The sequence below is a fragment of the Ruminococcus bromii genome, assembly GCF_002834225.1.
GTDB lineage: Bacteria > Bacillota > Clostridia > Oscillospirales > Acutalibacteraceae > Ruminococcoides > Ruminococcoides bromii.
This window is the reverse complement of record NZ_NNSR01000063.1, coordinates 57,672-115,342: the sequence shown is the minus strand read 5'-3', so window position 1 is coordinate 115,342 and position 57,671 is coordinate 57,672. Positions and strand designations below refer to the sequence as shown.

The following is a 57,671-nucleotide window of genomic DNA, read 5'->3' as shown; positions in this document are numbered from 1 at the left end:
ATTCACCACATGACAAGTTTGTGTTTGATGTATCACACCAGTCATATCCTCATAAAATCCTCACAGGCAGAAAAGAGGCATATATTGCACAGGAGCATTACGATGATGTAACAGGCTATTCAAGCCCCATAGAGAGCGAACACGATATGTTTACTGTCGGTCATACATCAACCTCTGTCAGCCTTGCCTGCGGACTTGCAAGGGGCAGAGATGTAACAAACGGCAAAGGTAATGTTATTGCACTCATCGGTGACGGCTCAATCAGCGGCGGTGAGGCTCTTGAAGGTTTTAATGTTGCCGGTGAAATGGATTCTAACCTGATTATTATAGCAAATGATAACCAAATGTCAATTGCAGAAAATCACGGCGGACTCTATAAAAATCTCAAACTTCTTCGTGACACAGACGGCAAGGCTGAATGTAACATTTTCAAGTCAATGGGGCTTGATTATGTATATGTCAAGGACGGCAACAATATTGAAGAGCTTATCAAGGCTTTTAAGTCTGTAAAAGACATTGATCATCCTGTTGTTGTTCATATTAACACTCTTAAAGGTAAAGGTTATAAGCCTGCTGAAACCGACAAAGAAAGCTGGCATTGGTGTATGCCGTTTGATATTGAAACAGGCAAAACTACTGTTAATTTTCCTGATGAGGAGGACTACAGCTCAATTACAACAGATTATCTTAGAAATAAGATGAAGTCTGACAAGTCAGTTGTGGCGATTACAGCCGGCACTCCGGCACTTTACGACTTTACTCCTGATGAGAGAAAAGCATTCGGCAGACAGTTTCTTGATGTAGGCATCGCAGAACAGACAGCCGTTGCAATGGCATCTGCTATCGCAAAGAATGGTGGCAAGCCCGTATTCAATGTTTACAGCTCATTCATTCAGAGGACCTACGATCAGCTTTCACAGGACTTGTGCATTGATTCAAACCCTGCAACAATCCTCGTGCAAACTGCGTCGGTAAACGGTATGACAGATGTTACACACCTCGGAATTTTTGATATTCCCATGATTTCAAACATTCCTAACCTTGTTTATATCGCTCCGACAACTAAGGAAGATTACCTTGCAGTCCTCGACTGGAGCATTGAGCAGACAGATTATCCTGTTGCAATTCGTGTGCCTGTTGCAGAACTTGTTTCGACAGGCAAGCCTTGCACAAAGAATTTTGCAGAACTTAATAAATATGAAGTTGCTCAGCAGGGCGGTAAGATTGCCGTAATCGCACTCGGTTCATTCTATGTAATGGGCGAACAGGCTGCAAAGCTTATTGAAGAAAAAACAGGTACAGCACCTACTCTTATCAATCCTTACTACATTACAGGCGTTGATACAGAGCTTCTTGAAAGCCTCAAGAAAGATCACGATGTTGTTGTAACACTTGAAGACGGTGTGATTGACGGCGGATTTGGTGAGAAGATTGCCCGTTTCTACGGTCCGTCAGATGTTAAGGTTATCAATTTCGGTCTTAAAAAGGAATTCCTTGACAGATATAATCCTGCCGATGTCCTCAAAGAAAACCGCCTCACACCCGAACAGATTGCCGAAGATGCAGTCGCTTTGATTTAAATAATTTAAAAATAACTATTATAAACGAATTTTAGGAGTGAATATCAATGGTAAAACAGACAGCAGGAAGAGATAAACTCGGTGAGTTTGCACCGAAATTTGCAGAAATTAATGACGATGTGCTTTTCGGTGAAGTGTGGAGTAGGGAAGACAAACTTTCACTTCGTGACCGTTCACTTGTTACAGTTGTTGCACTTATGTCACAGGGACTTGTAGATTCTTCTTTTAAGTATCATCTTATGTCAGCCAAAAACAACGGCATTACAAAGGAAGAAATTGCAGAAATCATCACTCATTCCGCATTCTATGCAGGATGGTCAAAAGCTTGGGCAGCTTTCAATATGGCAAAAGAGGTTTGGACAGAAGAATAAAGAGCAGTTGCATATATATTTCTCTTGTGTTACAATTAACTGTAGTTATTTTAAATCTTAATTTTTACAAAGGGAAATATTATGAGAAAGACTAAATTTATAATCATCTTGTTAATGGCTGTTCTGATGACTTTTTCATCAGCCTTTTGTGTAAGTGTATCTGCGGCATCTTCGCTCGATGAGGCGGTGATTTCGGGTAATTATGACGGCATTGAGCCTATTCCCACAGAAAAGCCCGAGGACAAGCCCGTAAAGCACGGCAAGGGCTTTTCAAGCGAGGATTACGCATTGTTTTATACTCAGACAACATTCCTCGCACTTCTTGCAGGATATTTGATTATTTTCAAAGCAAAGGGTACAAAGACAAAAGAGAAAATGCACAGAAGAAAACTTGACAGAAAGTGAAGTGGAATATGAAAATAAGTGAAATATTTTTAACTGTTCTTTTTATTTTTTCGGCACTTTCGTCTTTACTGACCCAAATACCTGTTATAAGAAATTCGATTGTATTTTTTATTCTCTTGTTAGCACAGCTTTTGTTTGTATTTATATTTCATCACAACATAAAGAAAATGAAAATATACGGTACTGTTATTACTGTGCTTGCTGTATCCAACATTATCAACGGTATTATCGCATGGTGTTGGGCGTATCAATCAATTAACAGCATAAGCGTACCAATAAAACAGGGAACGGACATACTTGGAATTGTTATGGCAAAGGCATCATTTGGTATGTTTGCCTACCTTATTTCAGGGATTGCAATAGTTGTTTTTGCAGAATGTATTGTTTCGGTATTTATAAAATACCGAACAAAAAAGAAACAACAGCTTATTCACAACATCTAAAACAAAACGGATTGGCTCAATAAAATGCCAATCCGTTTTATTATGTTGACACATTAAAACAGCCCGACCAAATTACGGTCGGGCTGATAATTTATGCGCTTTCAGCACTTAATTCTTTAGCTTTTTTCAAAGCAGCATCTTTTTGCTTTTTCTTCTTGATTACCTTGAGTCGGCTGAATTCCTCACGATCCTTTTCGTCAAGTGCGTCGGAAATGAACTTAACTGTTTCCTCAAAACGGGGAATCATAATGTTCTTGAGAGCGTTTGCTCTCTTCTGAGTTTTCTTGATTGAATCGGCAAGGCGGTAAACGCTGTTCTCAATCTCGGCAAGCTCAACTGTAAGATTTTTAACTTCGGTAAATTTCGTATAAACCTTATCAATTGCCGAATTTGTTGTGCGCAGACCGTAGTGTAGGTAGTTATGGTCCTCTCGTTCCTCAATAGTGAGAATCGGAATTTCAACACCCATAACACTTCTTGAATCAAGCTTCAAGCCGTTCTCATAGGGAATAGCGTTAGAAATATCTTCACAAAAGCCGTTGGTAACATTTGCCGTTTGAAGTGCTGTGTAAGCCTCTGCATAAGCGTCATCAATTTTCTGCTGGATTGCGTTTGCATGGTCGATAAGCGTCATCATTTCTCTGATGAGAATGTTACGCTTTCTGTCCAACAGTTCATAGCCGTTTTTGGCGAGTGCAAGGGATTTCTTAGTATTCATAAGATTACCCTTGGTAGGTACTGTCTGTACTGCCATAAATGCTCACACTCCTTTCTTCAAACGATTATTTGTCACCTTTATAGTACTGATCAAGTAAAGCATCGTCAACACGGTCAAGTTCTGCTCTCGGCAATGTTGAAAGCAATTCCCAACCAAGGTCAAGACTCTGTTCAATACTTCTGTTTTCATTAAAGCCCTGATTAACGAACTTTGATTCAAACAATCTGCCAAACTCAATGTACTTCTTATCAGTAGGAGAAAGCTCCTCTTCACCGATAACAGATGCAAGCGATCTTGCATCAATTACCTTTGCATAAGAAGCGAAAAGCTGGTTTGCAAGAGGCTGGTGATCGGCTCTTGTGTAACCCTCACCGATACCGTCCTTCATAAGACGAGAAAGGGAAGGAAGAACATTAACAGGCGGATACAATCCCTGTCCCTGAAGTGAACGGTCAAGAACAATCTGTCCCTCTGTAATGTAACCTGTAAGGTCGGGGATAGGATGAGTAATATCGTCGTTAGGCATTGTCAAAATCGGAATCTGTGTAACAGAACCGTTGTGACCTTTAATCATACCTGCACGCTCATAAAGTGATGCAAGGTCAGAATAAAGATAGCCCGGGTAACCCTTTCTGCCCGGAATTTCACCCTTTGATGACGAGAACTCACGAAGAGCCTCGGCATAAGATGTCATATCGGTCATAATAACGAGAATGTGCATATCAAGCTCAAATGCAAGATATTCAGCAATTGTAAGAGCACATCTCGGTGTGAGAGTTCTTTCAATGATAGGATCGTTTGAAAGGTTCAAAAGCATTACAACTCTTGAAAGTACGCCGCTTTCTTCAAAGCTTTTCTTGAAGTATTCGGCAACATCCTTCTGAACACCCATTGCGGCAAATACAACACCGAAGTTAGAGCTGTTTGCACCGCTGATTTTAGCCTGTCTTACAATCTGAACGGCAAGGTCATTATGTTTCATACCTGAGCCGGAGAAGATAGGCAGCTTCTGACCTCTGATAAGAGTCATAAGCGTATCAATGGTTGAAATACCTGTGTTGATGTAGTTTTTAGGATAGACACGGGAAACAGGGTTGATAGGAGTACCGTTGATATTAGCCTTTTTAACAGGGAAAATATCTCCGAGTCCGTCAATAGGTTTGCCCGCACCGTCAAGTACACGGCCGATAATTTCAGGGGAAAGAGGCATCTCCATAGGATGACCTGTAAGTCTTGTTCTTGTGTTTTTAAGGCTGATTCTTCTTGTACCCTCAAAAACCTGAACAACTATTCTTTCACCCTCAATCTGAACGACACGACCCTGACGCATTGTACCGTTATCAAGACGAATGTCAACAATTTCCTCGTTGGAAACGCCCTTAACACCGTCCATAACTATAAGAGAGCCGTTAATTTCTTTAACGCCTACATAATCTATAATCATTATTGCGTTCCCTCCTTATCAAGAAATTGCAGCAAGCTTTTCGTCAATTTCCTTAATGTAATCGTCAAACATTTCAGGCTTGCTGTTAGGAATATCATACTTCATCTTTGTAAGCTTATCAAACAGACCAAGGTTAAGAATCTTGGAAAGCGGAATATTCTGAGCAACTATATCCTTAGCTTTGGCATGAAGATGAAGAATGGTTTTCATCATAAGCTTTTGCTTTTCAAGCGGAACATAAGTATCATCGGCATGGAAAGCGTTCTGTTGTAAGAAACCGACACGAATTACTCTTGCTGTTTCAATTACAAGCTTCTGGTCATCGGGGAGTACATCCGAACCGATAAGCTTTACGATTTCCATAAGTGAACTTTCTTCCTGTAAAAGTGCGCTTATTCTGTTTCTGTATTCGATGAAATCCTCACCGAGATTTTCCTTAAACCATGGGTCAAGGTCATTGAAATATTCGCTGTAGCTGTCCATCCAGTTAATGGCAGGATAATGTCTTGAATATGCAAGAGCCTTATCAAGAGCCCAGAAACATCTTGTAAAACGCTTTGTGTTCTGTGTTACAGGCTCAGAGAAGTCTGAACCCTGCGGAGAAACCGCACCGATAAGCGTTACAGAACCTTCGCCGCCGCTGAGAACCTCGGCACGACCGCCACGCTCATAGAACTCGGCAAGTCTTGAAGGAAGGTACGCAGGGAAACCTTCTTCGGCAGGCATTTCTTCAAGTCGGCCTGAAATCTCACGGAGAGCCTCAGCCCAACGGGATGTTGAGTCAGCCATCATGGCAACATGGTAACCCATATCTCTGTAATATTCGCCAAGCGTAATACCTGTGTAAATTGAAGCCTCACGAGCCGCAACAGGCATATTTGATGTGTTAGCGATAAGTACGGTTCTGTCGGTCATAGGACGCTGTGACTTTGGGTCAATAAGCTCTGAGAATTCCTCAAGAACCTGGCTCATCTCGTTGCCACGCTCACCGCAACCGACATAGATGATGATATCGGCGTCGCACCACTTTGCAAGCTGGTGCTGAGTCATTGTTTTACCTGTACCGAAACCGCCCGGAATAGCTGCTGTACCGCCCTTTGCGATAGGGAAGAGAGTATCAATAACTCTCTGACCCGTGATAAGCGGAACAGATGATGTAAGTCTTTCCTTAACAGGACGGGAAGTTCTGATTGGCCACTGCTGACAAAGGGTAAGGTTGTGCTCAACGCCTTCGTCATCCTTGATTACAACAACTGTATCAAAGAGCTTGTAGTCGCCATTGGGATTAACCTTTACTACTTCACCCGAAAGCTCAGGCGGAACCATAAGTCTGTGTTCAATGATAGGAGTTTCGGGGAGAGTAGCGTAAATCTGACCGCCCTCAAGCTTGTCACCGACTTTAACCTTCATTGTAACATTCCACAGCTTCTTGTCATCAAGAGCAGAAACCGAAGAACCACGGTTAATAAACGCACCTGCTTCTTCTTCAATAGCCTTCAGCGGTCTTTCGATACCGTCAAAGATGTTATCAATAATACCGGGGCCGAGAAGAACATTCATAGGAGCACCGGTACCCTCAACGGGATCGCCCGGTTTAAGTCCTGTTGTTTCCTCATAAACCTGAATAGTTGTGATGTCGTCTGTAATACCGATGATTTCACCGACAAGCTTTTGCTTGCCTACATGAACCATTTCCATCATCTCAAAGCTGTCGGTATTTTTTACGGTAACAACAGGTCCGTTTATTCCATATATAACATTGTTGTTTTCCATATTATTACCATCTCTTTCAAAAGAAATTAACAGTCAGCAAGATTAAAGCACACTCAGTCCGGAATTTTCAATAAACCATTCTTTCTGTGCATAGAGCTTGCTGTCAAGAGTTTCATCGGCAACAATATTCATTGCCTTGCAAAAGCCTTTGATTCCGCCGATTTTAATTGATTTGTCGGCAACAACCTCGGTGCTTCCTGCAAAAACTGCCTTGATTTTGTCTGAGTTCTTCATATCTCTTTCGTTGACATAAACAACACAGTCGTTGTCTGCAAAAAGCTTAGCAACTTCCTTTGCACTTTTAACAAGGCTGTTTGTATATTCTGATGTTTTTGTGTATTCAACAAGTCTTTCCTCAGCCTTTTTAAATACGCTTTCAGTCATTTCAGCTCTTTCAAGAAACAGTTTTTTCTGACCTTCCTGAATTTTCTTTGCAAGAATACCCGTCTGTCTGTTTCTTGATTCTTCAAGTTTGTCCTTGATATATTTTTCGCTGTCATGTCTGCCTTTTTCGGTTGCCTCTTTCAGCTTTTCTTCTTTAAGCTGAGCAACCTCTGTCTGCATGGCACTTCTTTGTTCATCAGCATATTTTTTAATGGCTTTCAGAAAGTTATCTGTTTTGTTTTTGGAGTTTTCCATTAAAAATAACCTCCCTGAATAAATTCAGATATGTGATAATTACAGCTTTACGCCGATTGCGTCCTGAACATATTTTGTAATACTGTCCTTGGTTCTTCCGTTACCGTGACGGTCGGGAATTTCAACAATAAGCGGCTGTTTGCGGTTAAGCTTAAGGTCATAAATAAGGTCGGGACAGAGCGAAACAAGTGTTTCCGTAATAAGAATAACTGCAATATCATCCCTGTTCATAGCCTTTTCAAGCTCACTGCGTACCTCATCCTCCTGATGAACAACTACGCCTTCAATACCTGCAAATCTCATACCCATTTTGGTATCGACATTATCACTTATAAGAAAAAATTTCATAATAATCAATCCTTAACGAAACTTAAATCGCTTAAATTATCTTGCAAAGATAAGAAGAATTGAAACGAGCATACCGTAAATAGCGATACCTTCACCAAGTACAACGAAGATGATTGCTTTACCGAATGCCTTAGGATCTTCACTTGTAGCACCGATAGCGGCAGGAGCAGCGTTACCAACGGCAATACCGCCGCCGATACATGAAAGACCTGTTGCAAGAGCGGCACCGATATATGCAAGACCGTCAGCCATACCCGATGTAGCGGCAGCGGCGTCACCTGTAGCAGCGCTTGCTACGATAGGGCATACCATGCAGAATGCAAATACAGCAGCGAATGAGCAAATCTGAGTAAGAACTGTTTTCTTTCTGCTCTTGCCGTGTTCAAAAGCCTTTACTGCAAGAATTGCAGACGCACAAAGGAATACTACCGGAACAGCTAACATAATTAAATTGAATAACATAATAATACCTCCAAAAAATTATCAATCAATATTTAATTTAACAGGTTCGTAAGGTCTGCCTTCACCGGAATAGAAACGGCTGAACATCTCGTAATATTCAAGTCTTAAAACCTGAATTGCAACAAGAAGCGCCTCAAGAACCATTACAAAAACATTACCTAAAACAACTACGGGCCAGTATGCAACGGCGGGAGCTGTTTGGGCAAGCACGAAAACAACTGTCATCATACCTGCGTGTACAAGAACGAATGCACCGACTCTCAAAAAACTTACCGTGTTTGTAACATATTCAAGCAAAAATTCGATTGACTCGATGGCATGTTCAAGAATATATCCGCCCCAGCTTTCGGGCTGCCAGTCTTTTTCTCCTGCAATAAGAAGTCCGAGAGGCTCGCCAAAGAAGATAAGCAGATAGGGGAGAACGATAAGGCAAAGAATGTATGCAAGTGAGAATACCTGAAGACCGAGCACAAGCTGTCCTACAACACCGAAAATAATTGAGCAGTAGAATACAAGACCCGCACAACCGCTTGATCCGAACAAAGCTTTTCCCACATCTCCCTGCTTAAAGGAACTGTAAATATTAAGTCCCATAGCAACCACAACAAGCGTAATACCTATTGAAACCGCCGCAAGAAGAATCATAACAATTGAGTTTGATGACATTACTTCAATCGGTTTTTCATCAAGTCCGAAAAGTGCCTTGTAAAGAGGATCGAGTACATGCTCAAATCCGAACACACTTCCGAACACACAGCCGAATATCGCAGAAGAAATTCCGCACGGCATAAGAATTTTACCGATTTTCATTTTCTTGAGTTTCCACATAAGCGCACCGACAATTGATACACAGATGCCCTGACCGAGGTCAGCAAACATTATGCCGAATATAATGACATAAGTGATAGCGATAAAGAGTGACGGATCAATTTCGTTATATTTCGGAACACCGTACATCTCTGTGTAAAATTCAAACGGTTTTGCAAGGAAACAGTTTTTGAGTTTGACAGGCGGTGATTTTGCAATCTCCGTCTTGCCGTCTGAAAAATCTACATTGACGCTGGCAATTTTTTTGAGTCTGCGTCTGAGAGGCTTAGCATCCTCTGTAGGAACCCAACCTACAATGATAAAGCTTTTGCTGTACTGCAATGCTTTGGTGCGGATTTTAGCATAAAGATTAAGCTCTTCAAGCTTAGAAAGGTATTTACAGATTCTAACCTCATACTTGTCAACATAATCGTCAACCCGCTTCTGAGCTTCTTTAAGCTTTTCCTCAAGGTGGGGGATAAGACTCTCAAGTTTTTTCAGATGAATTCTCGGTGTGTCATTAACTCCGAGAACATCGCATTTTTCAAAATATAATCCCGAAAAGATTCTGTCAATTTCCTCGGTTTTATCAATCGGAGCAAAATAAACACCCCAATAGTGTGATTTGTCTTCGGTACAGACAATAAAATCTACATAAGGATTATCTTTATAGGCTGAAAGCTTTTCAAAGCTTTCCTTAGGCAGTCTGCCAAAGCGTGAACTGATATACTTTAAGGTTAAAACCTTTTCAATTTCAACCCCAAGTCCGACAAAGTGAGTGGTTTCAACAAGATTTTCCTTTGCCTGCATCAGCTGTTCTTCAACAAACAGCCTGTCATCTGCAAGAACTTCAATGTCGCTGTTTATTTGATTTGTAAACAGTTCAATTTCTTTAAAGGTCGGATTAAAGTCACTTACATCAACAAGATTAAACTTGCGTTTTGTAAGACCTAATGTTGCCTTAAGAGTGTTAAGAGGTTCAGCATAGATGTTTTTTGATTGCAGATGCGTAAAATCCTTTGTGTTGCTGTAAAAGGATGAAACATTATCGGGATGGAACACACCTGATTCACCAAGTACCGATATTACATTATCAATATCATTTGTAAGCCCGATAATGCTTACGGCCTGCATGGTTGAAACAGCCAAATTTTAATCACCTCTTCTTAACAGTCATCACATTTTTTATTTAATAAGCAATGACTGCGTAAGTTTATTGTCAAGTTCATATCTTGTGCCTTCAATCAAAGTGATAATATTCATCAGCTCTGTTTCGGCAACAAACATATATGAAATCATTACAACCGAAGGGTTGTTGGAAAAGTGCATATTTTTCTTTGCAAGCCTGTATTTTACTCTTGGCGAAATATCGCTTGCATAGACATATCCGATTTTATCAATCAGTCTTCCGTTGTGAGTGTTCTGCATAATAGAAAATATCTCTCCGGAAGATTCTGCCTTACACATCATATCAATGGTTCTTTCGTTGAGATTAGTGTAATTAAGCAGAAGATTTGATTTGATGTCATCGGGAGAAAGCTTATAATATTTTTTCAATCTCAAAATTCTTGAGAAAATATTATAGTCGTTAATCGTGAAGAAAAAGTTGATTAACTCACGCTTTTCCTGTCCTTTGGTTGTTGCTTTAATCAGTTTGGTCAGCTTTCCGAACACTAAGTCATACAGCTTGTTCTCAATGTCCGATATCGGAAGTCGATTTTTCTCATCGGGAGAAAATTGCTTGAGAATATCGTAGAATTGGGAGGACTGTGTGGCGTTCAGAAACTCTTCATAATTTGTTGCATTGGCAAGCTTGTTGACATCAATTTCCGTATGCTTTGAAATATAACCCGGAAACTGGTAAATAAACTTGTCCGTTGAGTTTGAACTGAGCAGGATAAGAAATCTTACAATCTGCTCAACCTCTAATGTCGAGATAATGTACGATGACAACCCCGAGCTTACACTCGAATCGTATCTGCACAAAGAGTCAAATTCATAGAAAAGATTTTGCCTCAAAAGAGCCTCAAGCCTTCCTCTGTGAATTTCACGCTCGCTGACATCCGTCAGAGCCTTGGAGTAGTGCGTATTGTTTTTGAGATACGACATAATTTCTCCGACACTCTGGCACACAAGCAAACTCTGGTAGTCCTTTTCTGTCAGTCTTTTACCAAACTTGGATCTTGCTTTCGTCAGAACGGCGAATGAAGTTTTTGACATTATCCGCATACACCTCCTTGTAAACAGTCAATGAAAGTTACTGAGCGACTGTTCTTTTGACGATTTCGTCAACCCACTTGTCGCAGTTAAGCTTAAAATCAGAGTCAAGCTTGATATGCACTGAATTGTGCTTGCCCTGAATTTCTTCCCATTGCTGCTCAGCTTTCTTTGCTTCCTGAATGTCGTTGCGTTTCACAACCTCTTCAGCTTTTGCCATATAGTCATCGTAGATTTTCTTTGTCTCGATTTCTATAGATTTGGAAAGTTCCTCTTTTTCTTCAAGAGTATCCTTTTCCATGGCTTTGGCTTCGTTGTCGGCATCAACGATTTTTTTAATCATATTTTCCACAATACCACCCCCGTGAAAAATTAGTTTTTAAGCGCCTGAAGCGGAGCCGGAATTCTTCCGCCACGCTTAATGAATACCTCCGGAGAACCTTTCCTTACAGGCATAACGGGACCTCTGCCGAGCAGTCCGCCAAAATTAAGTTCTTCGCCTGCACTTTTTCCGATAGCCGGAATAAGTCTTACCGCCGTTGTCTTGGTATTTACCATACCGATTGCAGCCTCGTCGGCAATGATTGCCGAGATAACCTCAGGAGTAATGTCCCCCGGCACTACAATCATATCAAGTCCAACCGAACAAACGGCTGTCATTGATTCAAGCTTTGTAATGTCAAGGAAACCTTCGTTGGCAGCATGAATCATACCTGCATCCTCAGAAACAGGGATGAAAGCACCGCTTAAACCGCCGACATGGGAAGAAGCCATAACGCCGCCTTTTTTAACAGCGTCGTTAAGAAGTGCGAGAGCAGCGGTTGTGCCGTGACATCCGCACACTTCAAGTCCCATCTCCTCAAGAATATATGCAACACTGTCACCGACAGCAGGTGTCGGGGCAAGTGAAAGGTCAACAATACCAAAGGGAACACAAAGTCGCTTGCTTGCTTCTCTTGCAACAAGCTGTCCCATACGGGTGATTTTGAATGCAGTTTTCTTAACCATATCTGCAATTTCCGTGATGTCTTTTCCTGCGCCGTCCTTTGCAAGAGCGGCTCTTACAACGCCGGGACCCGATACACCGACATTGATAACGGTATCGGCTTCACCGACACCGTGGAAAGCACCCGCCATAAACGGGTTGTCTTCGGGAGCATTACAGAATACAACGAGCTTTGCGGCACCGATGCAGTTTCTGTCGGCTGTAACTTCCGCAGCCTGCTTAACGACTTTACCCATCATCTTAACAGCATCCATATTGATGCCGGCTTTTGTAGAACCGATATTTACGGATGAACAAACGAAATCGGTTTCGCTCAAGGCCTGTGGGATACTCTCAATAAGAGCGTAGTCACCGCTTGCAAAACCCTTCTGAACAAGAGCGGAATAACCGCCGATGAAGTTTACGCCGAGTTCCTTTGCGGCTTTGTCAAGAGTGTGGGCAAACTTGACAACATTTTTGCTCTGGCACGGAGCGGCTACCATACCGATAGGGGTAACTGAAATTCTTTTATGAATAATAGGAATACCAAATTCCTTCTGGATGTCTTCACCTGTTTTAACAAGGTCTTTGGCGCTGCGGCAAATTTTGTCGTAAACCTTTGTACAAGCTTTGTCAATGTCCTCGTCAATGCAGTCGAGCAATGAAATACCCATTGTAATTGTTCTTACATCAAGGTTTTCATTATCTATCATATTTATAGTTTCAAGTATATCTCTTGTCTCCAACATATTATGTATATCCTTTCAATTCGGTAGCTCAGATTTAAATTCTGTGCATGCTGTTAAAGATGTCCTCGTGCATAACATGAACCTTTGTGTTTGTTGATTTGCCGACAGCCTTAAGATTTGTCTGAAGCTGTTCAAATCCAATGTTGGATTTGTCAATTTCAACAAGCATAATCATTGCAAACATATCCTGAAGAACGCTCTGCGTTACTTCAACGATGTTTACATCAGCCTTTGAGCAGGCTTCCGAAACTTTTGCAAGGATTCCAACGCTGTCTTTACCGATTACTGTGATAACTGCCTTCATTTTTTACCTCCTGCTTATGCAGATTTTCGTTGGAATTCTGCATAAAACTGCTTTTCTTTATTTGTGCATATTATATAACGATTTTTTAATAAAGTAAAGTGCAATATTGAAAAAATTTTTTTCATATGTTATCATCTTTTTTGTGAGGTGTTTTACTAATGAAAATATGTGATATTCATACCCATTCAAGCAACTCTTTTGACGCTGAAAATACAGTTGAAGAAATGTGTAAAAGTGCCGTTGACAAGGGACTTTTTGCACTTGCAATCACCGACCACTGCGAAGCTCCCGAAATTCCGCTCGGCTCTGAAGGTGAGTACGGAGATTTTAGTAAGTTAATTCCAAAATCGAATTATGAAACTTCGATTATGAAAGATAGATACAAGGGTAAAATCAAAATCCTTAAAGGCATTGAACTCGGTGAGCCGATGCACAATGACGAATGTACAAAAAAAGCACTTTGTTTTGGTGATTTTGACATAATAATCGCATCGGTGCATAACCTGAGAAACAGACCTGATTTTTATTATATGGATTTTAAAAAAGAAGATGTTAAGGCAATACTGAATATGTACTTTGACGAGCTTCTCGAAACCGCGTCCTTTGCCGATTTCTGTACGCTTGCCCATCTTACATATCCTTTGAGATATATAAAGCGTGACACCGGTACTGTTCCAAGTCTTTCGCAGTATCGGGATAAGATTGATCTTATCTACGAAAAACTTATTAAAAAGGATAAGGCTCTTGAAATAAATGTTTCGGGACTGTTCAAGGGACTCGGTGAAACTCTCCCTGCATTTGATGAGATTAAACGCTATCGCGATCTCGGCGGAAAATATATTACCGTTGGAAGTGACGCACACAACATAAATGATGTCGGAAGAGATATTGAAAAGGGGATAGAGCTTGCTTTTAAAGCCGGATTCAAATCATACTATATATATGAAAACTGTTGCCCTTATGAAATAACAATTGAATAACAAAGAATTAAAATAGTTCTTAAAAGCAAAAAGAGGATTTCGCACTGATATGATGTGAAATCCTCCTTGTTTTTTTGAATCCAATATTTAACTGCAGCACATTATACTGCACTTTTCTGAAAATTGCAATACCTTTTTACAAAGTTTTTGCAAGATTTTTTATGTAATCCTTCAATAAATCCTTTGTTTCAGGGTGTTCAAGCCCAATTTCTATCTGAGCCTGCAAGATTCCAAACTTATTGCCCATATCGTATCTCTTGCCCTCAAACTCAACGGCTGTCATTCCTTTTGTTATTGCAATCTCTCTCATTGCGTCTGTAAGCTGAATTTCTCCGCCGATTCCGGGCTTTGTATTTTCCAGAATTTCGAAAATTTCAGCCGGAAGAACGCATCTGTCAAGAATTGAATAAAGAGAAAGAACTTCTTCGGGAGTCTGCGGTTTTTCCTTCATATCGGTGCAGGCAAAAACATTGTCGTGCATATGCTCAACTTTGAGCGAGCCGTACTTATGAATGTCTTTGGCGTCAACCTTTTTAACGCCTACAACGCCTTCACCGTATTCACCGTAATGATCAATGAGCTGTTTGATTGCAGGAACCTTGCCTGTAATAACGCCGTCACCGTACATAACGGCAAACGGTTCGTTGCCCACAAAGGATTTTGCCTTGAGAACGGCATGTCCAAGACCTTTCATTTCTTTCTGTCTGATAAAAGAAATGTTTGCAAGGTTTGAAATATTTCTGACTGTTTCAAGAAGTTCTGTTTTGCCGCTCTTTTCAAGCAGACTTTCAAGTTCGGGAGAAGCATCAAAATGATCCTCCATAAGTCCTTTACCACGGTTTGTGATGATGAGAATATCTGTAATTCCTGCCGCAACAGCCTCTTCAACAATAAACTGTATAGTAGGCTTGTCAACAATAGGGTACATTTCCTTTGGCATATTTTTTGTGGCGGGAAGAACTCGTGTTCCAAGACCTGCCGCCGGAATAACTGCTTTTGTAATGTGCATAGTGTTCCTTCTTTCTGCTTTGTTTTAGAGTTTTATTTAAATAAAAAATATCGGTAGATAATTTGCAACAATCAGTGCGGCTGCAACTGAGATTGCAAGCGGAAGGTTGACGCCGCCTTTGGTTTCAAGAACTTCTGTAAGATGTTCTTTATCTGTTGTGCTTTTGATTTTTTTAATCTTTTTAACTGAATGGTTAAAAAAGCATTTGTTTGCTGTTAAGCCGCATATCAACATCACCGCCATGGAAATTATATTTGCAATCAAGGGTGATAAAAACAGCCAAAAATCTTCGGCTGAAAGTCCAAAATTATTTGAGAGCGAAACAACCTGACCCGAACCCTGTGCCTGAAGTATGTTATTGTATATATTTTGCCAAGCAGGAAGAGTTTTTATATAACCCGAAGCAATTGTAGAACCGAATGTCAGCACGGAGAAAAGTATTCCCAAAGCATACATTTTTCTGTAAAGGAAATATATACCCGACAGAATAAATGCCGTAAAGTTAAATCTGCTCTTTTTGTACTTTTTGATAAAGCTGAAAACTCTCAAATGGTAAGGAGTATTCTTGCCGATATACTTGGCGGCCTCACCTGCCGTAATGTCATCAATAAGCGGTTCATCGCTCTTCATGCCTGCCATAGGGTCAAAAGCGGCAGCCATCTGCGGATTTGTCTGACCGAAAGGAATGCCAAACGGCGGCATTCCTTGATTTTGTTCGAAATTAGGATTAGGCTGACCGTTATTTTGATTTTGCCGAGGATTTTGTGTTTCCTCTTTATTATCGTAAAGCGGCGCTCCGCAGTTACTGCAATAGAACATTTCTTTAGGATTATCCGTACCGCAGCGTTTGCAGACCACTGTACCGCTTTCGTCATTCTGTTCAGCCTGATCATCGGCAGCTCCGGATTGTTCCTTTTCAAAAGAGAAGCCGTCACCGTGTTTGTCTGCAAAATGACAGCGGCCTTCTTTTTCGTAACATTCTCTGTGATGCGGTGCTCCGCATTCGGGACAAACAACAATATCGTCGCCCTTTTTAAATTGCTCACCGCATACCGGACATTTGTATTCTGTAAATTCCATTATTAACCTCCAAGGGGTACATCATATGGTGTACCTACACAACATAATTATAACAAATAGTATCGACAAATGCAACTTGTTTTTGTATATAAGTTCACTTGCAAACAAAATATCTGTTTTTCTTTACTTTTAAAGATAATTTTGTTATAATGTTTAATTGTGAAAGAATAAACTAGATTCAGAAAGGTACATGTTTATGGTACAGTTTGAGGAATTACTTTTAAAGCTTCAGGCCCTCAAGCCTGAAATAGACGATTTGTCCGACGCACTCGGTATGAAGGGTATGCTCTCGGAGATTCAGCAGCTTGAACTCAAGGCAACCGAACCGGGATTTTGGGACGATGTAGAAAAATCACAAAAAGTATTACAGCGTACAGGTTCTTTAAAGGGCAAGGTTGAAGCTTATGAAAACCTTGTTGCCAAATATGAAGATACACACGCTTTGATTGAGCTTGCAAATGAGGAAGAGGACGAATCTCTTCTTGAAGAGGCGGAAAGCGAAGTTGAGGCTGTCAAGGAAAATCTTGAAAAACAGCGTTTGCAGACCTTGCTAACAGGCGAATATGATAAAAATAACGCAATCCTTACATTTCACGCAGGTTCGGGCGGAACTGAGGCTCAGGACTGGGCTGAAATGCTTTACAGAATGTACACCCGTTGGGCAGAGGCTCACGGCTTTAAGGTTAAAGAAGTTGACTACCTTGACGGCGATGAGGCAGGACTTAAAAGTGCTGTGCTTCTTGTTGAAGGTGAAAATGCTTACGGCTACTTAAAGAGTGAGGCAGGCGTTCACCGTCTTGTCCGTGTATCTCCGTTTGACTCGGCAGGCAGAAGACACACAAGCTTCTCATCTCTTGAGGTTATGCCTGAAATTGCAAAGGATACAGAAGTTCACATTCCGCCTGAAGACATTAAAATGGATGTTTACCGTGCCAGCGGTGCAGGCGGTCAGAAAGTCAATAAGACATCATCAGCTGTTCGTCTTACTCATATTCCTACCGGTATCGTTGTTGCCAGTCAGGTTGAGCGAAGCCAGTACCAGAACCGTGATGTCGCTATGAATATGCTTATCTCAAAGCTCGTTGAAATCAAAGAGCGTGAGCATCTTGAAAAGATTGAGGACATCAAGGGTGTTCAAAAGGAAATAACCTGGGGTTCACAGATCCGAAGCTATGTGTTTATGCCGTATACAATGGTAAAGGACCACAGAACCGGCTTTGAAACAGGTAACATTCAGGCTGTTATGGACGGCGATCTTGACGGCTTTATCAACGCATATTTAAAGTGTGCAAGTCTTGGCACACTTCAGAAATAAAATTCATATTATACGGAAAGGCTATGAATCGGTATGAAGTATTTAGTAATGCTCTGTGACGGTATGGCTGATGAGCCAAACGCACAGCTTGATAATTCAACTCCTATGGCAAAGGCTGTTAAGCCTTGTATGGATTACCTTGCCTCAAAGGGCGAGGTCGGAATGGTTAAAACCGTTGCCGAGGGACTTAAGCCCGGCAGCGATGTAGCAAACCTCTCTGTTCTCGGTTACGAACCTGCTGTTTATTACAGCGGCCGCTCTCCGCTTGAGGCGGCAAGTATCGGTATTGACCTTAAAGACACCGATGTAACATTAAGATGTAACCTTGTAACTCTGTCCGATGAAGAAAACTACGAGGACAAGTCTATGGTTGACTACTGTGCAGGCGATATTTCAACAGAAGAGGCAAGAGAGCTTATCAACTATGTTGAGGAAAAGCTCGGCAACGATATTTTTAAGTTCTATTCGGGTGTTGCATACCGCCATTGCCTTGTATGGAAAAACGGCAATCCGCATCCGGGTGAACTCACACCTCCTCACGATATCTCAGGTCGTGTGATTAAAGAATACATTCCAAAGGGTGACGATACTGCCGCTCTCTATGATTTGATGAAGAAAAGTTATGATTTGCTCAAAGATCATCCTGTAAACAAGGCAAGAGTTGAAAAAGGACTTCGTCCTGCAAACTCAATCTGGCTCTGGGGCGAGGGTACAAAGCCTGCTCTTGACAGCTTCTTCGGCAAGTTCGGCAAAAAGGGCAGTATGATTTCTGCTGTTGACCTTCTCAAAGGTATTGCAATTTGTGCCGGCATGAAGAGCGTTGATGTTGAAGGTGCAACAGGCTACATTGATACAAACTTTGACGGAAAGTGCAAAGCCGCAATTGATGAATTCAAAAACGGTGCAGATTTCGTTTATATCCATGTTGAAGCTCCCGATGAATGTGGTCATAGGGGAGAGATAGAAAACAAAGTTAAGGCAATTGAACTCATTGATGAGCATATTCTCAAGCCTGTAACCGATTTTCTCAGAACTTTTGATGATTTTGCCGTACTCGTATGTCCCGATCATCCCACACCTCTTTCTATCCGCACACACACTTCAAATCCTGTTCCTTATCTTATCTATAACAGCAAGAACGAAGTTGACAGCGGCGTAAGCAAATTCTGTGAAGAAGAGGCTAAAAAGACAGGCAACTATATTGAAAAAGGTTTCACAATGATGAACTATTTCCTTTCAAAATAATTTTTTGCTCTATACTACATAATTAACCAAAAAAATAACATCCTTGCAGATATAATGTAATTAAAAATCTGCAAGGATGTTTTTATGTTGTGTTTGTTCATTATCATAACAATAATGAGTATAATTACCTTGTTTGTAATTGTATTTTCTTATGCAGTAAAATTCCTTATCAGAATAATAAAGAAACTTATATGCAGAAAATGATTTAGATAAGTTTTAATGCTTCAACAAGAGCCTTTGAAAGCTGATCGGGGCAGGATGTGCCTCTGCCACGGCAGTCAATGCCTTTTAATCTGTCAATAGCGTCTTTTGCGTCCATACCTTTAACAAGCATACAAATGCCCTGAGTGTTGCCTGAACAGCCGCCAACAAACTCACAGCTTGTGATTTTACCGTTGTCATCAAGTTCAAGATTGATCTGTCTGGAGCAAACTCCCGTAGGAAAATATGAATATTTCATTGTAATACCTCTTTTCATAATTTGAAATCATATTATCACAGAAACAGAAAAAAATCCAGATAATTTTATTTTTTTGTTTTTAAAATTGAAAATCTATGTTATAATTTAAATATAGATTGCACTTTGTTACAAACCTTGCTCCATGTTATGAAAGCAGAGCGTTGTTCTGATTAAAATCCAAGTGCAGATGTTCCATTACTTTAAGAGAATGAAACTATTATAAATATTGTAACAGACATTTACAAAAGCAAATCACAGAAAGTAGGATATAATGTCAATAAATATAGATTTGGGAGTATGGAACTCAATTTTTGCAGTTCCCTCCAAAGTAGTCGATGAAGGATTAAAATTTTCTGACGGCGTAAAGCTTAAAGTCCTTTTGTTTGTCCTTCGTAATGCAGGCTCATCTTTTGATGAATCTGAAATATCAAAAGCCACAGGCGTCAATGTAACGGATATTCCCGAGGCGCTTGACTATTGGGTAAGTATGGGTGTGTTTAATCGAATTGAAAATACCTTTACTCCTGCAAAAAATAACGAGGAATTTGTTCCTGCACCGCAGACTTCCGCTCAAACGGAACAGACACCGCAACCTGTTCAGACTGTTTTACAGCCACAACAGACAGTGCCACAGCCTGTTCAAGCGGTTCGAGAGCCTGTAAAACAGGAAACAGAACAGTCACCAAAGGAAAACGCAGAAGAACCGCAAAAACATTTTACGGCTACAAGACCGCAAAAGCCTGATTTTGTATTTACGGCACAAAGACTTGCAGTTGATGAAGAATTAAAAATGCTCGTTGACGAAACACAGACAACACTCGGAAAAGTTCTTTCAAATTCCGATATTGCAACTCTGCTTATGCTCAAGGATACCTGCGGACTTCCGCTTGATGTTATCTTTATGCTCATTCATTATTGCGTAAGCATTGATAAGGGCAATATAAGAACGATTGAAAATATCGGTATTCAATGGGCAAATGACGGTGTTTATTCGCTTGAGGCGGCTGATAACAAGATTGAGCAGATTCAGAAAACCACAGCTAATTTTTCTGTTGTTTCAAAGGCGTTCGGACTCAAAAATGTCGGATCGCCAACAAAAAAACAGCTTGAATACGGTGACAAGTGGATAAGCGAATGGAAGTTTTCTCCGGAAATGCTCAGAGAGGCGTATGAAAGATGCGTTGATACAAAGGGAACAATGAATCTTCGCTACATTGACGGAATCCTTAAGCGTTGGCACGCAGGCAATGTTCATACAATTGATGAACTTAATAAATATGAAAAGTCAGTAAATAAGCCGTCGCAAAAGCAGGCGTCGTCTTACGATATTAGTGAATTTGAAAAAATTAATTTACTGGAAGATTTTAAATAAGAGGTTAGTATGGGATACAGCAACAGTGTTTATAAGGCCGCTTCGGATATATTACATGAACGCAGGCTTAATGCCGAAAAGGCAGCAGAGAGAAGAAAAGAAGAGGTGTATGAAAGGTTTCCCCGTGTGAAAGAGCTTGAAAAGCAGATTTCCATGAGCGGAATCAAAACCGCCCGTGCAGTTCTTGCAGGCGGAGATGTAAAAGTTGAGGTAGAGAAACTTCGTGACAAAGATCTTGCAATGCAGGCGGAAGTCAAGAGGATTCTTACAGATAACGGATATCCTGCTAATTATTTTGAACCAAAATATTTTTGTAAAAAGTGTGAAGATAAGGGCTACTATGACATTAACGGCAAGACTGTAAGATGTTCGTGTATGAAATCGGCACTTATTTCTTGTGCGTGTGCAGAACTTAACAGATATGCACCCTTGTCGCTTTCTACATTTGAAAGCTTTAATCTTGACTATTATGATAAAACAGTAGATCCTGAACTTAAACTGTCTAACTATGACCTTATGAGTCGAGTTTTTAATTTCTGTCAAAATTATGCCGAAAAATTTAATGAGCATTCAAAAAGCATACTTATGAAGGGGGCAACCGGACTCGGTAAAACTCATCTGTCTCTTGCAATTGCCAATGAAGTAATTAAGAAGGGATACGGTGTAATTTACGCTTCTGCTCCGTCGCTTGTTTCTAAACTTGAAAAAAATTATTTTTCAAACAATGATGATGACTCCGCATTTAGTATACTTGTTGATTGCGACCTTCTCATTATAGACGACCTCGGAACGGAATTTCATTCTCAGTTTGGCGTGTCACAGTTTTACAATATTTTTAATTCAAGAATGTTATCAAACAAGCCTATAATCATAAATACAAATCTCTCGGTTAAGGAGTTGGAAAATAATTATTCTCAAAGATTCGTTTCAAGAATCTGCGGAAATGCTCAACAACTTAATTTTAAGGGAAAAGATATACGAGCTATACGAAGATAATTTTAAGCTTGTTATTTGTAAAAAATCCCATTGCTGCCGCACTTTTTAAAAGCCGCAGAACAGGTTCGGAAATTTTTTGAAAAAATTTTCAAAAAGGTATTGACTTTTAACCCGATATGTCTTATAATTCAAATCGTTGCAAGTTCGGTAGCAATTACATCTTGTGGAATAGTGTAACGGTAGCACGACAGACTCTGACTCTGTTTGTTGGGGTTCGAATCCCTATTCCACAGCCATAGCCCCGAAAGTTTTCGGGGCTTTTTTACTACGAGGTGTAGCGCAGTTTGGTAGCGCACATCGTTCGGGACGATGGGGTCGCAAGTTCGAATCTTGTCACCTCGACCATTCAGCACCGAGCTCTTAGGAGTTCGGTGCTGTTTTTTTAATATTTTGGAGGTAAGTTTATGAAAAAAGTAATCTCATTTGCGGCTGTTCTTATCCTTTGTCTTTCAATCCTTGCCGGTTGCGGTGCAAAGGATGTTAATCTCGGCGATGTTTTGGATAAGATGAATACCGAATACAGTGTAGATGCTACCAAGTACGAAACAAAAGAAGATATGTACAAGTACTATAACATAAATGCCGATGACATCAAGCAGTTTGCCGCTGAGGTCGGCAAGTCTGATACAGACAGCAAAAATACAGAGGTAGTTCTTGTTGAGGCAACTGATTCGGATGCCGCTTCAAGAGTTGAAACTGCTCTTACAAACCGCTATAATTCAATCTTCCAGCAGAATGCTTCCTATTCAGCTGAAGAGCTTGATATGGTGAAAAATTGTAAGGTTACAAAAGACGGTAACTTTGTTACAATGATTATCGGTGAAAAGGCATCCGATATGCTTACAATGTTTAATGACAGCATTAAATAATCGGGTTAAACAAAACATAGGGCGAACATCGTTCGCCCATTTCTTTTGTAGAATAATTTAAGGCAGGATAATAATGTTACAGACTGAAATTCAGAAAAACTTTTCACATATGAACGATATGCAGAAACAGGCAGTTTTCTGCACGGAAGGTCCGTTGCTCATTCTTGCGGGAGCCGGTTCGGGCAAGACCACAGTTCTTGTCAACAGAATAGCCTATATTTTACAGTGTGAGCTTTGCAAGCCGTGGCAGATACTTGCCATTACCTTTACCAATAAAGCGGCAGGAGAGCTTAAAGAACGAATCTGTGCGGCAGTTCCCGAGGGCGGTGCCGACATCTGGGCGGCTACCTTCCATTCAACCTGTGCAAGAATCCTGCGCAGATACGGTGACAGAATCGGTTATACAAGTCATTTCACCGTTTACGGAACAGACGATCAGAAAAAGCTTGTTAAGGATATCCTGAAACAGCTTAATATCGCCGAGAAAACCTTGCCTGTAAAATCAATTCTTTCTGAAATTTCAAAGGCTAAGGATAAAATGCTTACTCCCGAAGAAATGCGTAAGGAGGCTGAATTTGACAGCAGAAAAGCACAGATTGCAAAGGTTTATGAAATCTATCAGACAAAGCTTAAAACAGCCGACGCAATGGATTTTGACGATATGCTTTGTAATACCGTAAAGCTTTTTGAAACAGCACCCGATATTCTTGATTATTACAGAAATCAGTTTAAGTACATTATGGTCGATGAGTATCAGGACACAAACAAGGTACAGTATAAGTTTGTAAGCCTGCTTGCAAGCAAATACGGCAACATCTGCGTTGTAGGTGATGATGACCAAAGTATCTACAAATTCCGCGGCGCTACAATAGAAAATATTCTTTCTTTTGAAAACACATTCAAGAACGCAAAGATGATTCGCCTTGAACAGAATTACAGAAGTACACAGAATATCCTCAATGCCGCTAACGAGGTTATCTCAAATAACACAATGCGTAAGGGTAAAACCTTGTGGACCGAAAACGGTCAGGGTGAGAAAATTAAGGTGCATACAGCCGAAAATGAGCGTGACGAGGCGAATTTTATTGCTCAGACTATTCTTGACGGCGTTGCCGACGGAAGAAAATACTCCGACTATGCAATTCTTTACAGAATGAATGCCCAGTCAAACGCAATTGAGCAGGCTTTGTCACGAAGCGGTGTTCCGCACCGTGTAATCGGCGGTCACAGATTCTATGACCGTGAAGAAATCCGTGATATGGTTGCTTATCTTCAGGTTATAAATAATCCTCATGATGATGTCAGACTTTCAAGAATTATCAATGTTCCAAAGAGGGGAATAGGTGCGACAACCGTTTCCCATGCCGCAGACATTGCCGCAGGACTCGGCGAAAGCATTTACGATGTAATCAAGGAGGCGGAAAACTATCCGCAGCTTTCCCGTGCCTCTGCAAAGCTCAAGGGCTTTGTTGCACTTATTGACGGACTTATTGAAGCCGAGCAGAGCGGCGATTATTCTCTTGCAGAATTATACAATCTTGTGATTGAACATACATCATACGAACAGTATCTTAAAACCGAAAAGGACAACCCCGAGGTTCGTATTGAAAATATCGAAGAGCTTTCTTCAAATATCGTGAAGTTTGAAGAGGACTACGGCGATGAGGCAGACCTTTCGGCATTTCTCGAAGAAATTTCTCTCCAAACCGATATTGATAACTACGATGCAGACGCAGATACCTGTGTAATGATGACATTACATTCGGCAAAGGGACTTGAATTTCCTGTTGTATTCATTGCAGGTATGGAAGAAGGAATGTTCCCGTCTGTTGCGACGATGATGAATCCCGATGAACTCAACGAGGAAAGGCGACTTGCTTATGTCGGAATTACAAGAGCAAAGGAAATTCTCTATTTCACAAAAACAAATTCGAGAATGCTCTTCGGTTCAACAAGCTACAACAAGGGTTCAAGATTCTTAAACGAGATTCCCGATAATCTTCTTGAATACAGCGGCGGAAGAAAGCAGATGTTCACACAGGCATCTTCCGGCTTTGCATCGGGAACAGGTGAAAAAGTTTCCGTCGGCAAATCTTCGGGTAGCTCGTATTCACCGAATAAATCGTTCGGATTTACAAAGCCTCCCGTTAAGAGCGGTGCAGTGTTCAATGTCGGAGATTGTGTTCAGCACAAGGTATTTGGCAAGGGTATGGTAATGAAAGCCGAGAAAATGGGCAATGATACAATGCTTGAAATTGCCTTTGACAAAGCCGGCACAAAAACTCTTATGGCAAACTATTGCAGTAATATGAAAAAAATCTGAGGTGATTAAAGTGCTTATATCATCAAAAAAAATTCTGTGCCTTGCAATTTCTGCGTTGACAGCTTTTTCTGTGTGCTTTACAGGCTGCGGAAAAGACACGCAGTCTTCTGTATCCGCTACCGAGAAAACAACCGCTGTTGCTGCTTCACAGCCTGTAACAAAGGCGGCAACTTCCGATGAACAGAAGCAAGAACCAACATGGAATTATTCCGAACTTAAAAGAAAATCTGCTGATATCAGCAACACCCTTGATGATATAATTACAAGCAACAAGTATCGCGGAACGGTTTATGTGAAAATTGGAAATGCCCTTGAATATATCGGCACTAACGGATTTTCAGATAAGGACAGGCACACAAAAAATTCTACGGACACATGCTTTAGAATTGCTTCGCTCACAAAGCAGTTTACCGCAGTTGCGGTTATGCAGCTTGTTGAGGACGGAAAGCTTTCGCTTGATGATACAATCGACAAATATTTTCCGTCATACAAATACGGCAAAAAAATCACCGTTAAAAACCTGCTCACAATGACGGCGGGCATAAAGGATTACATCAACAAAGACGGCGATACCAATACCTATGCATACAACGAATCACAGATTGAATTTAAGGTTTCAGCCAAAAATTCCGCAAAGAAAAATAAAAAAGCCGTAATGGACTGGATTTTTAATCAGAAACTCAATTTTGAACCTGATGAAAAATATATGTATTCAAACAGCGCATATTTTCTTCTCGGTGATATTATTGAACAGGTCAGCAAGACTTCATACGAAAAATATGTTAAAGAGAAAATTCTCAAACCGTCGGGAATGATGAGCACAGGCTTTGAGAGCACAGATAAACTTGCAGTCGGATATCAGGATATATACGATAACGTGTGGACTTTATATCCCGGTGTAGGATATTCCGCAACAAGTTTAATTTCAAATGTTCCCGATTTACTCAAATGGGTTGACGCTCTCTGTACAAACAAGCTTGTTTCGGAAGAAACTTTTAAAGAAATGACAACACCTTACAAGGACAATTACGGTTACGGTTTTGTTGTATCAGAAGAAAGTAATGCGGTTTCTCACACAGGAAAAATCGACAAATATAATGCCGCTCTTGTTTTCACCAAAGACGGAAATCAAATTTATATAGCACTTTCAAACTATTCAAACAGCAGTCCGATTGCTCTGTTTAATAACATTCAGAAAACGCTTGCTCCGTTTTACGGATAAATTTCGGCTGTTAATCACCAAAAACAAAAACCTCCATAAAATGTATTGTTACAGTGCATTTATTGAACTGTCAATACTTTTACGGAGGTTATTTTTATGTCAGATGTACCTTTCTGTTCCTCGGAAAATGTATGTGCCGAAGGTAATGGGCAAACCAACGGCTGCGAACCTGTTTGTATCAATGTTTCACGAATTTATGACAGTTGCGGAGCAAAAGACTGCCTTTCAAATCTGCCTGTTATGTTTACCGAAGCAAACCAGAAAATTATTGATGGGGCTTGTTCCGTAAAGATAAGCAATGTGCGCATAATTACATCTACGGTAGAGGTTGAGCCTGTTGCGTTCCATCGTGGCTTTTATTCGGTTGATATAATGTACTATTTCGCTGTCACCGTAGAAGCCTACACAGCTGCAGGTGCAATTCCCGAAACCGTTACAGGTATTGCAATGTACGGCAAAAGGGTTGTGCTTTACGGCGGAGAGGGCTGCGTAAAGTCATTCTCCAGCGACGAAGATGTTGTTTGCGATACATCGGATTCGGATTGTCCGTGCAAATATCCCTGCTGTCTGCCGAGAGCAACGGTTCAGGTTTCAAACCCAATGGCATTGTCCGCAAAGCTTCAGGATTACAACAACGCAAATCCGTCTGCTGTTTGCAGAGCATTTCCAAATTGCGTTATTGATTATCTTGACGGAGAGCCTGCACAGCCTGAAACACAGCGAGTGCTTGCCACAATCGGTATTTTTACAATCACAAGGCTTGAAAGAGATGTTCAGATTATGATTCCGTCCTATGATTTTTGTGTTCCCCGCAAGGAATGTCCGTCAACACCTGATGACCCATGTGAAGTTTTCAGTAAAATTGATTTCCCGACAGATTCATTCTTTCCGCCGAGCACAATACATCAGGGTGATTGTGACTCCTCTCATACATCTTCTTACAAATGCGGTTGTGAAAACTGATTGCACAGATAAAACGGGGCTGAGTTCAGTCCCGTTTTGTTATGTTAATTTGCAATTGTTTCATAAAGTAATTTAATTCCGCTTTCAATTTTTTTGTCCTTAATTCCCGAAAAACTTAGTACAATCATATTTTCGGCTTTGTTGAACTGCATAATTTTAATTGATGCGTCATCAATTTTTTTTGTAACAGCTTCGCCGATTATTTTATCCTTGAAAAACAGAGAAACATAAAGAGAGGTTTCGTTGAACACAATTTTAACGGAGGTCCCGAAATATTTTTTTATGCTTGAAAGCATAAGCTTACTTTTTTCAAGATAAATTCTTCTTGCTTTTCTCAGATGAACATCAAGCTTGCCGTTGTTAATGTACTTTGCAAGGGCAATTTGTTCCGTTTTTGACGCTGTCTGATTGGTGTATTTTTTGATTTTGTTGTATTCATCGGTTAATTTTTGCGGAAGAACCATATAACTGATTCTGACAGAGGGAAGAAGTATCTTTGAGAAAGAGCCGAGATAAACCGTGTTTTCGGTATCATAATTCTGCACGCACGGCATAGGATGCGTGCTGTATCTAAGCTCACCGTTGTAATCGTCCTCAATAATCAAAACATTGTTTTCCTTTGCCCATTTAATTATCTCAAGTCTGCGTGTAACAGGCATTGTAATGTTGCTGTTTACGGTAAAATTAGGATTTAAAAGAATTATATCGGGATTGATTTCTTCAAGTGAATCAATACAGGCTCCGTATTTATCGCATCGAAAATATTTGATGTCATAACCGTGACTGTTGAACACATATTCACTCTGAATGTAGCTGTAATCCGCAAGTGCGATTTTTTTATTATTACCGAGAAGTGAACAGAGTATGTGCAAAAGAGTCTGAGTACCTGCTCCGACGATAATATTTTCGTAGGAGGTGTTTACGCTCCGTGTGCCTAAGCTGTATTTTTGCAACGCATTTCTCAAAATTTCTTCACCCTGTTCTTCACCGTATGAGGTGAGCAGATAATTTTGATTTAAAACTTCTTTTACATACTTTTTCCATTCGTTTATATTGATTATACCGTCATCAATACTTTTACTGCTGAAATCATATTCATAATACTTTTTTGACTTGTTTGCGGCAGATGACGCTTTATCTGCTTTTGAGGGAGTATCGCTGAACTGCGCCTCAACATAGTAGCCACTCTGGGGCTTGTTTGAAATATATCCCTCGGCGCAAAGCTGTTCATATGCACCGTTGACAGTAGTTTTTGAAACATCAAGGTCGGCGCTCAATCGCCTTATTGACGGAAGCTTTGTTCCTTTTTTAAGACTGCCCGTTTCAATTGACTTTCTGACAGACATATAAATCTGCCTGTAAAGCGGAGTTTTATCTTTTTTATTGATAATTATAAAATCGTACAGCATAACATCACCTCTTATATTTTAACATTTTAAAAATATTATTGCAATATTGGTGTATACGGTTGAAATTGTAACTTTAAAAATGTATAATTAAAAGGTATGGCATAATCCTGCCAATACGGTATAAAATACTAAAATGGCATAAAATACTAATTGTAGAGGGGATTTTACAATGAACGCTATGGCTGATAAATTTTTTGACAGCATAAAAGGAAAAAAAGTTACTTTTATCGGAATCGGTACAAGCAATCTTCCGCTTATAAAGCTTTTTATCGAAAAAGGTGCAAAAGTAACGGCTTGCGATAAGAAGAATTTTGAAGATTTGGGACAGAACGGCATAAAGGCAAAGGAATACGGTGCGGAGCTTTTGCTCGGCGAAAACTATCTTTCCAAGATTGACGCCGATATCGTTTTCAGAAGTCCCGGCACACCTTTTTACAAGGATGAGCTTGTCGCACTTCGTAGTAAGGGTGTTGTTCTTACATCTGAAATGGAAGTGTTTTTTGACCTTTGCCCGTGCAAAATTATTGCTGTGACAGGTTCTGACGGCAAAACAACCACAACTACAATTATTTCGGAATTTTTAAAGGCGGCAGGTCTTAATGTTCACCTCGGAGGCAATATCGGCAAGCCGCTTCTTCCGGATATTGAAAGTGTGAATGATGATGATTTTGCGGTAGTTGAGCTGTCGAGCTTTCAGCTTATCTCTATGAGAAAAAGTCCGGACATCGCTGTGGTAACAAACCTTGCTCCAAATCACCTTGACATACATAAGGATATGCAGGAGTATATTGATTCAAAGAAAAATATCATTCTTCATCAAAACGCTTTTTCAAAGGCTGTCCTTAATCTTGACAATGAAATCACAAACGGTTTCTCTGACAGCGTAAGAGGTCAGCTTGCAAAGTTCTCCGTAAAACAAAATGTTTCAAACGGTGCTTTTCTTGACGGCGATACAATCTGCTATAATGACTACGGAAAAATTACCCGCATTATGAACATTCATGACATCAAAATTCCCGGTATGCATAATGTGGAAAATTATCTTGCCGCTATTTCTGCCGTATGGGGACTTGTAGATGTTGAAACAATGGCAGCTGTTGCAAAAACCTTTGGCGGTGTTGCTCATCGTGCAGAGTTTGTAAGAGAGGTTGACGGTGTTAAGTATTACAACGATTCAATTGCGTCAAGTCCTACAAGAACCGCACTCGGCACACTTTCGCTTTACAGCCGGAAAATCTGCATTATTGCAGGCGGATATGATAAGCATATTCCGTATGAGCCGCTCGGCCCCGTAATCAACGATAAAGTAAAACTCCTTATTCTTCTCGGTGATACTGCCCCGAAAATTGAAAAAGCCGTTAAAGAGGCTTCAAACTATGACGCAGATGAAATTGAAATCGTCAATGTAACAAATATGGAAGAGGCTGTAGCTGTTGCCCGTGAGCGTTCAACAAAGGGAGATATTGTTTCGCTTTCACCCGCAAGTGCAAGCTTCGGACTTTACAAGAATTTTGAAGAAAGAGGTAATCACTTCAAGTCAATTGTCAACGCTTTGAAGTAAGATATACAATGAACACAAAAGAACTTATTTTTGAACTCTGTTGTGCAATGGGTGTGTCGGGCAGGGAAGAACCCGCTTTGTCTGTTGCCGAAAAGTTTTTATCGGATTACACGGATGACATAAAGATATCAAACGGCAGTCTTATGGCTGTTTGCGGTAACAAAAATTCAGATAAAACCATATTGCTTGACGCTCACATTGACCGCATAGGATTTATGGTTACCGAAATAAATGAAAACGGATTTGTAAAAGTTTCTCCGTGCGGAGGAATTGACGCAAGAACTCTTGCCGATACTCTGCTTTGTCTGCAGCACAATCCCGATATAACAGGTGTTGTATGCTGTATGCCTCCTCATCTTTCCGACGGAAAAGAGGACAAGGCTATGCCAACCGACAAAATCTGGGTTGATTTCGGTCTGCCGTATGATGAAGTTAGTAAACTCATTTCATTCGGTGATATGCTGACATTTGCCTCAAAGCCGGCAAATCTTTTGAACGGCAGAATTGTTGCGCCTTGCCTTGATAACAGATGCGGTGTTGCATCACTTGTTAAGTGTGCAGAGTTATTGAAAGACAATGAAACAGATTATAAAGTAATTATCCTTTTAAGCTCTCAGGAAGAAACATTTGGCACAGGCGCTAAAACAGGTGCTTTTACAGTTGAAGCAGACGAGTCAATTGTTGTTGATGTAAGCTTTGCATCTCAACCGGATGTTTCGGGATTCTATTCTTCAATTGAGCTTAACAAAGGTCCTATGATTTGCATTTCTTCAATTCTCAACAAAGAAATGAGCAAATCGCTTGAAAGTGTTGCAAAGAATAAAAATATACCGTATCAGCTTGAACCGATAGCAGGCAGAACCGGTACGAATGCAGACCATATTACAATCAGCGGAAAAGGTGTAAAAACTGCTGTTGTATCAATCCCACAGCGATATATGCATACACAGAATGAAGTTATTTCTGTAGCTGATGTTGACAATACGGCAAAGCTTATTGCCGAATACATTAAATGCGGAGGTGCTTTCAATGATTGACATAAAATTGCTTGAACAGCTTTGCCTTTGCAACGGTATTTCGGGTGATGAGGGGAATGTTCGCAATCTGATAATTAACGAGATAAAAGACTGTGCCGATGATATTAAAACAGATAATCTCGGCAACCTTATTGTGTTTAAAAAGGGAAAAAAGTCTGCAAAAAGCAAGCTTATGGTGTCGGCACATATGGACGAAGTAGGTCTTATGGTAACGGATATAACATCTGACGGCTATCTTAAATTTGACGAGGTCGGCGGAATTGACAGAAGAGTTCTTCCGGGCAAGCGTGTATGTGTTGGCAGAAACGGTCTTAACGGTGTTATCGGTGTGAAACCGATTCATCTTACAAACGGTGATGAAAAAACTGCTGTTCCGAAAATGAGTGATATGTACATTGATATCGGTGCCGAAAGCAGGGAAGATGCGCTTAAATATGTAAGCTACGGTGACAGTGTTAATTTTGAGGGCGACTTTAAGATTAACGGAAGAACTGTTGTTACAAAGGCACTTGATGACCGTTTCGGCTGCTATGTGCTTATCAACCTCATAAAATCCGAACCCGAATATGATATGTATTTCACATTTGTCGTTCAGGAAGAGGTGGGATTGCGCGGTGCAAGACCAGCGGCTTTTACGGTCAATCCTGATTTTGCTCTTGTTATCGAAAGCACAACTGCCGCTGATGTTGCAGAGGTTGATGTATCTCATCAGGTATGCAATTTGTCAAAAGGCGCAACGGTTACCGTAATGGATAGGGCGACAGTTTATGATAAAGAAATGATAAGTGCCGCTTTTGAACTTGCCGAGAAGAATAACATAGCTGTTCAGTATAAGAGAGCGGTTGCAGGCGGTAATGATTCGGGTGCAATTCATCAGAGCAGAGGCGGAGTGAGAACTCTGGCGGTATCACTTCCGTCAAGGTATATTCATGCTCCTTCAACTGCGGCAAATCTCGATGATTGCGAAAGCGTTTTAAAACTTGCAAAAGTATTGTCCGATTATATTGCGGGCGGAAATTTAGCGAAAGGAAAGACGGTCTGAATGATTGTAACCGCCAATGAAAATTATATAAATGTAATTATGAATCTGTCAGCGGAAGATCCGTTTGCGTGCAGAATAATTTCTCAGTACAACAGTTACGATTCATCGCTTGCTTTCGTTGACTACTGGACGATAATTGACGATAAAACAGATGAGTGCACAGGTGCAATTTCCCGATGCGGAACAAGCTTTATTTTATTTCTTACAGATAAAACAAATCTTGAAGAGGTTTCGTCATTTATGCGTGTTGCAGGTGCTTCAAGTGCAATATGCAGCGGAGATTTCAACCTTAATTTATACGGCAGTAAATCCGTTTCGGGCGTTATTCTGAAAAAATCAGAACCGTTTCAAAATGTTGACGAAAGTATAAATTTTGATGTTCCCGATATTAAAGAGGTTTATAATCTCATCGTAAGCTGTGCCGATGAAAATTTCGTTCCGCCGCCGTTTGATGATTTTTATGTTGATGTGAATCACAAGCTTCGTCATAATGCAACGAGGATGTACGGAGTTTATGACGGTACAAAACTTGTTGCAATGGCTATGACCGTTGCCGAAAGCAGTAACGGTGCCGTGTTGGGTGCGGTATCGTGTCATCCTGACTACAGAAAGCACGGCTACGGTTCAACTGTTGTAAAGTACATATCCAACAGACTGGTTGCCGAGAACAAGACCGTGTATCTTCACAGAGCCAAGAATGCAAATCAGTCGTTTTATAATAATCTCGGTTTTGAACAGTGCGGAATATGGTGTGAATACTATTTTGAAAGGTGATATATTTGAGTTTTTTTGATATAGATGAAAGAGTTATAAAAGCATCCGAAAAGGCAATGGAGCTTTGCAAGGACAAGCTTGCGGAGATTGACGATATTCAGGAATACAACCAGCAGAAGATGATAAAGGCTTTTCAGCTTGCAGATGTTCGTGAAAGTCACCTTTGGGGGTCTACGGGCTACGGATACGACGATGCAGGCAGAGAGGCTCTTGACAAGGTCTATGCCTATGTTTTTGATGCAGAAGACGCACTTGTTCGTCATAATTTTGTCAGCGGTACACATGCCCTCACAGTTGCACTTTTCGGCGTTTTAAGGCCGGGGGACACAATGCTTTCCATAACAGGAATGCCGTATGATACAATCCGTTCTGCCATAGGCATTGAGGGTGACTATCCCGGTTCACTCAAGGACTTTTCAATAAAATTTGAAATGACCGAACTTAATCCTGACGGCACACTTGACTATGACAAAATCGCAAGTGACATTGCAGAGAAAAAGCCTAAAATTGTTTACATACAGCGTTCAAGAGGTTACAGCACAAGACCTACGCTCACATGGAGAGAAATCAAAAAGCTTTGTGAAATTTCAAGAGCCAATTCGCCCGAAAGCATTATTATGCTCGATAACTGTTACGGTGAATTTATTGATAAGGTTGAACCTTTGTCGGTTGGTGTAGATATGATGGCAGGCTCTCTTATCAAGAACCCCGGCGGCGGTATTGCTCCTACAGGCGGATATATTGCAGGTAAGAAAGAACTTGTAGAGATGTGTGCCTACAGACTTACCACTCCCGGTACAGGCAAAGAAATCGGTGCTACCCTTAACGCAAACAGAGAACTTTTTATGGGTGCATACCATGCTCCTCATGTTACGGGTGAAGCACTTAAAACTGCAGTATTTGCATCGGCACTTTTTGAAATTCTCGGTTATGAAACCAGTCCTAAGTACAATGATGCAAGAGGAGATATCATTCAGCTTATCATGCTCGGTAATGCCGAAAAGGTATGCCGCTTTTGCGAGGGCATTCAGAGCGGTTCGGCTGTTGACAGCTTTGTATCTCCGATTCCGTCTGATATGCCCGGCTACGAAAGTCAGGTAGTTATGGCGGCAGGCGCATTTACTCTCGGTTCATCTATTGAGCTTTCGGCAGACGCACCGTTGCGTGAGCCCTATGCAGTATGGATGCAGGGAAGTCTTAACTTCCACAGCGGTAAGCTCGGTGTAATGCTTGCGGCAAGTAAGATTTTAAGAGATGAAAAATAATATAATCCTGTTTCTTTGATTATAACAGCAAATAAAAAATCCCGCTTACAAAAGCGGGATTTTTTTCTATGATTTTTTATTGCGTAAGTTTTTAAAAAAGTCGGTGAGAAGTTTTGAACACTCCTCTTGCATAATGCCGCCCACTGATTCAGGCTTGAAATTGAACGGCATTTGGAACAGATTCGTAATTGTACCGCAAGCGCCGTTTTTTAAGTCGTATGCACCGAAATATACCTTTGGAATATGAGCGTTGATTATTGCACCTGCACACATAGGGCAAGGCTCAAGCGTTACATAAATTTCACAGTTCCACAATCTCCAACCGCCAAGCTTTTGACAGGCATTGCAGATTGCGTCTGTTTCGGCATGAAGAAGAGCGTTCTTTTCTTGCTCACGCCGATTTCTGCCCACGGAGATTATTTCATCGTTTCTGACAATTACCGCACCGACGGGAACTTCGTTTTCTGCAGCGGCAATTTCAGCCTGTTCAATTGCTTTTTGCATATAATATAAGTTTTTATCCATTGCTTATCAAACCTAAATTTGTAATTGTAGTCAATAGAAAAAGTACAAGTGAAAGTATGATGCCGGGATTTACAAGAAACGCAGTCATTTTCTCTTTTAAGTTAAGTTCGCTCACAATTTCGTTTTTCTTATCGGACATTTTAAAAATATTTTCATTCCTTTTTGCAAGAACAATGTATGAAACAAATCCTGCAATACAGAAGAAAATAATCAGGCTGTAGCTTATTATTGTTGTCACATAATCGGAAACGATGCCTGCATCTCTTAAAATGCTCATGGTAACAGCATATAGGTTATTAAGAAAATGGATTGCAATTGACGGAAAAATCGAATTGAACTTGCAGTCAATGTATGCAAAAATAAGACCTAAAATGAATGCAAACGGAATTTGTGATATATTCTGATGCATTGCTCCGAATAAAACAGCAGAACCGATAATTGCAACAGTGTCACCGTATTTTCTCAGAGAACCCATAACAATTCCTCTGAATGCAAATTCCTCTGCAAACGCAGGAACAATTGCGGTTGAAACAATATTCAAAACAATACTCAAAATACTCGAATCTCCGCTTGACAGTCCCGAAGATGTGTTTTCAATTCCGAAAAGCGAGAAATTGTCAACTACAATGCTCGTTGCAACATTTGCAATCATAGCGCCTCCCATTCCGAGGAACAGAATGGGTATCATACTTTTTTGTTTTACATATTTTGTGCTGATAATATCATTCAAACTGTTTCTTGAAAGCTTTATATAGAAAAATGCAGGAACAACAACGGCAAATACAGAAATGAATATATCAATAAAGTAATTTAATAATGCGTAGTTGTTTGATAAAATAAAACCTGCCGAGCCGAGATTCTTGAAAACTTCGGCGATAATCACAGCACAGGCTGTCATTGTCAGCGAATACGCAAATACGAAGAAGCCCAATCCGCTTGACTTTTGCTTGAGATTATCATACTGCATATCTTTTTTGAAATTACGGTTATAATTAAGATTATCGCCGTAAAACGGCATATTATTACCCGAAAACTGATTGTTTATCAAATTATCACACCCTTAAAGCTATTCTAACATAGAGATATATTATTTTCAAGGGAGTAAACCTCCGCATAAAGTATTATTATTGACAAAAAATACATCAATGTGGTATCATACAAGTAGTTATATCAAGGTGCAGACGCGTTTTTTGTTGCGTATTTGTGCTGTCGGTAAAATATTATATTTATTACAGCTTGTAAAGTAAAATCTTATTTATGTTTTGAAAGGATTGTCTTACTATGGTTACAGCTATGTTATTCGCCGGCGGTATCGGTGCAAGAATGAAGTATTCCGATATGCCTAAACAGTTTCTCGAGGTTGGCGGAAAGCCGATTATTATTCATACAATGGAGCATTTTGCCCGTCATCCAAAGGTTGACGCAATCGTTGTTGCATGCAAGGCTGACTGGATCGGTTATCTCAATGAGCTTATTGCCGCTTTCAATGTCCCTAAGGTAAAGACCGTTGTTCCTGGCGGTGCAAGCGGTTTTGATTCTATTCACAACGGTGTGATGGCTACTGCCGAATTTTCAAAAGATCCTGAGGATATCATTCTCATCTGTGACGGCGTTCGTCCTATGCTCAGCGAGGAACTCATCACTAACTGTATTAAAGATACAAAGAAATACAAAACTGCTGTTCCTGTTACCCCGAGTATAGATTCACTTCTTTATAGCGAGGACGGAGAAACCTGCGGTAAGAGCTATCAGAGAAGCACAATGTACATCACTCAGGCTCCGCAGGGTTACACAATGGAAAAAATTCTTTGGGCGCACGAAGAAGCATATAAAAGGGGCATTACAAACCCTGTTTCTTCAAGTGAACTCTTTATTGAACTCGGCGAAAAGGTTCACCTTTTCCTCGGTGAGAGATTCAATATTAAAGTAACTACACCTGAAGATCTTACAACATTGCGTTCACAGTTCTATTATGAAAACTACAAGCAGTTTGCAAAGGAAGAACTTAAATATGGATTATAATGTTCAGAGTAATATAAAAAAGACAGTTTTTTCCGATATTAAAGAAATTACAAATACAAATGTTGATTGGAACAGGTTTGACGGCAAAACTGTTCTTATAACAGGCGCAGGCGGATTTATCGGTTATTATCTTGTTCTCACATTTCTTGCGAGAAATGACCTTTACAGCAATAATATCAAAGTTCTTGCGTTAGTAAGAAACAGAGAGAGAGCAGAGAAAAAGTTCGGTGTTCTTCTTGAAAGAGATGACATTGAGCTTGTTGTTGCCGATGTTACAAACAGACTTGAATGTGAAAGAGCGGATTTTGTCATTCATGCTGCAAGTCAGGCAAGTAATATCCAGTTTGAAACCGACCCGGTCGGCACAATTAACGCAAATCTCAGCGGTACATCAAACATTCTCGATTTTGCTTTTGAAAGCAAAAGTGAGTCTGTACTTGTTGTTTCAAGCCTTAAAGTTTACGGTGCTTTGCACAATGGTAAAAACAGTATTTCCGAAGATGATATCGGTTATATTGATTTTACTTCCTATAAAAATTGTTATGCAGTGGGTAAGAGAGCGTCTGAAACTCTTGCCGCAAGCTATTGCAAACAGTTTGGACTCAATGTAAAGATTGCAAGACCGAGCTATATTTACGGTGCAAGCAGTCTTACAGACGACCGTGTCTGGGCGCAGTTTATTGCAAATGTTGTCCGTCACGAAAATATTCTTCTCAAGAGCAACGGTGCGGCTAACCGTTCGTTCTGCTATGTTACAGACACGGTTTCCGCTCTCATATACATTATGCTCAACGGAGAAAATGTTACACCGTATAACATTTCTTATGAAAAATCAGATACAACAATAAGAAATTTTGCAAAGACAGCTTGCGAGGTTTTTCCTGAGAGAAATATGACTTTGGCTTTTGCCAATCCCGAGGATGCAAAAGAGCCTGAGATTGACGCTTCCGCTCTTGCAAAAACTCCCGAAATTCTTGACAGTTCAAGACTTCGTGCCCTCGGCTGGAAGCCTCTTGTTGACCTTAAAGAAGGAATAAGAAGGGCTGTCGGCATTCTTGAAGAAGATTAAAATTTAACAATAGAAATTAGGAATACAGTTATGTCTGAGTTGTTACTTAACCAATTTGAACAGGACAGAGCCCTTGCAGCTTTGCGTTATAAAAATCTGAATATCCGTAAATTATTCGGAAAATCTGTTTTTATAGCAGGAGGCGGAGAACCGGCTTTTTCACTTGTATCGTCACTTCTTACGGTTAATTCAAAAAAGCAAGCGGACATAGCTGTTTTTTTGCTTGTTTCGGATTACGAAAGATATGACAGACGGTTTGATTTTATCAATTCATCGGATTTCGCAATTGTAAAATACTCCTCGCCTGATTCAATAAATAAAAGCGGAGATATACTCATCGAAACAGGCTTCTTGCTTTCTGATAAGGTTGAAAGCACGGATGTATTTAAAAGTAATATCAGCAGAGCCGAAAATATTATTTCAGTTATCAAGGTATTGAAAATAAAAGAATTTGTTGTTTTATCCGATGCTTCGGCTTACGGAAAACTTGAAAAAGAACTTGTTATTTCTGAAAAAGAAAAAACACATTCTGATTTTTCCTATGACTCACTGAAATCAATGTTGATTCAATCGGTTGAAAATCTTTATTTTTCAGCCGCTCATATGTACGGCTTTTCAATTAAAGTCATAAGATGCGGTAAGATTATATCTGCAAATTCAAATTCTGAATTTGTTGCAAACACGCTCAAATCGGCTGTTGGCGGCAAAATTCTGAATATTAAAAATAGATCATCCAAGGTATCGTATATAAGTGCCAACGACTTGATTTCTGCTGTTCTGTTTGTTGCTTGTAATGGGGCAGAGTGTCAGGCGTACAACGCTTGTTCGGATGATTCGACAGTCAATTCGGCTGAATTTGCACTTGCACTTTCTGATGCGTTTGAAAACTGCGAGGTAAACATAACCTCCGAAGGATGTTCCGCAGACGGTTGTGCAGTTGACTGTACAAGATTGAAAAAACTCGGCTGGTCATCAGCGGTCAATTACAAAGACGCACTTCTTATTTCGGGACACGAGATTATGAATGACAACAGTGTGTTTATGTTTTCCGATTCATATGACGGCAAGCTAAATGACATTCAGCAAATTCTTCTCGGTTTTTTGCTTGAGGTTGACAGAATATGCAAAAAACATAATATAAAGTATTTTCTCGGTGGCGGAAGTCTTTTGGGTGCTGTACGACACAAAGGCTTTATTCCATGGGACGATGATGCGGATGTTATGATGCTGAGAAAAGATTACGACAGATTCCTTTCGGTATTGCCGAGTGAACTCCCGAATTATCTTTTTGCACAGACTCAGGAAAATGAAAAAGACAGCCACTTTCCGTTTACAAAGCTGAGAATAAACAATACTCTGCTTTCAACTGAATTTACTTCAAGATTTCCGAATATCCATAATGGAATTTTTCTTGATGTGCTTGCACAGGATTATACCTCAAACAATGCTTTCCTACGCAAAATTCATATGAAAGCAACTGCAAGCTCAAGGTGGCTTGTGCTTGATAAGTGGAGAGGCACCTCGGTAAACGCAAACAGCAGATTTTCTTCTTTGTGTGCGAATATTCTGAGAAAGATATTCCCGCTCGGCTTTTTGCAAAAGGTTCAGAACAAGCTTATTTCACTTCATAAGAATATGAAAAATCCTAAATATCTTTTTGACAGTATGGGAAGAAATGTTTCAAGAGGAGCTTTTCCTGCCGAATGGCTTGATGAAGCTATATGGGTCGATTTTGAAAATGCAAAACTGCCCATTCCTAAAGAATACGATAAGTACCTGAAATACCTTTACGGTGATTATATGGAGATGATTCCTGTCAGCGAAAGACATGTAAGTCATGATATCAAGCAGATTGACCTAGGTGAATATGCCGGTTATATTTACAAAGACACTTTGTAAAATTTTGAAATGCGTGCGTTAAAATGGCATAAACCGATTATATAAATCTCACAGCAGCTATTTATGATGCGAAGATTTGTTGCGGACATCTTTATCAATTATTGTTTACATCCATTTTCGGTTATGGTATAATCCTATTGATAGTGTTTTTTCTAGGAATGACTGATGTGCTTTTTAGAAGTACACCGTGATATAAAGCTTCCGTAAAATTCTATGGAGTTACTTGCTTTTCCTGCAAGCAGGGCGGAATCTGTTCCGATTTTATATTTAGTGATATTATAATTTAACGAAAAGTTGGGCTTATTATGAATAACGAAATGAACAACGAAATAAATGAAATTGAAGTAAATGACGCTGAAACAAGTGACATTTTTGAAGAAGAGGTTAATCTCACAAGAAGTGAGTCAAGAGAGCAGGCTTTTATGCTTTTGTTTTCAAAGTCTTTTGACGACGAACCTCTTGAAGAAACAATAGACGATAATTCGGAAATGTTTGTAGGCGGTGTTTGTGCTTATGCTCAGGCAGTAGTTTCAGGCATTGAGGACAAGCACGAAGAGATTGACGAAATCATTGCAAGTCACCTGAAAAAAGGCTGGACTCTTTCGAGAATTTCAAAGCCGTCACTTGCAATTCTTCGCCTTGCAGTCTATGAAATGAAGTATCTTGACAATGTTCCGCAGAGCGTTTCAATCAACGAGGCTGTTGAACTTGCAAAGAAATACACAATTGACGAGAGCAAGTTTGTAAACGGTATTCTCGGAACATATTCCCGTGAAATTTCGGGAAAGTCGGAGAAGTGATATGAGCTTTTTTCTCGGAATTGACACTTCAAATTACACAACATCAACCGCTCTTTATGACAGCGAAATCGGCGAAATGGTTCAGCAGAAAAAACTTCTGCCCGTAAAAGAAGGACAGCTCGGACTCCGTCAGAGCGATGCTGTGTTTCACCACACAGCACAGCTTCACACGCTTATAGAAGAGCTTTTAAAGGATGTTGACACAAGCAAAATAGCCGCAATTGCGGCGTCAAGCCGTCCAAGACCTGTTGACGGCTCATATATGCCGTGTTTCACCGTTGGAGAGAACACGGCAAAAATTTTATCTTCCGCAATGAAAATCCCTCTCTACACCTTTTCGCATCAGGAGGGACACATCTCGGCGGCACTGTTTGGCTCGCAGAGAACAGATTTGTTTGATAAGCAGTTTATCGCTTTCCATGTCAGCGGAGGAACAACCGAGGCAGTATTTGCCAAGGGCTTCGGCACAGGCTTTTCCGTTGAACTTGCGGCACACACTCTTGACCTCAATGCAGGGCAGGCGATTGACCGCACAGGGCTTATGCTCGGTTTAAAATTTCCGTGCGGTCCTCAGCTTGAACAGCTTGCCCTTAAAAATACAGAAAAAATCAGGGTGAAACCAACCCTCAAAGGTTGTGATTGTTGCCTCAGCGGAGTTGAAAATCTATCCAAAAAACTGATTGACGAAGGCAAATCTCCCGAATATGTTTCGGCATTTTGCCTTAAATATATTGAGCAGACCTTGTCCGAAATGACAAAACGGTTGCTTGAAAAATACGGAAAACATCCATTACTCTTTGCAGGCGGAGTAATGTCAAATCGGATAATCAAAAATTCTTTTGAAGAAAAATACAATGCAATATTTGCACCGCCGCAGTTTTCGGCAGATAACTCGGCAGGAATTGCATATTTAGGATACAGGAAGTATAACGATGTACACACCCGAGTTTAACAAACCACGAGTTTTAAGTGTTTCGCAACTGAATTTCTATATAAAGTCAATTATTGAAAATGACGCAAGACTGAATTTTGTCTTTGTTACGGGTGAAATTTCAAACCTTACCGACCATTACAGAAGCGGACACATCTACCTTTCAATCAAAGATGAAAAATCCGTTATAAGAGCCGTAATGTTTGCCGGCAATGCCCGTAATTTAAAGTTCAGACCGACCGACGGAATGAAAGTAATCTGCCGTGGCAGAGTTGCAGTCTATGAACCCACAGGTCAGTATCAGCTTTATATTGAAGATATGCAGCCCGACGGCATAGGTGCGCTTTCTCTCGCTTATGAACAGCTTAAAAAGTCGCTTGCCGAAAAAGGACTTTTTGCTCCCGAACATAAGAAGAAAATTCCGCCGTTTCCGAATTCAATCGGTGTAATTACTTCTCCCACAGGTGCGGCAGTTCAGGATATCCGTAACATTCTTTCAAGAAGATTTCCGTCTGCCGACATAATTATGTGTCCCGTACTTGTTCAGGGCGAGAATGCTCCCACTCAACTTATTGACGCTGTACAGAAACTTGATAAATACAACGCCTGTGATGTTATCATAATCGGCAGGGGCGGCGGTTCAATTGAAGATTTGTGGGCATTCAATGATGAAAACCTTGCTTATGCAATCTACAACTGTAAAATTCCGGTAATTTCCGCTGTCGGTCATGAAACCGATTTTACAATCTGTGACTTTGTATCCGATCTCAGAGCGCCGACTCCGTCTGCGGCGGCAGAGCTTGCAGTTCCCGATACTGCGGAGCTTGTTGATTACTATAAATCGCAAAAGCAGTATGTTTCGTCAATGGCAACATTGAAATTAAGGCAGGAATATAATGCTCTTACAGAATTAAAAACAAAACTGTCCGTTGTATCACCACAACAGAGAATTTTTGAATATGAAAAATCTCTTGAACTTTGCAAAACGAAAATACAGCATTTTGTTCAGGAAACAATAAATAAAAAGACTGCCGACATCACAAAGACAGCCGCAAAACTTGAAGGACTCAACCCCGTTAAAATTCTTTCAAGAGGTTATTCAATTGCCGAAAAAGACGGCAGGGTGGTAAATTCCGCCAAAACACTTAAAAGCGGCGATGAATTTACTCTCCGTTTTTCAGACGGTGAAATCAAGGCAAAAGCAACAGGTGAGTAAAATGGCATTTACACATTTACATCTTCATACAGAATACAGTCTTCTCGACGGTGCGTGCCGCCTGAGCAGACTTGTAAAAGCTGCAAAAGAAAAGGGAATGACTGCACTCGCAATCACCGACCACGGTGTAATGTACGGTGCGGTCGATTTTTATAAGGAATGCAAAAAGCAGGGTATAAAGCCGATAATCGGCTGTGAAGTGTATGTTGCACCGCAAAGCCGCTTTGACAAGACTTCATCCTACGGAAAATACTATCATATGGTTTTGCTCTGCAAAAATCATACAGGCTATCAGAACCTTATCAAGCTTGTGTCAAAAGGCTTTACCGAGGGATTCTACACAAAACCTAGAATTGACGATGAACTCCTTGCCGAGTATCACGAGGGCTTAGTCTGTCTCTCTGCCTGTCTGGCAGGTGAAATTCCGCAAAAGCTCCTTGACGGTGATTATGCCGGTGCAAAGTCAAAGGCTGAATATTACCGTGATATGTTCGGAAAAGAGAACTTTTTTATAGAGCTTCAAGACCACGGAATTGAGGAACAGAAGAGAATAATTCCAAGCCTTGTAAAAATAGCCCGTGAAATCGGTGTTGATATTGTTGCAACAAACGATTGCCACTATATTGAAAAGCAGGACAGCACAGTTCACAGTATTCTTCTATGTATTCAGACCAACAGAACAGTCAATGACAGCGACAGAATGGAGTTCAAAACATCCGAATTTTATCTTAAAACAGAGGATGAAATGCGTGAGGTATTTGCAAATTACCCCGAAGCAATCGACAATACACAGAAAATTGCCGATATGTGCAATGTAGATTTTGAATTTGGCGTGCGCAAGCTTCCGAGATTTGATGTCCCCAATAATGAAGACCATCTGCATTATTTCAGAAGAAAATGCTATGAGGGGCTTTATAAACACTATGGTGAAAATCCCGACAAGGCTCTGATTGACCGACTCGAATATGAAATCAGCACCGTGTCGCAAATGGGCTTTGTAGATTACTACCTTATCGTAAATGACTTTGTAAGCTACGCAAAATCCTGCGGAATCCCCGTCGGTCCGGGAAGAGGCTCGGGTGCAGGCTCGCTTTGTGCCTACTGCATAGGTATAACCGCAATTGACCCTATAAAGTACAATCTTCTTTTTGAGCGATTTTTAAACCCCGAAAGAGTAAGTATGCCGGATTTTGATGTCGATTTTTGTAAGAAACGCAGGGGAGAGGTTATCAACTATGTTGTGCGTAAATACGGCGAAGATCATGTTGCACAGATAATTTCGTTCGGCACAATGGCGGCAAGAGGTGCAATCCGAGATGTAGGAAGGGTGCTTGAAATTCCGTATGCGGCAGTTGATTCGATTGCTAAACTCGTTCCAATGGAACACGATATGACAATTGAGGATGCTCTAAGACTTAATTCCGACCTGAGAAGTCGCTATAAAAATGAACCGCAGACAAAAAAACTGCTCGATGTTGCAATGAGCATTGAAGGAATGCCCCGTCACGCAACAATGCACGCCGCAGGTGTTGTAATCACCGACAAGCCTGTCAGCGACTATGTTCCGCTGTCAAAAAATGACGATAATGTTGTGACACAGTTCACAATGACTGCACTTGAAGAACTCGGTCTTTTAAAAATGGACTTTCTCGGGCTCAGAAACTTAACCGTAATCAATGATGCCGAAAAGCAGATAAAGCATAATAATCCCGAATACAATCCCGATACGGTTGATGAAAACGATAAAAAAGTCTTTGAAATGTTTTCAAAAGGTCACACAGAGGGTGTGTTTCAGTTTGAAAGTCAGGGTATGAAAAATGTTCTCACTCAACTAAAGCCGGAGCGAATTGAGGACCTCATAGCAGTTACGGCGCTGTACCGCCCCGGACCTATGGACAGTATTCCGACCTATATCGACTGCCGCCACAATCCGTCACATATCCGCTACAAGCATCCGCTTCTAAAGGATATTCTCGGCGTTACAAGCGGTTGTATAATCTATCAGGAACAGGTTATGCAGATTTTCAGAACGCTTGCAGGCTACAGTCTCGGACGAGCAGATATAGTTCGCCGAGCAATGAGCAAAAAAAAGCTTGCCGTAATGGAGTCGGAGCGTGAAATATTCATTCACGGTCTTACGGATAATGACGGGAATATCATAGTTGAAGGATGTATTCGCCGTGGAGTTGACGAAAAAACAGCAATTTCCGTTTATGATGAAATGGAAAGCTTTGCTCACTACGCTTTCAACAAATCCCATGCGGCGGCATATGCCAACATTTCCTACAAAACTGCATGGCTCAAATGTCACTACCCCCGTGAATATATGGCTGCTCTGCTTTCAAGCGTGCTTGACAATCAAAACAAGCTTGCGTCATATATCACCGAATGTAAACGGCTCGGAATCCGTGTATTACCGCCTAATGTGAACGAAAGCAATCTTCATTTTACGGTCAGCGGAAACGATATCCGTTACGGACTTCTTGCCGTTAAAAATCTCGGCAGAAATTTTATTGATGAAATAATTGCCGAACGGATAAATTCGCCCTACAAAGACTTTTTTGATTTTTGTAAAAGGCTTTACGGTCGCAATATGAACAGCAGGGCAATTGAAAGTCTGATAAAATGCGGAGCATTTGACGGTTTAGGAGCAAATCGCCGACAGCTTCTTGCAATTTATAAGACTGCGCTTGACAATGTTGAATATGAGAGCAGGCGCAATATGAACGGTCAGATGTCGTTTTTTAGTGATTCTGAAGCGGCAGAAGAATCAACAAGACCGAAGATTCCCGATTTACCTGAATTTTCTGCTTCCGAACTTTTGTATATGGAAAACGAGATTGCGGGAATGTATCTCAGCGGTCATCCTCTTGACGATTACACAACTTTTTCAAAAGCAATCCATGCCGACAAAACGGGCGATATAATCAACAATGACAGCGGAGTGTATTTTGACGGCAAAAAGGTCAGCCTTGTGTGCATAGTGTCCAAACTTAAAACCCAGCTTACAAAGAATAACAAGCTTATGGCTTTTGTGAATGCAGAGGACAGAAACGGTATGGTTGAAATTGTGATTTTTCCGAATGTTTATGAAAAATATTCTGCCCTTCTCGGCACAGGCGGTGCGTTGCTGTTCCGCGGAACTGTCAATTTAAAAGAAAACGAAGAGCCGAAAATCATCTGCGATTCCATAGCGTCTGCCCGTACAAACGAGGATTGCAAAAATAACCCTGTTGCAATAAAAAACACAGAACATTTTCCGCAAAATTATCAGATGCAAGCCGTGAAAAATGATACACAAAAGCCTTCTGCGTTGTATTTGCGTATTGATGACCTCAATACCGATAAATACAACCGTGCAAAGCGCGTGCTTGATATTTTTGACGGCAGAACACCTGTTATTTTTTATCTTACAGACACCAAAAGAAAGGTGAAAGCCCCCTCATCAATGTGGGTAGATATTAACCCTGTTATGATTAAAGAACTAAAATACCAGCTTGGTGATGAGAATGTGGTAGCAAAATGAATAAAAACTAACTTCTAATTCTGTGATTTGTAATAAAAATCAGTAAATGCTATTGAAAAAATCGTTTTTATGTATTATAATTTATGTTGTCAAAGCACTTTATTGCATAAAAGTGCAGAAGTATATGATGCTTTACAGCACAAAAGTGCTGAAAGCTTAGGAGGAAATTAAAATGAAAAAAGCTAAAAAGATTGCCGCAGTTGCTCTTGCGGCGGCTTCTATGTCACTCGCATTTGCAGGATGCGGCGGTTCTGCAGAAAGCTCAAAGGCAGATAATTCAAGCACGGACGGTAAGGTTTACAACATCGGTATCTGTCAGCTTGTTCAGCACGAGGCTCTTGACGCCGCAACAAAAGGCTTTAAGGATTATCTCACAGAGAAGCTCGGTGCAGATAATGTAAAGTTTGACGAGCAGAACGCTCAGGGCGATTCCGCAACCTGTGCTACAATCTGCAACCAGTTTGTTTCTTCAAATTATGACCTTATTCTCGGCAACGGTACTGCCGCACTTCAGGCAGCATACACAGCAACACCGAATATTCCAATCCTCGGTACTTCAATCACAGACTATGGCACAGCACTCGACAAGTCTGATTGGAACGGAGTTTCGGGTATGAATGTTTCGGGTACAACAGACCTTGCTCCGCTTGACCAGCAGGCAGCTATGCTCAAGGAGCTTTTCCCCAACGCAAAGAATGTCGGAATTCTCTACTGCTCGGCTGAGGCTAACTCAAAGTATCAGAGCGATACAATCACTCCTTATTTCAAGGATGCAGGCTATACTGTAAAATCATATTCATTTGCAGATTCAAACGATGTTGCCGCAGTTGCAAAGACTGCCTGTGACGAGAGCGATGTTCTTTACATCCCGACAGATAACACAGCAGCATCTAACACAGGCATCATCGACAATGTAGCCACAGCTGCAAAAACTCCTATTGTTGCCGGCGAAGAGGGCATCTGTAAGGGCTGCGGTGTTGCAACACTTTCAATCAGTTATGACGAACTCGGTAGAAAAACAGGCGAAATGGCTTACAACATTCTTGTAAAGGGCGAGGATATCACAAAGATGAAGGTTGAGGCCGCTCCGAATGTAACAAAAGAATATATCAAAGACCGTTGTGACACATACGGAATCAAGGTTCCCGACGGTTACACTGAAATCAAAGCAGAATAATTCATATTCGGAAAAATAATATTGGCAGGGGTGCCGTGAAAGCGACACCCCGATATTTTATGTATAGGTGGTTTTTATGGATTTTTTAGCAAACTACTTCAGTTCTCTTAATCCTATGAGCTTTTTATCCGCACTTCCGGGTAATATCGCTCAGGGTATAATCTGGGGACTCATGGGACTCGGTGTATTTCTCACCTTTAAGCTGTTGAACTTTGCCGACCTCAGCGTTGACGGTTCATTTGCAACAGGCGGTGCGGTAACCGCAGTTATGCTCATCAACGGCTGTCCTGTTTGGGCAACAATCATCGTAGCAATCCTTGCAGGTCTTGCGGCAGGTCTTGTAACGGGACTTCTTCACACGCTTCTCGGAATTCCCGACATTCTCGCAGGTATCCTCACACAGATTGCTCTTTATTCAATTAACCTGAATATTATGGGAAAATCAAACCTCCCAATCAGCTACAGAAACTATACGCTTGTTGTTTCTGCAAGTAATATAAATATGGCAATTCTCGTAGGTCTTGGAATTTGTGCTGTTGTAGTTGCCGCAATGTATTGGTATTTCGGCACAGAACAGGGCTCAACAATCCGTTCAACAGGTTCAAACCCTGCAATGAGCAAGGCACAGGGCATTAACATCAATTTTACAAAGGTAATTGCTCTTGCACTTTCAAACGGACTTGTTGCACTTTCGGGTTCACTTTTTGCTCAGTATCAGGGCTTTGCTGATATCAATATGGGCAGAGGTGCAATCGTAATCGGTCTTGCGGCTGTAATCATCGGCGAAGTTCTCGGTGAGGCAATTTTCCGCAAGCACATGAATTTCATCATAAGAATGCTCTTTGTAATTGTCGGCGGTATTCTCTATTATATCGCAATGGGCATTGTACTCTGGCTCAAGATGCCGACAGACGATACAAAGCTATTTACGGCAATTATCGTTGCAATCTTCCTTGCAGTTCCGTATCTCCAGAAAAAGAGAAAGACTTCATTTAAAAAGGTTGCAAAAATGAATGCTAAAAACGCACAGAAGGAGGGTTAAGAATGCTTGAAATTAAGAATGTATGGAAAACCTTTAATAAAGGCACAGTAAACGAAAAACAGGCACTCTGCGGAGTTAATCTCACCCTCAATGACGGCGATTTTTGTACGGTAATCGGCGGCAACGGCGCAGGCAAGTCAACAACTCTCAACGCAATTGCGGGCGTGTGGCCTGTTGACTGCGGTCAGATTCTTATTGACGGCAAGGATATTTCCGCATTGCCCGAGCATAAAAGAGCGCCGTACCTCGGCAGAGTATTTCAGGACCCGATGACAGGCACGGTAGCCGATATGGAAATTATAGAAAACCTCGCAATTGCCGCAAGACGAGGCAAAAAACGAGGACTTTCGTGGGGCGTAAAGGCTGACGAAAGATTCCGTTACCGTCAGATGCTTGCAGAGTTTGACCTCGGACTTGAGGACAGAATGTCATCAAAAGTAGGACTTCTCTCGGGCGGTCAGCGTCAGGCAATAACACTTCTTATGGCAACAATCAAAAAGCCGAAACTTCTTCTGCTTGACGAACATACAGCCGCTCTTGACCCGAAAACAGCCGCTAAGGTGCTTGAGCTTTCCGACAAAATCATTGCCGAAAACAACCTTACGGCACTTATGGTAACTCATAATATGCATGACGCAATTACTCACGGCAACCGTCTTATTATGATGAGTGACGGCAAAATTATCCTCAATATCTCAGGTGAAGAAAAGAAAAATCTTACGGTTGAACACCTCCTCGAAATGTTTGAGAAGGCAAGCGGTTCAAAGATCGAAAATGACCGTATGCTTTTAAGTAAGGATAAATAAACTTAATATGAAATAATGAGGCTGTGAAGAAATGAAGCTTAATACTTCGTTCTTCACAGCCTGACTTGTTTTTGTTAGGCTGTTTTTCTACAGCCCCTATTGGTAATATCAATTATTTTTGTTTTCTTTTCTGCACTCTCTTAAGTCTTTTATCATCTTTAAAAACCCATATTCTCTGCATTTTGTAGTTGACTGTCCAAAGCAACAGGTCAACAATAGCTTTTGTAAGAGTTACAGGGACCGGTAAGAACCAAAGTGCAGATACAATAAGCGAACTCGCACACATTATGCAGAAAAACAAAATGAAAAACCTGAGTGCCTGTTTTGTACCGTTATCCGTATTGCCGAAAATAACCTTTCTGTTGATAAGAAAATTTATTCCTCCGGAAACGACTCGTGCCATAAGAGTTGCAAGCATAATGTTAAAGAACATATGTGACGGCAGAATATACGCAAAAACCGTGAACAAAACAAGGTCGACTATCGTACAGCCGATTGACGCCGTTGCAAATCTCAGCGGAGTTCTGTATATAAGATAGGTGTCCTTAACAAGACGAAAATTACTGCTGCAGTTTGTGCAATCGGCAACTATGTTTACAAAGTAAAACGGAACTCTCATATCCGCACATTTTGTGAGGAAATTCATCTCAAAGTCAAAGCGGTTTCCTTTTGTTTTCATAACCGTGTCGTACAAAAATGCGGGAATGCCTCGCAGTCCTGTTTGAGTATCGCTGCAGCTTTTGCCTGTTATAACCTTAAAATATGCAGAAGAAAGGCGGTTGCCTATCCGTATGTTAAGCGGCATTTTGGATTTTTTATAATCTCTTTTTCCAAGAATAAGACAGCCGTTTCTAAGGTCAAGCATACGGCTGATTTTCATAACATCATTTGCAGTGTGCTGACCGTCGGCGTCACAGGTAATATAACCTGTAATGTTATAAAGGTTGTCGTGGGCATACCGTATTCCTGCTTTAAGGCTTGCACCCTTGCCTTTATTATTTTTTAGGTGAACAAGATGACAGCCGATGCTTGTCAGTTCGTTAAAATATTCCGAGTTAGAGTCAAGACCGTCATTGACAACAACAATATGTTCGGCACCAAGCTCCTGAAGATCATTGCAAAGGTTGATTGTATTCTTATTTTCACAATAAATAGGAATAATTACTGCGTGACTCATACGGTTGTTCCTTTCTCTTTTATGCTTTTAGTATACAACAATTTTTCTTTTGTGACAATATTCAATTTTTTTCTATAGTAAACATCGTAACAATTTTTTGTTCAAAAATATAGTTTGTGTCATTATTGGCGTTTTAATAAAAAAATATGGCAAAAATGCCAAAAACTATTTGAAAATCATATCATTTATGTTATACTGTATTGAGCAGATTAAAAAACAGAAAGACGGTGAATTATGTTTAAAAAATTATCAGCAGGGATTCTTTCGGCTCTTATGGTTACTGCCGTTGCAGTATCCGGTACCGGCTGCTCGCAATCTCAACCGGTGTCAATTGACTACAAAACAGCTGACAAGGTGGCTGACGGTGCAATTCTTCAAGCTTTTTGCTGGAACTTCAACACAATAAAGGAGTCAATGGGGGATATTGCCGCAGCAGGCTATTCGGCTGTGCAGACATCTCCGATTAACGAGTGCCTTGAGGGCGAAAACGGCGGTATGGATCTTTACGGTGACGGAAAATGGTATTACCACTATCAACCTACTGATTTCAAAATCGGCAACTATCAGCTCGGTACACGTGATGAATTTAAGGCAATGTGCGATGAAGCTCACAAGTACGGCATAAAGGTAATTGTCGATGTAATTGCAAACCACACTACGCCATCAACCGATGAGGTCAGTGAAGACCTTATCAAGGCAGGCGGCGGAAGTCTTGAAACCCTTTATCACAAGGAGGGCAGAACGCCCCTTAATGATTTCGGCGACAGACTTGCCTGCACCACTCATGAGATGGGAGGACTTCCCGACATCAACACGGAAAGACCTTCGTTCCAAAAGTATTTCTTTAATTACATTAACGATTGTATTGCCTGCGGTGCTGACGGTTTTAGATATGACACTGCAAAGCATATCGGACTTTCCGATGACCCAAAGGAAGATGACGGCTTTAAAAACAACTTCTGGGAAAAAGCAACCAAAGAAGTTGATAATGCAGAAAATCTTTTTATCTACGGTGAAGTGCTTCAGGGCGACAATGACAGACTTGCAGATTATATCAAAGAAATCGGCAGAACCACATCAAGCACCTACGGCGGTAAAATCCGTTCGGGAATTGCAGGCGGCAATATCGACACGGCAGTTGTGTCTGATTATTGGATTGGCAATGCAGACCCGAATATTGTAACATGGGTTGAATCCCATGATAACTACATCAACGACTGTACATACAATAATATCGACAGCGAACAGGTTATCCTCGGCTGGGCAATAATCACGGCAAGAAAAGACGGAACACCGCTCTTCTTTGACCGTCCGTACAACAGCTCAATTGACAATTCATGGGGTATGAACCGAATCGGCACACAGGGCGACGATATGTACAAGGACAACCGTGTTTCTGCGGTGAACTTCTTCAGAACTGCAATGAAGGGCGAAGATGAAAACCTTGTCAATCCTAACCTTGACTCAACCGCACTTATGATTGAAAGAGGTACAAAGGGAGCTGTCATCGTCAACACAAATGATGCTCTCAAGGTTGATTTTGAAACAAATCTTGCTGACGGAACATATGTTGACCGTGTTGACCGTAAGACCGAATATAAGGTTAAAAACGGTAAAATTACCTGTGATACCGATATTCCTGAAAATTCAGTTGTAGTTCTTTATAATGAGGGATACACTGAATATGCAAGACCTGCAAGCGTGGGTGTTGACTCAAAAACAGAATTTACCTACAGTGATGACACATACGAGGTAACTCTCACCTGTTCAAACACCGACAACGCAACATATTCTCTTGACGGAGGAAAGGCTGTTTCGTACAAAGACGGCGACAAAGTAACAATCAAGCACGGGGACAGCGATGTTTCAAAGCTTGAGCTTCGTGCAGAAAATGCCGAAGGCGTCAAAACTTACGAAAGACTTGAATTTACCTATATATAATGAAATTTACAGTTTTTCATCACAATAAAAATTTTACTTCACCGTATAATATTTTCAGTGACGGTGACGCATCCGACATCCGGCAATGTTATCGGAATCAGACCATTGCCGTGGTGCCGGACAAAAATTATACATAAGAATAACGGAGGTAACAAAGCATGAGCAAACTTAAAGGCGCAAAAATGGAAGGAAGCAAAGTGCCGGCAGAGCAGATTAAGAATCCCGATCTCGTTGCCGCAATTGAAAAGATGCAGGAGGACAACACAACCGAAAATATCAATAAGATGATTGATGAGGTTATGAAAGCAAAATTCATTCTCCCCGCAAAGGTAACACCAAAGACAGAGGCTAAAACAACCAACGGTCAGACTGTTATGCAGCAGTCAACTCAGGTTCAGTTCAGACTTCTTGAAAACGGCAACAAAGAAAAATTCTTTGGCGTATTCACAGATACCGATGAGCTTTTCAAGTGGAAGGACACCCAGGAGTCACAGAAGGTTGTTACTGACTTTGACAGTATAGCACAGATGGTAATGGACCCGCAGGCTGATGTAGTAGGCTTTGTAATCAATCCTTTCGGCAAAAGCGTAACATTCCCTAAACAGATGGTTCATTCCTTTAAACAGCAGAAGGATTATATGAATCTTAAAAAGCAGACTATTGAACCCGGTGCGCCGATAAGCCTCGGAGAGCCAAAAGAATATCCTATTGATCTTATGGCTGCCCTGATAAATCACTTCAGCACAGAGCCGACCGTAAATGCTGCATATCTTCGCTTGATTGAGCAGAACGGTCAGAAGAGCTATTTCATTGTGGTTGATTTCTTCGGTGATATGGAAAGCACATTCGATGCAATCAGCAAGGTTGCAAATCCGTTCCTTGACGATGAAATCCAGCTTTCAATGATGCCGTATTCAATGGATTTTGCAAAAAATGCAGTAAAGGGTGTTGAACCTTTCTACAGGAAAGAAAACTGATTATTCAAATATTGTTTTTGAAAAACATTAAATCCGCTGACATAAACTGTCAGCGGATTTTTATGGTCAAAATATGTTGTGATATAGTCAAAATAAACTTTGTTTAATTAAGCCTACAAAACTTTGCACAATAACTTGTACAAAGAAACAAAAATGTGATAATGAATTGAAAAAACAAGTGCAAAATGCTATAATAAAAGCAATCATATTGCCAATGATTAAAAATAAGGAGGAATCAATAAAATGAAAAGGACAAGAAAATTCACGAGCATTGTTCTTGCCGCACTTATGGTGCTTTCAACACTTATTGTGTCGGCAGGTGGCGTTTCGGCAGCAACATCGTCAGGCTCAGAGGTGTACTTTGACAACTCAAAGTTCGGATGGAAGGATGTTTATGTTTACGCATACGGCACAAAGGAAAATGCCGAATGGCCGGGAGAGCTTATGACAAAAGAGGACAGCGGTCTTTATAAGGCAAGCTTTGCGTCTTCTTTTAAATCGGAAAAAATCATCTTCAACAACGGTCTTGAAAAAGGCAAGGGTAAGGAGCAGTATCCTGAGGCAGCAGGTCTTTCACTCAAAGCCGGCGAATGTAAAATGCTCACAGCCGAAAAGCAGTGGATTGATTACGGCAAGCCTGATGATCACGCTTACGGTTACACACTTACAGCAAACAATACGGCTTTTTCAACAGAATCACTTGATGTAAAGCTTGCGTTAAAGAATGCCGACAAGGGCTATTACTCAGTTGACGGTTCAGCTAAGAAAGAGTTTGTAAACGGTGATTCGGTAAAAGTCGGCGAGGGTAAAATTGGTAACTCAAGAATTTCGCTTACACTCTATGCAACAGGTGCAGACGGGGTTGAAACGGAGCAGACATATACCTTCAAAAAGACTTTTACAGCGTCAAAGACAACTTTCTCCGCTAAATCAGACGGCCATACAACAGAGCCTGAGGGCGGCTATTACGGCACAAACCCTGAAATGCAGCTCGGCAAGCATAAGACAATCTCTGTTGACGGTGATTTAAGCGACTGGGACAGCTCAATGATTATTGCTCAGGGTGTTGCAAACGATGATCCCCGAGTTTATATGCCTTCTTCAATGCATGAACAGCCGTGGGATGCTTATGCTCTCTACAGTGCATGGGACGACGATAATCTTTATTTCCTGCTTGAAATGGCTAACACAACATACATAACTTCTCCCGAGGACAACTTTGCCGCATCAAATGAAGCCCGTCCTTGGAGAAACAGTATTCCTATGTATCTTGCTTTGTCAATTGACCCTGCAAAGCAGGCAACAGGCAAGGCAGTAGGTACAAACAAGGACGGTTCTGTGTATACCAATCCGTTCGCATGGGGTTGCACAAACGGCACTGCAAAAGACGGAGGCACAGGCTTTACAACTCATATAGACACACTTGTTGCCTTTGACTCCAACAACTCAAACGGCGGTGCTTCAATCTTTAAGGCAGATACTCAAGACACAGACGGAACATATATGTTCAACTATGATACAAGAATTCCAATCGGTGTAACAAGCTTTCAGGCTCAGGACAATAAAAACGGATTTAAAATCAAATACGCTAACGGCACAAAAAGCACTTCCATCTTCGGTATCAACGCTCCAAAGGGTTCAAGAGTAATGGGCGATAACCTCGATATGAACTCAAACTGGGTTGACTTCTTCGATGAAGGTTACAAGAACTCATACGGCTATGTTTACGAAATTGCAGTTCCGCTCAATACTTTAGGTATTGACCGCAGCTACATTGAAACACAGGGTATCGGTGCAATGCAGATTCTCACATACGGCACATCGGGCATGGACACACTTCCGCATGATCCGTCAATGCTTGATCAGGCAAATCTTGAGTACAGCTACGATCCTTCAACCTCACACGAGAAAGAGGATATCGACAACATCACAGTTCCGCTTGCAAGAATCGGCGCACTTCTTCCCGACACAGAAATAAACGAAGCTCCGCTTGAAGTGAACTTTGGCGCAAACCTCAATTCTGGACAGAATGCAGGCACACCTATCACACTTTCCGCAGAAAGCTATCATGCAACAGGAGATGTTACTTACACATTTACGGTGAACGGCGAAACCGTTCAAAGCTCAACAGCAGATTCATATGTATGGATTCCGACAGCCGACGGCACATATTCAATCGGTGTGGTTGCAGTTGATGCAAACGGCAACAAAGCAGAGTCAACAAAAACATTTGTTGTAGGTTCTTCTTCGCCCGATGAAACTCTCAAGGGCGATGTTAACCGTGACGGCAGAGTAACTGTTGTTGACGCAACACTTGTACAGAAGTATGTTGTAAGCCTTGTAGAATTTGACAGCGAAACACTTAAGGTTGCTGATATAAATGGTGACGGAGAGGCTAATGTTGTTGATTCAACTTTGATTCAGAAAATAGTTTCCGGACTTCTTGTTTAATAATTAAACAATCTAATTAACATTTGGCGGTTGTACTTAGCAGTATGACCGCCTTTTTATGCAACAAAAATGGCTGTGCATTCGCACAACCATAAACTTTGTTTGCTTTATTAAAGTCTGACCGAAATTCCTTTTTCGTTGAGATATTTTTTTAGCTTGGGGATCGGAATTTCGCCAAAGTGGAAGAGAGATGCCGCAAGAACTGCGTCAGCCTTGCCCTCGGTAAACGCATCATAAAAATGCTCAAGAGCGCCCGCACCGCCGCTTGCAATAACAGGAATGTTCACCTTTTCTGAAACTGCCCTTGTAAGTGCAATGTCATAGCCTTTTTTCTGACCGTCCTCGTCCATACTTGTGAGCAAAATTTCGCCTGCACCGAGTTCTTCACACTTAGCAGCCCATTCGATTGCATCCATACCTACAGGAGTTCTTCCGCCGTTCACATAAACTTCCCAGCTGTTTCCGCTTCTCTTGGCATCTATAGCGGCAACAACGCACTGACTGCCGAATTTATAAGCCGCCTCGCTGATGAGCTCGGGACGATGAACAGCGGCTGAATTTACGGACACCTTGTCTGCGCCGGCTCTGAGCAGAACATTAAAATCGTCAACGCTTCTGATACCGCCGCCGACTGTGAACGGAATGAAGATTGAATTTGCAACCTTTTCAACCATGTCAATGGTGATGTTTCTTGAATCGCTTGACGCGGTAATGTCGAGAAATACAAGCTCGTCAGCACCCTGTTTGTCATACTGCATTGCAGATTCAACGGGATCGCCTGCGTCAACAAGATTTACAAAACTCATACCTTTAACAACTCTGCCGTTTTTTACATCAAGGCAGGGGATTATTCTTTTTGCGTACATAATTATTCCTCCCTGCCTTTTACAATGTCGGCAAAATTTCTGAGAATTTTAAGTCCGGTTTCACCGCTTTTTTCCGGATGAAACTGAGTTGCAAAAACATTGCCTTTTTCAACAGCGGCATCAATTGTAACACCGTATTCTGTCTGAGCCGAAACAATGCTCCTGTCGCTTGCGTTCAAAAAATATGAGTGAACAAAATAAACATATGCATTCTGTTCGATGCCTTTGAAAAGTCTGCTCTTTTCATTGATTTTAAGGCTGTTCCAACCGATGTGCGGAATCTTTAAGCCTTCGCCTGACGGAATCTTTGTGATTGTACCGTCAAAAACCGAAAGACCTTTTACATTCGGACTCTCTTCACTTTCAGGAAAGAGGAGCTGAAGTCCAAGACAAATGCCTAAAAACGGTTTCCCGCTGTTTATGTACTCAATAACAGTGTCTTTAATGCCATAGGACTTCATTGTATCCATTGTATCGCCAAACGAACCGACACCCGGCAAAACAGCACCGTCTGCATTTAAAATTTCGTTTTTATCTCTTGTAATCACGCAGTCGCAGCCGATGTGCTTTAACGCCTTGTAAACACTGCGAATGTTGCCTGCGCCGTAATCAATAACCGATATCATTTTTATCAACTCCGTCATTTGCTTTCTGTTAAACAATTTTACCATACAACCTTTATTATTGCAACATAAACCGACGCATATTTCATAATTCCGTAAAATTTACAATAATTTAATTTATATCTTATTGTAAATTGCAAGTTCTTGTGCTAAAATGAATTGGTTAAGACAGTGTATCTGTTTTCACTATTTAAAATGGGAGATATTGAGAAAAATGATTACTCATTTGCTTACAAGAATAGATTTAATGATGAATTCCCTCTCAAAGGGACAAAAACGAATTGCTCTTTTTATCGAAGAGCATTACGATAAGGCGGCATTTATGACCGCATCAAAGCTCGGCGAAACTGTCGGAGTCAGCGAAAGTACTGTTGTACGGTTTGCCACCGAGCTCGGCTATGACGGCTACCCTAAGCTTCAAAAAGCAATGCAGGAGATGATTCGCAACAAGCTCAC

52 protein-coding genes and 2 tRNA genes (2 of these 54 cut by a window edge) are annotated in these 57,671 nt (G+C 40.9%); 34 read left to right on the top strand and 20 right to left on the bottom strand.

Translation table 11 applies throughout. The annotated features are described in order from the left end of the window. The 4 genes from RBATCC27255_RS06850 to RBATCC27255_RS10475 all read left to right on the top strand — a co-directional run. Nucleotides 1-1,580: the 3' portion of a 1-deoxy-D-xylulose-5-phosphate synthase gene (locus RBATCC27255_RS06850; protein WP_101029320.1), read on the top strand. It extends 178 nt beyond the left edge of the window; the window shows 1,580 of its 1,758 coding nt (coding positions 179-1,758); its start codon lies off the left edge, out of view; it ends in the stop codon at nucleotides 1,578-1,580. A 47-nt stretch (nucleotides 1,581-1,627) separates the two neighbouring features. Then, nucleotides 1,628-1,951, top strand: a complete 324-nt coding sequence (locus RBATCC27255_RS06845) for a carboxymuconolactone decarboxylase family protein (RefSeq protein ID WP_015524011.1) — start codon at nucleotides 1,628-1,630, stop codon at nucleotides 1,949-1,951. Nucleotides 1,952-2,032: 81 nt separating this feature from the next. Beyond that, nucleotides 2,033-2,356: a hypothetical protein gene (locus RBATCC27255_RS06840; protein WP_101029319.1), complete on the top strand. Its 324-nt coding sequence runs from the start codon at nucleotides 2,033-2,035 to the stop codon at nucleotides 2,354-2,356. A 167-nt stretch (nucleotides 2,357-2,523) separates the two neighbouring features. Continuing rightward, nucleotides 2,524-2,799, top strand: a complete 276-nt coding sequence (locus tag RBATCC27255_RS10475; protein ID WP_169923284.1) for a hypothetical protein — start codon at nucleotides 2,524-2,526, stop codon at nucleotides 2,797-2,799. 91 nt (nucleotides 2,800-2,890) lie between these two features. Here the strand turns inward: RBATCC27255_RS10475 and RBATCC27255_RS06830 are convergent, their stop codons facing one another. Genes RBATCC27255_RS06830 through RBATCC27255_RS06780 form a run of 11 tightly spaced genes read right to left on the bottom strand, consistent with a single transcriptional unit; the run spans nucleotide 2,891 to nucleotide 13,245 of the window. Beyond that, nucleotides 2,891-3,553 (bottom strand): V-type ATP synthase subunit D, encoded by a 663-nt coding sequence (locus tag RBATCC27255_RS06830; RefSeq protein WP_101029317.1) that lies wholly within the window; start codon nucleotides 3,551-3,553, stop codon nucleotides 2,891-2,893. A 28-nt stretch (nucleotides 3,554-3,581) separates the two neighbouring features. Next, nucleotides 3,582-4,961, bottom strand: coding sequence for a V-type ATP synthase subunit B (locus RBATCC27255_RS06825; protein ID WP_021882860.1), 1,380 nt, complete (start codon nucleotides 4,959-4,961; stop codon nucleotides 3,582-3,584). 18 nt (nucleotides 4,962-4,979) lie between these two features. Next, nucleotides 4,980-6,734, bottom strand: a complete 1,755-nt coding sequence (locus tag RBATCC27255_RS06820; protein ID WP_101029316.1) for a V-type ATP synthase subunit A — start codon at nucleotides 6,732-6,734, stop codon at nucleotides 4,980-4,982. A 42-nt stretch (nucleotides 6,735-6,776) separates the two neighbouring features. Further along, complete coding sequence (locus RBATCC27255_RS06815) at nucleotides 6,777-7,373, bottom strand: V-type ATP synthase subunit E (RefSeq protein ID WP_101029315.1); 597 nt, start codon at nucleotides 7,371-7,373, stop codon at nucleotides 6,777-6,779. A gap of 39 nt (nucleotides 7,374-7,412) precedes the next feature. Continuing rightward, entirely contained in the window at nucleotides 7,413-7,721 is a 309-nt protein-coding gene (locus tag RBATCC27255_RS06810; protein ID WP_046432893.1) for a V-type ATP synthase subunit F, read from the bottom strand. A gap of 36 nt (nucleotides 7,722-7,757) precedes the next feature. Further along, nucleotides 7,758-8,183, bottom strand: coding sequence for an ATP synthase subunit C (locus tag RBATCC27255_RS06805; RefSeq protein ID WP_101029314.1), 426 nt, complete (start codon nucleotides 8,181-8,183; stop codon nucleotides 7,758-7,760). A 21-nt stretch (nucleotides 8,184-8,204) separates the two neighbouring features. Further along, nucleotides 8,205-10,139: a V-type ATP synthase subunit I gene (locus tag RBATCC27255_RS06800; RefSeq protein ID WP_101029313.1), complete on the bottom strand. Its 1,935-nt coding sequence runs from the start codon at nucleotides 10,137-10,139 to the stop codon at nucleotides 8,205-8,207. Nucleotides 10,140-10,175: 36 nt separating this feature from the next. After that, complete coding sequence (locus tag RBATCC27255_RS06795; RefSeq protein ID WP_169923283.1) at nucleotides 10,176-11,210, bottom strand: V0D/AC39 family V-type ATPase subunit; 1,035 nt, start codon at nucleotides 11,208-11,210, stop codon at nucleotides 10,176-10,178. Nucleotides 11,211-11,247: 37 nt separating this feature from the next. Then, nucleotides 11,248-11,559 carry a hypothetical protein gene (locus RBATCC27255_RS06790; RefSeq protein WP_101029311.1) on the bottom strand — a complete coding sequence of 104 codons (312 nt, stop codon included), beginning with the start codon at nucleotides 11,557-11,559 and terminating at the stop codon, nucleotides 11,248-11,250. A 20-nt stretch (nucleotides 11,560-11,579) separates the two neighbouring features. Beyond that, the gene (locus tag RBATCC27255_RS06785) at nucleotides 11,580-12,941 is read right to left on the bottom strand and encodes a PFL family protein (RefSeq protein ID WP_101029310.1); all 1,362 of its coding nucleotides are present in this window, start codon (nucleotides 12,939-12,941) and stop codon (nucleotides 11,580-11,582) included. A gap of 34 nt (nucleotides 12,942-12,975) precedes the next feature. After that, the gene (locus RBATCC27255_RS06780) at nucleotides 12,976-13,245 is read right to left on the bottom strand and encodes an ACT domain-containing protein (RefSeq protein ID WP_101029309.1); all 270 of its coding nucleotides are present in this window, start codon (nucleotides 13,243-13,245) and stop codon (nucleotides 12,976-12,978) included. 158 nt (nucleotides 13,246-13,403) lie between these two features. On the opposite strand from RBATCC27255_RS06780, the gene RBATCC27255_RS06775 reads away from it, so the two are divergent. Beyond that, nucleotides 13,404-14,225 carry a histidinol-phosphatase HisJ family protein gene (locus tag RBATCC27255_RS06775; RefSeq protein ID WP_101029308.1) on the top strand — a complete coding sequence of 274 codons (822 nt, stop codon included), beginning with the start codon at nucleotides 13,404-13,406 and terminating at the stop codon, nucleotides 14,223-14,225. A 136-nt stretch (nucleotides 14,226-14,361) separates the two neighbouring features. On the opposite strand, the gene galU is transcribed toward RBATCC27255_RS06775, so the two are convergent. Together galU and RBATCC27255_RS06765 are read right to left on the bottom strand one after the other, a co-directional pair. Then, the gene (gene galU / locus RBATCC27255_RS06770) at nucleotides 14,362-15,234 is read right to left on the bottom strand and encodes a UTP--glucose-1-phosphate uridylyltransferase GalU (protein ID WP_101029307.1); all 873 of its coding nucleotides are present in this window, start codon (nucleotides 15,232-15,234) and stop codon (nucleotides 14,362-14,364) included. 36 nt (nucleotides 15,235-15,270) lie between these two features. Continuing rightward, entirely contained in the window at nucleotides 15,271-16,314 is a 1,044-nt protein-coding gene (locus RBATCC27255_RS06765) for an RING finger protein (protein WP_101029306.1), read from the bottom strand. A 196-nt stretch (nucleotides 16,315-16,510) separates the two neighbouring features. On the opposite strand from RBATCC27255_RS06765, the gene prfB reads away from it, so the two are divergent. Together prfB and RBATCC27255_RS06755 are read left to right on the top strand one after the other, a co-directional pair. Beyond that, on the top strand, nucleotides 16,511-17,629 hold the full coding sequence (gene prfB, locus RBATCC27255_RS06760; protein WP_101029305.1) for a peptide chain release factor 2: 1,119 nt from the start codon (nucleotides 16,511-16,513) through the stop codon (nucleotides 17,627-17,629). Nucleotides 17,630-17,662: 33 nt separating this feature from the next. Further along, nucleotides 17,663-18,874, top strand: coding sequence for a cofactor-independent phosphoglycerate mutase (locus RBATCC27255_RS06755; RefSeq protein WP_101029304.1), 1,212 nt, complete (start codon nucleotides 17,663-17,665; stop codon nucleotides 18,872-18,874). Nucleotides 18,875-19,079: 205 nt separating this feature from the next. On the opposite strand, the gene RBATCC27255_RS06750 is transcribed toward RBATCC27255_RS06755, so the two are convergent. Beyond that, nucleotides 19,080-19,334, bottom strand: a complete 255-nt coding sequence (locus tag RBATCC27255_RS06750; protein ID WP_101029303.1) for a TIGR03905 family TSCPD domain-containing protein — start codon at nucleotides 19,332-19,334, stop codon at nucleotides 19,080-19,082. A gap of 271 nt (nucleotides 19,335-19,605) precedes the next feature. Between RBATCC27255_RS06750 and RBATCC27255_RS06745 the strand changes: the two genes are divergently transcribed. From RBATCC27255_RS06745 to RBATCC27255_RS06710, 8 genes are all read left to right on the top strand, one after another. Beyond that, nucleotides 19,606-20,706 carry a DnaD domain protein gene (locus RBATCC27255_RS06745; RefSeq protein WP_101029302.1) on the top strand — a complete coding sequence of 367 codons (1,101 nt, stop codon included), beginning with the start codon at nucleotides 19,606-19,608 and terminating at the stop codon, nucleotides 20,704-20,706. 9 nt (nucleotides 20,707-20,715) lie between these two features. Next, nucleotides 20,716-21,702, top strand: coding sequence for an ATP-binding protein (locus tag RBATCC27255_RS06740; protein ID WP_101029301.1), 987 nt, complete (start codon nucleotides 20,716-20,718; stop codon nucleotides 21,700-21,702). 162 nt (nucleotides 21,703-21,864) lie between these two features. Continuing rightward, a tRNA-Gln gene (locus RBATCC27255_RS06735) sits at nucleotides 21,865-21,938 on the top strand. Nucleotides 21,939-21,970: 32 nt separating this feature from the next. Next, nucleotides 21,971-22,047, top strand: a tRNA-Pro gene (locus RBATCC27255_RS06730). Between the two features lie 59 nt (nucleotides 22,048-22,106). Then, nucleotides 22,107-22,571: a DUF4358 domain-containing protein gene (locus RBATCC27255_RS06725; protein ID WP_101029300.1), complete on the top strand. Its 465-nt coding sequence runs from the start codon at nucleotides 22,107-22,109 to the stop codon at nucleotides 22,569-22,571. Between the two features lie 73 nt (nucleotides 22,572-22,644). Continuing rightward, the gene (locus tag RBATCC27255_RS06720; RefSeq protein WP_101029299.1) at nucleotides 22,645-24,894 is read left to right on the top strand and encodes an ATP-dependent helicase; all 2,250 of its coding nucleotides are present in this window, start codon (nucleotides 22,645-22,647) and stop codon (nucleotides 24,892-24,894) included. A gap of 10 nt (nucleotides 24,895-24,904) precedes the next feature. Then, nucleotides 24,905-26,116 (top strand): serine hydrolase domain-containing protein, encoded by a 1,212-nt coding sequence (locus RBATCC27255_RS06715; RefSeq protein ID WP_169923282.1) that lies wholly within the window; start codon nucleotides 24,905-24,907, stop codon nucleotides 26,114-26,116. A 96-nt stretch (nucleotides 26,117-26,212) separates the two neighbouring features. Next, the gene (locus tag RBATCC27255_RS06710; protein ID WP_101029297.1) at nucleotides 26,213-27,079 is read left to right on the top strand and encodes a hypothetical protein; all 867 of its coding nucleotides are present in this window, start codon (nucleotides 26,213-26,215) and stop codon (nucleotides 27,077-27,079) included. Nucleotides 27,080-27,123: 44 nt separating this feature from the next. Here RBATCC27255_RS06710 and pdxR read toward each other — a convergent pair whose 3' ends face one another. Further along, on the bottom strand, nucleotides 27,124-28,488 hold the full coding sequence (pdxR, locus tag RBATCC27255_RS06705) for a MocR-like pyridoxine biosynthesis transcription factor PdxR (protein WP_101029296.1): 1,365 nt from the start codon (nucleotides 28,486-28,488) through the stop codon (nucleotides 27,124-27,126). 169 nt (nucleotides 28,489-28,657) lie between these two features. Here pdxR and murD point away from each other — a divergent pair, with 169 nt between their 5' ends. From murD to RBATCC27255_RS06680, 5 genes are read left to right on the top strand one after another with little or no spacing between them, the layout of a single operon-like run. Then, nucleotides 28,658-30,049, top strand: a complete 1,392-nt coding sequence (murD, locus tag RBATCC27255_RS06700) for a UDP-N-acetylmuramoyl-L-alanine--D-glutamate ligase (protein WP_101029295.1) — start codon at nucleotides 28,658-28,660, stop codon at nucleotides 30,047-30,049. A gap of 8 nt (nucleotides 30,050-30,057) precedes the next feature. After that, a complete protein-coding gene (locus RBATCC27255_RS06695) occupies nucleotides 30,058-31,086 on the top strand; it encodes a M20/M25/M40 family metallo-hydrolase (protein WP_101029294.1) in 1,029 nt (342 codons plus the stop codon). After that, entirely contained in the window at nucleotides 31,079-32,128 is a 1,050-nt protein-coding gene (locus RBATCC27255_RS06690; RefSeq protein ID WP_101029293.1) for a M42 family metallopeptidase, read from the top strand. Before RBATCC27255_RS06695 ends, RBATCC27255_RS06690 begins: the two co-directional genes overlap by 8 nt. Next, nucleotides 32,129-32,902 carry a GNAT family N-acetyltransferase gene (locus RBATCC27255_RS06685; protein ID WP_101029292.1) on the top strand — a complete coding sequence of 258 codons (774 nt, stop codon included), beginning with the start codon at nucleotides 32,129-32,131 and terminating at the stop codon, nucleotides 32,900-32,902. Between the two features lie 5 nt (nucleotides 32,903-32,907). After that, nucleotides 32,908-34,167 carry a methionine gamma-lyase family protein gene (locus tag RBATCC27255_RS06680; protein ID WP_101029291.1) on the top strand — a complete coding sequence of 420 codons (1,260 nt, stop codon included), beginning with the start codon at nucleotides 32,908-32,910 and terminating at the stop codon, nucleotides 34,165-34,167. A gap of 66 nt (nucleotides 34,168-34,233) precedes the next feature. Here RBATCC27255_RS06680 and RBATCC27255_RS06675 read toward each other — a convergent pair whose 3' ends face one another. Both RBATCC27255_RS06675 and RBATCC27255_RS06670 read right to left on the bottom strand, forming a co-directional pair. After that, nucleotides 34,234-34,692: a nucleoside deaminase gene (locus tag RBATCC27255_RS06675; RefSeq protein ID WP_101029290.1), complete on the bottom strand. Its 459-nt coding sequence runs from the start codon at nucleotides 34,690-34,692 to the stop codon at nucleotides 34,234-34,236. Next, nucleotides 34,685-35,740, bottom strand: coding sequence for a CPBP family intramembrane glutamic endopeptidase (locus tag RBATCC27255_RS06670; RefSeq protein WP_101029289.1), 1,056 nt, complete (start codon nucleotides 35,738-35,740; stop codon nucleotides 34,685-34,687). The genes RBATCC27255_RS06675 and RBATCC27255_RS06670 overlap by 8 nt, the downstream gene beginning before the upstream one ends. Before the next feature lie 233 nt (nucleotides 35,741-35,973). Here RBATCC27255_RS06670 and RBATCC27255_RS06665 point away from each other — a divergent pair, with 233 nt between their 5' ends. The 10 genes from RBATCC27255_RS06665 to RBATCC27255_RS06620 all read left to right on the top strand — a co-directional run bounded on the left by RBATCC27255_RS06665 (nucleotide 35,974) and on the right by RBATCC27255_RS06620 (nucleotide 49,180). Continuing rightward, nucleotides 35,974-36,714, top strand: coding sequence for an IspD/TarI family cytidylyltransferase (locus RBATCC27255_RS06665; protein ID WP_101029288.1), 741 nt, complete (start codon nucleotides 35,974-35,976; stop codon nucleotides 36,712-36,714). After that, entirely contained in the window at nucleotides 36,704-37,783 is a 1,080-nt protein-coding gene (locus tag RBATCC27255_RS06660) for an NAD-dependent epimerase/dehydratase family protein (RefSeq protein ID WP_101029287.1), read from the top strand. The genes RBATCC27255_RS06665 and RBATCC27255_RS06660 overlap by 11 nt, the downstream gene beginning before the upstream one ends. A 30-nt stretch (nucleotides 37,784-37,813) precedes the next feature. Beyond that, a complete protein-coding gene (locus tag RBATCC27255_RS06655) occupies nucleotides 37,814-39,682 on the top strand; it encodes a LicD family protein (RefSeq protein WP_101029286.1) in 1,869 nt (622 codons plus the stop codon). Between the two features lie 305 nt (nucleotides 39,683-39,987). Continuing rightward, on the top strand, nucleotides 39,988-40,482 hold the full coding sequence (gene nusB / locus RBATCC27255_RS06650; protein ID WP_101029285.1) for a transcription antitermination factor NusB: 495 nt from the start codon (nucleotides 39,988-39,990) through the stop codon (nucleotides 40,480-40,482). Nucleotide 40,483: 1 nt separating this feature from the next. After that, the gene (locus RBATCC27255_RS06645; RefSeq protein WP_101029284.1) at nucleotides 40,484-41,434 is read left to right on the top strand and encodes a tRNA (adenosine(37)-N6)-threonylcarbamoyltransferase complex transferase subunit TsaD; all 951 of its coding nucleotides are present in this window, start codon (nucleotides 40,484-40,486) and stop codon (nucleotides 41,432-41,434) included. Then, the gene (xseA, locus tag RBATCC27255_RS06640; RefSeq protein WP_101029283.1) at nucleotides 41,415-42,629 is read left to right on the top strand and encodes an exodeoxyribonuclease VII large subunit; all 1,215 of its coding nucleotides are present in this window, start codon (nucleotides 41,415-41,417) and stop codon (nucleotides 42,627-42,629) included. The genes RBATCC27255_RS06645 and xseA overlap by 20 nt, the downstream gene beginning before the upstream one ends. Before the next feature lies 1 nt (nucleotide 42,630). Then, complete coding sequence (locus tag RBATCC27255_RS06635) at nucleotides 42,631-46,155, top strand: DNA polymerase III subunit alpha (protein ID WP_101029282.1); 3,525 nt, start codon at nucleotides 42,631-42,633, stop codon at nucleotides 46,153-46,155. Nucleotides 46,156-46,327: 172 nt separating this feature from the next. Further along, nucleotides 46,328-47,332, top strand: a complete 1,005-nt coding sequence (locus RBATCC27255_RS06630; protein ID WP_101029281.1) for an ABC transporter substrate-binding protein — start codon at nucleotides 46,328-46,330, stop codon at nucleotides 47,330-47,332. 76 nt (nucleotides 47,333-47,408) lie between these two features. Beyond that, nucleotides 47,409-48,374 (top strand): ABC transporter permease, encoded by a 966-nt coding sequence (locus RBATCC27255_RS06625; RefSeq protein WP_101029280.1) that lies wholly within the window; start codon nucleotides 47,409-47,411, stop codon nucleotides 48,372-48,374. A gap of 2 nt (nucleotides 48,375-48,376) precedes the next feature. Next, nucleotides 48,377-49,180, top strand: a complete 804-nt coding sequence (locus RBATCC27255_RS06620) for an ABC transporter ATP-binding protein (RefSeq protein WP_101029279.1) — start codon at nucleotides 48,377-48,379, stop codon at nucleotides 49,178-49,180. 112 nt (nucleotides 49,181-49,292) lie between these two features. Here RBATCC27255_RS06620 and RBATCC27255_RS06615 read toward each other — a convergent pair whose 3' ends face one another. Next, complete coding sequence (locus RBATCC27255_RS06615) at nucleotides 49,293-50,357, bottom strand: bifunctional glycosyltransferase family 2/GtrA family protein (protein WP_101029278.1); 1,065 nt, start codon at nucleotides 50,355-50,357, stop codon at nucleotides 49,293-49,295. Nucleotides 50,358-50,591: 234 nt separating this feature from the next. On the opposite strand from RBATCC27255_RS06615, the gene RBATCC27255_RS06610 reads away from it, so the two are divergent. The 3 genes from RBATCC27255_RS06610 to RBATCC27255_RS06600 all read left to right on the top strand — a co-directional run bounded on the left by RBATCC27255_RS06610 (nucleotide 50,592) and on the right by RBATCC27255_RS06600 (nucleotide 55,726). Continuing rightward, nucleotides 50,592-52,298 carry an alpha-amylase family glycosyl hydrolase gene (locus tag RBATCC27255_RS06610; RefSeq protein WP_101029277.1) on the top strand — a complete coding sequence of 569 codons (1,707 nt, stop codon included), beginning with the start codon at nucleotides 50,592-50,594 and terminating at the stop codon, nucleotides 52,296-52,298. Nucleotides 52,299-52,456: 158 nt separating this feature from the next. Beyond that, the gene (locus RBATCC27255_RS06605; RefSeq protein ID WP_101029276.1) at nucleotides 52,457-53,275 is read left to right on the top strand and encodes an enhanced serine sensitivity protein SseB; all 819 of its coding nucleotides are present in this window, start codon (nucleotides 52,457-52,459) and stop codon (nucleotides 53,273-53,275) included. A gap of 243 nt (nucleotides 53,276-53,518) precedes the next feature. Continuing rightward, a complete protein-coding gene (locus tag RBATCC27255_RS06600) occupies nucleotides 53,519-55,726 on the top strand; it encodes a starch-binding protein (RefSeq protein WP_101029275.1) in 2,208 nt (735 codons plus the stop codon). Nucleotides 55,727-55,836: 110 nt separating this feature from the next. Here RBATCC27255_RS06600 and hisF read toward each other — a convergent pair whose 3' ends face one another. After that, nucleotides 55,837-56,592, bottom strand: coding sequence for an imidazole glycerol phosphate synthase subunit HisF (hisF, locus tag RBATCC27255_RS06595; protein ID WP_101029274.1), 756 nt, complete (start codon nucleotides 56,590-56,592; stop codon nucleotides 55,837-55,839). 2 nt (nucleotides 56,593-56,594) lie between these two features. Further along, entirely contained in the window at nucleotides 56,595-57,218 is a 624-nt protein-coding gene (hisH, locus tag RBATCC27255_RS06590; RefSeq protein WP_101029273.1) for an imidazole glycerol phosphate synthase subunit HisH, read from the bottom strand. Between the two features lie 211 nt (nucleotides 57,219-57,429). On the opposite strand from hisH, the gene RBATCC27255_RS06585 reads away from it, so the two are divergent. Continuing rightward, nucleotides 57,430-57,671, top strand: the 5' portion of a protein-coding gene (locus tag RBATCC27255_RS06585) for a MurR/RpiR family transcriptional regulator (RefSeq protein WP_101029272.1). It continues 655 nt past the right edge of the window; only the first 242 of its 897 coding nucleotides appear in the window; it begins with the start codon at nucleotides 57,430-57,432; the stop codon falls past the right edge of the window.

What these genes read in the sequence shown, in the direction of transcription:
- RBATCC27255_RS06845 (WP_015524011.1), top strand. Translation starts at nt 1,628, where the DNA reads ATGGTAAAACAGACAGCAGGAAGAGATAAACTCGGTGAGTTTGCACCG.
- RBATCC27255_RS06840 (WP_101029319.1), top strand. Translation starts at nt 2,033, where the DNA reads ATGAGAAAGACTAAATTTATAATCATCTTGTTAATGGCTGTTCTGATG.
- RBATCC27255_RS10475 (WP_169923284.1), top strand. Translation starts at nt 2,524, where the DNA reads ATGAAAATATACGGTACTGTTATTACTGTGCTTGCTGTATCCAACATT.
- RBATCC27255_RS06830 (WP_101029317.1), bottom strand. Translation starts at nt 3,553, where the DNA reads ATGGCAGTACAGACAGTACCTACCAAGGGTAATCTTATGAATACTAAG.
- RBATCC27255_RS06825 (WP_021882860.1), bottom strand. Translation starts at nt 4,961, where the DNA reads ATGATTATAGATTATGTAGGCGTTAAAGAAATTAACGGCTCTCTTATA.
- RBATCC27255_RS06820 (WP_101029316.1), bottom strand. Translation starts at nt 6,734, where the DNA reads ATGGAAAACAACAATGTTATATATGGAATAAACGGACCTGTTGTTACC.
- RBATCC27255_RS06815 (WP_101029315.1), bottom strand. Translation starts at nt 7,373, where the DNA reads ATGGAAAACTCCAAAAACAAAACAGATAACTTTCTGAAAGCCATTAAA.
- RBATCC27255_RS06810 (WP_046432893.1), bottom strand. Translation starts at nt 7,721, where the DNA reads ATGAAATTTTTTCTTATAAGTGATAATGTCGATACCAAAATGGGTATG.
- RBATCC27255_RS06805 (WP_101029314.1), bottom strand. Translation starts at nt 8,183, where the DNA reads ATGTTATTCAATTTAATTATGTTAGCTGTTCCGGTAGTATTCCTTTGT.
- RBATCC27255_RS06795 (WP_169923283.1), bottom strand. Translation starts at nt 11,210, where the DNA reads ATGTCAAAAACTTCATTCGCCGTTCTGACGAAAGCAAGATCCAAGTTT.
- RBATCC27255_RS06785 (WP_101029310.1), bottom strand. Translation starts at nt 12,941, where the DNA reads ATGTTGGAGACAAGAGATATACTTGAAACTATAAATATGATAGATAAT.
- RBATCC27255_RS06780 (WP_101029309.1), bottom strand. Translation starts at nt 13,245, where the DNA reads ATGAAGGCAGTTATCACAGTAATCGGTAAAGACAGCGTTGGAATCCTT.
- RBATCC27255_RS06775 (WP_101029308.1), top strand. Translation starts at nt 13,404, where the DNA reads ATGAAAATATGTGATATTCATACCCATTCAAGCAACTCTTTTGACGCT.
- galU (WP_101029307.1), bottom strand. Translation starts at nt 15,234, where the DNA reads ATGCACATTACAAAAGCAGTTATTCCGGCGGCAGGTCTTGGAACACGA.
- RBATCC27255_RS06765 (WP_101029306.1), bottom strand. Translation starts at nt 16,314, where the DNA reads ATGGAATTTACAGAATACAAATGTCCGGTATGCGGTGAGCAATTTAAA.
- prfB (WP_101029305.1), top strand. Translation starts at nt 16,511, where the DNA reads ATGGTACAGTTTGAGGAATTACTTTTAAAGCTTCAGGCCCTCAAGCCT.
- RBATCC27255_RS06755 (WP_101029304.1), top strand. Translation starts at nt 17,663, where the DNA reads ATGAAGTATTTAGTAATGCTCTGTGACGGTATGGCTGATGAGCCAAAC.
- RBATCC27255_RS06750 (WP_101029303.1), bottom strand. Translation starts at nt 19,334, where the DNA reads ATGAAATATTCATATTTTCCTACGGGAGTTTGCTCCAGACAGATCAAT.
- RBATCC27255_RS06745 (WP_101029302.1), top strand. Translation starts at nt 19,606, where the DNA reads ATGTCAATAAATATAGATTTGGGAGTATGGAACTCAATTTTTGCAGTT.
- RBATCC27255_RS06740 (WP_101029301.1), top strand. Translation starts at nt 20,716, where the DNA reads ATGGGATACAGCAACAGTGTTTATAAGGCCGCTTCGGATATATTACAT.
- RBATCC27255_RS06725 (WP_101029300.1), top strand. Translation starts at nt 22,107, where the DNA reads ATGAAAAAAGTAATCTCATTTGCGGCTGTTCTTATCCTTTGTCTTTCA.
- RBATCC27255_RS06720 (WP_101029299.1), top strand. Translation starts at nt 22,645, where the DNA reads ATGTTACAGACTGAAATTCAGAAAAACTTTTCACATATGAACGATATG.
- RBATCC27255_RS06710 (WP_101029297.1), top strand. Translation starts at nt 26,213, where the DNA reads ATGTCAGATGTACCTTTCTGTTCCTCGGAAAATGTATGTGCCGAAGGT.
- pdxR (WP_101029296.1), bottom strand. Translation starts at nt 28,488, where the DNA reads ATGCTGTACGATTTTATAATTATCAATAAAAAAGATAAAACTCCGCTT.
- murD (WP_101029295.1), top strand. Translation starts at nt 28,658, where the DNA reads ATGAACGCTATGGCTGATAAATTTTTTGACAGCATAAAAGGAAAAAAA.
- RBATCC27255_RS06695 (WP_101029294.1), top strand. Translation starts at nt 30,058, where the DNA reads ATGAACACAAAAGAACTTATTTTTGAACTCTGTTGTGCAATGGGTGTG.
- RBATCC27255_RS06690 (WP_101029293.1), top strand. Translation starts at nt 31,079, where the DNA reads ATGATTGACATAAAATTGCTTGAACAGCTTTGCCTTTGCAACGGTATT.
- RBATCC27255_RS06685 (WP_101029292.1), top strand. Translation starts at nt 32,129, where the DNA reads ATGATTGTAACCGCCAATGAAAATTATATAAATGTAATTATGAATCTG.
- RBATCC27255_RS06675 (WP_101029290.1), bottom strand. Translation starts at nt 34,692, where the DNA reads ATGGATAAAAACTTATATTATATGCAAAAAGCAATTGAACAGGCTGAA.
- RBATCC27255_RS06665 (WP_101029288.1), top strand. Translation starts at nt 35,974, where the DNA reads ATGGTTACAGCTATGTTATTCGCCGGCGGTATCGGTGCAAGAATGAAG.
- RBATCC27255_RS06660 (WP_101029287.1), top strand. Translation starts at nt 36,704, where the DNA reads ATGGATTATAATGTTCAGAGTAATATAAAAAAGACAGTTTTTTCCGAT.
- RBATCC27255_RS06655 (WP_101029286.1), top strand. Translation starts at nt 37,814, where the DNA reads ATGTCTGAGTTGTTACTTAACCAATTTGAACAGGACAGAGCCCTTGCA.
- nusB (WP_101029285.1), top strand. Translation starts at nt 39,988, where the DNA reads ATGAATAACGAAATGAACAACGAAATAAATGAAATTGAAGTAAATGAC.
- RBATCC27255_RS06645 (WP_101029284.1), top strand. Translation starts at nt 40,484, where the DNA reads ATGAGCTTTTTTCTCGGAATTGACACTTCAAATTACACAACATCAACC.
- xseA (WP_101029283.1), top strand. Translation starts at nt 41,415, where the DNA reads ATGTACACACCCGAGTTTAACAAACCACGAGTTTTAAGTGTTTCGCAA.
- RBATCC27255_RS06635 (WP_101029282.1), top strand. Translation starts at nt 42,631, where the DNA reads ATGGCATTTACACATTTACATCTTCATACAGAATACAGTCTTCTCGAC.
- RBATCC27255_RS06630 (WP_101029281.1), top strand. Translation starts at nt 46,328, where the DNA reads ATGAAAAAAGCTAAAAAGATTGCCGCAGTTGCTCTTGCGGCGGCTTCT.
- RBATCC27255_RS06625 (WP_101029280.1), top strand. Translation starts at nt 47,409, where the DNA reads ATGGATTTTTTAGCAAACTACTTCAGTTCTCTTAATCCTATGAGCTTT.
- RBATCC27255_RS06620 (WP_101029279.1), top strand. Translation starts at nt 48,377, where the DNA reads ATGCTTGAAATTAAGAATGTATGGAAAACCTTTAATAAAGGCACAGTA.
- RBATCC27255_RS06615 (WP_101029278.1), bottom strand. Translation starts at nt 50,357, where the DNA reads ATGAGTCACGCAGTAATTATTCCTATTTATTGTGAAAATAAGAATACA.
- RBATCC27255_RS06610 (WP_101029277.1), top strand. Translation starts at nt 50,592, where the DNA reads ATGTTTAAAAAATTATCAGCAGGGATTCTTTCGGCTCTTATGGTTACT.
- RBATCC27255_RS06605 (WP_101029276.1), top strand. Translation starts at nt 52,457, where the DNA reads ATGAGCAAACTTAAAGGCGCAAAAATGGAAGGAAGCAAAGTGCCGGCA.
- RBATCC27255_RS06600 (WP_101029275.1), top strand. Translation starts at nt 53,519, where the DNA reads ATGAAAAGGACAAGAAAATTCACGAGCATTGTTCTTGCCGCACTTATG.
- hisF (WP_101029274.1), bottom strand. Translation starts at nt 56,592, where the DNA reads ATGTACGCAAAAAGAATAATCCCCTGCCTTGATGTAAAAAACGGCAGA.
- hisH (WP_101029273.1), bottom strand. Translation starts at nt 57,218, where the DNA reads ATGATATCGGTTATTGATTACGGCGCAGGCAACATTCGCAGTGTTTAC.